General features: G+C 64.3%; 51 protein-coding genes (2 of these 51 cut by a window edge). 18 read left to right on the plus strand and 33 right to left on the minus strand.

Annotated features, from left to right (window positions below):
- Positions 1–793: the 5' end (the start) of an amidohydrolase family protein gene (locus A8G00_RS03025; RefSeq protein WP_102999949.1), read on the minus strand. The gene continues 965 nt to the left of window position 1, outside the view; the window shows 793 of its 1,758 coding nt (coding positions 1–793); it begins with the start codon at positions 791–793; its stop codon lies beyond the left edge, outside the window.
- Positions 794–1,257: 464 nt separating this feature from the next.
- On the opposite strand from A8G00_RS03025, the gene A8G00_RS03030 reads away from it, so the two are divergent.
- Positions 1,258–2,550, plus strand: a complete 1,293-nt coding sequence (locus tag A8G00_RS03030; protein WP_102999989.1) for a cytochrome P450 — start codon at positions 1,258–1,260, stop codon at positions 2,548–2,550.
- 45 nt (positions 2,551–2,595) lie between these two features.
- On the opposite strand, the gene A8G00_RS03035 is transcribed toward A8G00_RS03030, so the two are convergent.
- Positions 2,596–3,348 carry an enoyl-CoA hydratase/isomerase family protein gene (locus A8G00_RS03035; RefSeq protein WP_099186901.1) on the minus strand — a complete coding sequence of 251 codons (753 nt, stop codon included), beginning with the start codon at positions 3,346–3,348 and terminating at the stop codon, positions 2,596–2,598.
- Between the two features lie 90 nt (positions 3,349–3,438).
- Here A8G00_RS03035 and A8G00_RS03040 point away from each other — a divergent pair, with 90 nt between their 5' ends.
- From A8G00_RS03040 to A8G00_RS03070, 7 genes are all read left to right on the plus strand, one after another.
- Positions 3,439–4,572, plus strand: coding sequence for a serine hydrolase (locus tag A8G00_RS03040; RefSeq protein WP_102999950.1), 1,134 nt, complete (start codon positions 3,439–3,441; stop codon positions 4,570–4,572).
- On the plus strand, positions 4,572–6,167 hold the full coding sequence (locus tag A8G00_RS03045) for a GMC family oxidoreductase (RefSeq protein WP_102999951.1): 1,596 nt from the start codon (positions 4,572–4,574) through the stop codon (positions 6,165–6,167). The genes A8G00_RS03040 and A8G00_RS03045 overlap by 1 nt, the downstream gene beginning before the upstream one ends.
- A 43-nt stretch (positions 6,168–6,210) precedes the next feature.
- Positions 6,211–6,825 (plus strand): TetR/AcrR family transcriptional regulator, encoded by a 615-nt coding sequence (locus tag A8G00_RS03050; RefSeq protein ID WP_102999952.1) that lies wholly within the window; start codon positions 6,211–6,213, stop codon positions 6,823–6,825.
- Between the two features lie 54 nt (positions 6,826–6,879).
- On the plus strand, positions 6,880–8,121 hold the full coding sequence (locus A8G00_RS03055) for a cytochrome P450 (protein WP_102999953.1): 1,242 nt from the start codon (positions 6,880–6,882) through the stop codon (positions 8,119–8,121).
- A 21-nt stretch (positions 8,122–8,142) separates the two neighbouring features.
- Complete coding sequence (locus A8G00_RS03060; RefSeq protein WP_102999954.1) at positions 8,143–8,460, plus strand: 2Fe-2S iron-sulfur cluster-binding protein; 318 nt, start codon at positions 8,143–8,145, stop codon at positions 8,458–8,460.
- A 134-nt stretch (positions 8,461–8,594) separates the two neighbouring features.
- The gene (locus A8G00_RS03065; protein ID WP_226869691.1) at positions 8,595–9,818 is read left to right on the plus strand and encodes a cytochrome P450; all 1,224 of its coding nucleotides are present in this window, start codon (positions 8,595–8,597) and stop codon (positions 9,816–9,818) included.
- A gap of 42 nt (positions 9,819–9,860) precedes the next feature.
- Entirely contained in the window at positions 9,861–10,382 is a 522-nt protein-coding gene (locus tag A8G00_RS03070) for a MarR family winged helix-turn-helix transcriptional regulator (RefSeq protein ID WP_102999990.1), read from the plus strand.
- Between the two features lie 180 nt (positions 10,383–10,562).
- Here the strand turns inward: A8G00_RS03070 and A8G00_RS03075 are convergent, their stop codons facing one another.
- Positions 10,563–11,537, minus strand: coding sequence for an SDR family NAD(P)-dependent oxidoreductase (locus A8G00_RS03075; RefSeq protein WP_102999991.1), 975 nt, complete (start codon positions 11,535–11,537; stop codon positions 10,563–10,565).
- On the opposite strand from A8G00_RS03075, the gene A8G00_RS03080 reads away from it, so the two are divergent.
- Positions 11,536–11,724 carry a hypothetical protein gene (locus A8G00_RS03080; RefSeq protein WP_102999955.1) on the plus strand — a complete coding sequence of 63 codons (189 nt, stop codon included), beginning with the start codon at positions 11,536–11,538 and terminating at the stop codon, positions 11,722–11,724. The two genes, A8G00_RS03075 and A8G00_RS03080, sit on opposite strands and share 2 nt — an antisense overlap.
- Here the strand turns inward: A8G00_RS03080 and A8G00_RS03085 are convergent.
- Entirely contained in the window at positions 11,703–12,497 is a 795-nt protein-coding gene (locus tag A8G00_RS03085; protein WP_102999956.1) for an SDR family NAD(P)-dependent oxidoreductase, read from the minus strand. The genes A8G00_RS03080 and A8G00_RS03085 overlap by 22 nt on opposite strands.
- A gap of 11 nt (positions 12,498–12,508) precedes the next feature.
- Positions 12,509–13,123 (minus strand): EthD family reductase, encoded by a 615-nt coding sequence (locus A8G00_RS03090; protein WP_025550578.1) that lies wholly within the window; start codon positions 13,121–13,123, stop codon positions 12,509–12,511.
- Between the two features lie 83 nt (positions 13,124–13,206).
- Between A8G00_RS03090 and A8G00_RS03095 the strand changes: the two genes are divergently transcribed.
- Entirely contained in the window at positions 13,207–13,836 is a 630-nt protein-coding gene (locus tag A8G00_RS03095) for a TetR/AcrR family transcriptional regulator (RefSeq protein ID WP_061934486.1), read from the plus strand.
- A gap of 130 nt (positions 13,837–13,966) precedes the next feature.
- On the plus strand, positions 13,967–14,755 hold the full coding sequence (locus A8G00_RS03100; protein ID WP_102999957.1) for an SDR family oxidoreductase: 789 nt from the start codon (positions 13,967–13,969) through the stop codon (positions 14,753–14,755).
- Positions 14,756–14,792: 37 nt separating this feature from the next.
- Here A8G00_RS03100 and A8G00_RS03105 read toward each other — a convergent pair whose 3' ends face one another.
- Positions 14,793–15,695, minus strand: a complete 903-nt coding sequence (locus A8G00_RS03105; protein WP_099186908.1) for an NADP-dependent oxidoreductase — start codon at positions 15,693–15,695, stop codon at positions 14,793–14,795.
- Between the two features lie 169 nt (positions 15,696–15,864).
- Here A8G00_RS03105 and A8G00_RS03110 point away from each other — a divergent pair, with 169 nt between their 5' ends.
- Complete coding sequence (locus A8G00_RS03110) at positions 15,865–16,803, plus strand: SDR family NAD(P)-dependent oxidoreductase (protein ID WP_099186909.1); 939 nt, start codon at positions 15,865–15,867, stop codon at positions 16,801–16,803.
- Here A8G00_RS03110 and A8G00_RS03115 read toward each other — a convergent pair.
- The 7 genes from A8G00_RS03115 to A8G00_RS03145 form a co-directional block, all read right to left on the minus strand.
- Positions 16,800–17,882, minus strand: a complete 1,083-nt coding sequence (locus A8G00_RS03115) for a phosphotransferase (RefSeq protein ID WP_102999958.1) — start codon at positions 17,880–17,882, stop codon at positions 16,800–16,802. The genes A8G00_RS03110 and A8G00_RS03115 overlap by 4 nt on opposite strands.
- Before the next feature lie 277 nt (positions 17,883–18,159).
- On the minus strand, positions 18,160–18,771 hold the full coding sequence (locus tag A8G00_RS03120; RefSeq protein ID WP_172451735.1) for a TetR/AcrR family transcriptional regulator: 612 nt from the start codon (positions 18,769–18,771) through the stop codon (positions 18,160–18,162).
- Positions 18,772–18,832: 61 nt separating this feature from the next.
- Positions 18,833–19,048, minus strand: a complete 216-nt coding sequence (locus tag A8G00_RS24965; protein ID WP_172451736.1) for a hypothetical protein — start codon at positions 19,046–19,048, stop codon at positions 18,833–18,835.
- A gap of 321 nt (positions 19,049–19,369) precedes the next feature.
- A complete protein-coding gene (locus A8G00_RS03130) occupies positions 19,370–20,374 on the minus strand; it encodes a phytanoyl-CoA dioxygenase family protein (protein ID WP_158230094.1) in 1,005 nt (334 codons plus the stop codon).
- Between the two features lie 84 nt (positions 20,375–20,458).
- Positions 20,459–22,783, minus strand: a complete 2,325-nt coding sequence (locus A8G00_RS03135; RefSeq protein ID WP_102999961.1) for a TonB-dependent receptor — start codon at positions 22,781–22,783, stop codon at positions 20,459–20,461.
- Positions 22,784–22,864: 81 nt separating this feature from the next.
- The gene (locus A8G00_RS03140) at positions 22,865–23,296 is read right to left on the minus strand and encodes a carboxymuconolactone decarboxylase family protein (protein WP_102999962.1); all 432 of its coding nucleotides are present in this window, start codon (positions 23,294–23,296) and stop codon (positions 22,865–22,867) included.
- Positions 23,293–24,147, minus strand: a complete 855-nt coding sequence (locus A8G00_RS03145; RefSeq protein ID WP_102999963.1) for an SDR family NAD(P)-dependent oxidoreductase — start codon at positions 24,145–24,147, stop codon at positions 23,293–23,295. Before A8G00_RS03145 ends, A8G00_RS03140 begins: the two co-directional genes overlap by 4 nt.
- A gap of 219 nt (positions 24,148–24,366) precedes the next feature.
- On the opposite strand from A8G00_RS03145, the gene A8G00_RS03150 reads away from it, so the two are divergent.
- Complete coding sequence (locus tag A8G00_RS03150; RefSeq protein WP_102999964.1) at positions 24,367–25,395, plus strand: GlxA family transcriptional regulator; 1,029 nt, start codon at positions 24,367–24,369, stop codon at positions 25,393–25,395.
- Between the two features lie 56 nt (positions 25,396–25,451).
- Here A8G00_RS03150 and A8G00_RS03155 read toward each other — a convergent pair whose 3' ends face one another.
- From A8G00_RS03155 to A8G00_RS03170, 3 genes are all read right to left on the minus strand, one after another.
- Positions 25,452–28,025, minus strand: coding sequence for a TonB-dependent receptor (locus tag A8G00_RS03155; RefSeq protein ID WP_102999965.1), 2,574 nt, complete (start codon positions 28,023–28,025; stop codon positions 25,452–25,454).
- Positions 28,026–28,534: 509 nt separating this feature from the next.
- Complete coding sequence (locus A8G00_RS03165) at positions 28,535–29,809, minus strand: hypothetical protein (protein WP_102999967.1); 1,275 nt, start codon at positions 29,807–29,809, stop codon at positions 28,535–28,537.
- 194 nt (positions 29,810–30,003) lie between these two features.
- Positions 30,004–30,849, minus strand: a complete 846-nt coding sequence (locus tag A8G00_RS03170; protein WP_102999968.1) for a sterol desaturase family protein — start codon at positions 30,847–30,849, stop codon at positions 30,004–30,006.
- A gap of 84 nt (positions 30,850–30,933) precedes the next feature.
- On the opposite strand from A8G00_RS03170, the gene A8G00_RS03175 reads away from it, so the two are divergent.
- Positions 30,934–31,776, plus strand: a complete 843-nt coding sequence (locus A8G00_RS03175) for a LysR family transcriptional regulator (protein ID WP_102999969.1) — start codon at positions 30,934–30,936, stop codon at positions 31,774–31,776.
- Between the two features lie 160 nt (positions 31,777–31,936).
- Here the strand turns inward: A8G00_RS03175 and A8G00_RS03180 are convergent, their stop codons facing one another.
- Entirely contained in the window at positions 31,937–32,836 is a 900-nt protein-coding gene (locus A8G00_RS03180; protein ID WP_102999970.1) for a LysR family transcriptional regulator, read from the minus strand.
- Between the two features lie 104 nt (positions 32,837–32,940).
- On the opposite strand from A8G00_RS03180, the gene A8G00_RS03185 reads away from it, so the two are divergent.
- Together A8G00_RS03185 and A8G00_RS03190 are read left to right on the plus strand one after the other, a co-directional pair.
- On the plus strand, positions 32,941–34,929 hold the full coding sequence (locus tag A8G00_RS03185) for an FAD-dependent oxidoreductase (RefSeq protein ID WP_102999971.1): 1,989 nt from the start codon (positions 32,941–32,943) through the stop codon (positions 34,927–34,929).
- The gene (locus A8G00_RS03190; protein ID WP_102999972.1) at positions 34,923–35,894 is read left to right on the plus strand and encodes a TauD/TfdA family dioxygenase; all 972 of its coding nucleotides are present in this window, start codon (positions 34,923–34,925) and stop codon (positions 35,892–35,894) included. The genes A8G00_RS03185 and A8G00_RS03190 overlap by 7 nt, the downstream gene beginning before the upstream one ends.
- A gap of 105 nt (positions 35,895–35,999) precedes the next feature.
- Here A8G00_RS03190 and A8G00_RS03195 read toward each other — a convergent pair whose 3' ends face one another.
- From A8G00_RS03195 to tcuA, 13 genes are all read right to left on the minus strand, one after another.
- The gene (locus A8G00_RS03195; protein WP_146032544.1) at positions 36,000–36,644 is read right to left on the minus strand and encodes a TetR/AcrR family transcriptional regulator; all 645 of its coding nucleotides are present in this window, start codon (positions 36,642–36,644) and stop codon (positions 36,000–36,002) included.
- Between the two features lie 103 nt (positions 36,645–36,747).
- Entirely contained in the window at positions 36,748–37,299 is a 552-nt protein-coding gene (locus tag A8G00_RS03200) for a hypothetical protein (RefSeq protein ID WP_102999974.1), read from the minus strand.
- 453 nt (positions 37,300–37,752) lie between these two features.
- Positions 37,753–37,902 carry a hypothetical protein gene (locus tag A8G00_RS24970; RefSeq protein ID WP_157009776.1) on the minus strand — a complete coding sequence of 50 codons (150 nt, stop codon included), beginning with the start codon at positions 37,900–37,902 and terminating at the stop codon, positions 37,753–37,755.
- Positions 37,903–37,963: 61 nt separating this feature from the next.
- Positions 37,964–38,878 carry an NAD(P)/FAD-dependent oxidoreductase gene (locus A8G00_RS03210; protein ID WP_048577640.1) on the minus strand — a complete coding sequence of 305 codons (915 nt, stop codon included), beginning with the start codon at positions 38,876–38,878 and terminating at the stop codon, positions 37,964–37,966.
- Positions 38,879–38,882: 4 nt separating this feature from the next.
- Positions 38,883–39,884: an SDR family oxidoreductase gene (locus A8G00_RS03215; RefSeq protein ID WP_102999975.1), complete on the minus strand. Its 1,002-nt coding sequence runs from the start codon at positions 39,882–39,884 to the stop codon at positions 38,883–38,885.
- A 147-nt stretch (positions 39,885–40,031) separates the two neighbouring features.
- The gene (locus tag A8G00_RS03220; RefSeq protein ID WP_253257894.1) at positions 40,032–41,042 is read right to left on the minus strand and encodes a class I SAM-dependent methyltransferase; all 1,011 of its coding nucleotides are present in this window, start codon (positions 41,040–41,042) and stop codon (positions 40,032–40,034) included.
- Positions 41,035–41,859, minus strand: a complete 825-nt coding sequence (locus tag A8G00_RS03225; protein ID WP_102999976.1) for a cyanophycinase — start codon at positions 41,857–41,859, stop codon at positions 41,035–41,037. Before A8G00_RS03225 ends, A8G00_RS03220 begins: the two co-directional genes overlap by 8 nt.
- Entirely contained in the window at positions 41,852–42,736 is an 885-nt protein-coding gene (locus tag A8G00_RS03230; RefSeq protein ID WP_061934531.1) for an isoaspartyl peptidase/L-asparaginase family protein, read from the minus strand. The genes A8G00_RS03225 and A8G00_RS03230 overlap by 8 nt, the downstream gene beginning before the upstream one ends.
- Positions 42,729–45,506: a cyanophycin synthetase gene (gene cphA / locus A8G00_RS03235; RefSeq protein WP_102999977.1), complete on the minus strand. Its 2,778-nt coding sequence runs from the start codon at positions 45,504–45,506 to the stop codon at positions 42,729–42,731. The genes A8G00_RS03230 and cphA overlap by 8 nt, the downstream gene beginning before the upstream one ends.
- A gap of 163 nt (positions 45,507–45,669) precedes the next feature.
- A complete protein-coding gene (locus A8G00_RS03240) occupies positions 45,670–47,142 on the minus strand; it encodes an aldehyde dehydrogenase (protein WP_102999978.1) in 1,473 nt (490 codons plus the stop codon).
- On the minus strand, positions 47,139–48,560 hold the full coding sequence (locus A8G00_RS03245; protein WP_172451737.1) for an MmgE/PrpD family protein: 1,422 nt from the start codon (positions 48,558–48,560) through the stop codon (positions 47,139–47,141). Before A8G00_RS03245 ends, A8G00_RS03240 begins: the two co-directional genes overlap by 4 nt.
- 1 nt (position 48,561) lies before the next feature.
- Positions 48,562–49,968, minus strand: a complete 1,407-nt coding sequence (locus A8G00_RS03250; protein ID WP_102999980.1) for an MmgE/PrpD family protein — start codon at positions 49,966–49,968, stop codon at positions 48,562–48,564.
- Between the two features lie 24 nt (positions 49,969–49,992).
- Positions 49,993–51,522 carry an FAD-dependent tricarballylate dehydrogenase TcuA gene (tcuA, locus tag A8G00_RS03255; protein ID WP_044660645.1) on the minus strand — a complete coding sequence of 510 codons (1,530 nt, stop codon included), beginning with the start codon at positions 51,520–51,522 and terminating at the stop codon, positions 49,993–49,995.
- Between the two features lie 207 nt (positions 51,523–51,729).
- Here tcuA and A8G00_RS03260 point away from each other — a divergent pair, with 207 nt between their 5' ends.
- Positions 51,730–52,668, plus strand: coding sequence for a LysR substrate-binding domain-containing protein (locus A8G00_RS03260; protein WP_025552300.1), 939 nt, complete (start codon positions 51,730–51,732; stop codon positions 52,666–52,668).
- A gap of 372 nt (positions 52,669–53,040) precedes the next feature.
- Here the strand turns inward: A8G00_RS03260 and A8G00_RS03265 are convergent, their stop codons facing one another.
- Genes A8G00_RS03265 through A8G00_RS03275 form a run of 3 tightly spaced genes read right to left on the minus strand, consistent with a single transcriptional unit; the run spans position 53,041 to position 56,959 of the window.
- On the minus strand, positions 53,041–54,708 hold the full coding sequence (locus A8G00_RS03265) for a thiamine pyrophosphate-binding protein (RefSeq protein ID WP_102999981.1): 1,668 nt from the start codon (positions 54,706–54,708) through the stop codon (positions 53,041–53,043).
- A complete protein-coding gene (locus A8G00_RS03270) occupies positions 54,701–55,447 on the minus strand; it encodes a cyclase family protein (protein WP_102999982.1) in 747 nt (248 codons plus the stop codon). Before A8G00_RS03270 ends, A8G00_RS03265 begins: the two co-directional genes overlap by 8 nt.
- Positions 55,448–55,468: 21 nt before the next feature.
- Positions 55,469–56,959 carry an aldehyde dehydrogenase gene (locus A8G00_RS03275; protein WP_102999983.1) on the minus strand — a complete coding sequence of 497 codons (1,491 nt, stop codon included), beginning with the start codon at positions 56,957–56,959 and terminating at the stop codon, positions 55,469–55,471.
- A 213-nt stretch (positions 56,960–57,172) separates the two neighbouring features.
- Here A8G00_RS03275 and A8G00_RS03280 point away from each other — a divergent pair, with 213 nt between their 5' ends.
- Positions 57,173–57,326: the beginning of an SMP-30/gluconolactonase/LRE family protein gene (locus A8G00_RS03280; protein ID WP_025551947.1), read on the plus strand. 752 nt of this gene lie beyond the right edge of the window; 154 of the gene's 906 nt are visible here — the first part of the coding sequence; its start codon is at positions 57,173–57,175; its stop codon lies beyond the right edge, outside the window.

Genomic DNA, 57,326 nt, shown 5'->3' on the forward strand with positions numbered 1-57,326 from the left:
AAACCGGGCGGCCCGACGTCCGCGCGATGTCGTCCAGCAGGTCCATGCGCTCGGCCGCCGTCACGTCATAGCTGGGCACCATCTGGAACACGCCCTTGCCGGCGTCGCGCAGGCCCTCGGCCAGCGCCAGCACTTCCTGGTCCTCGCTCTTGACCGAGGGGGCGGGGCGACCGTCGCGGAACTGGTGCGCATAGCTGCGCGACGTGGTGACGCCAATGGCGCCGGCGTGGATCGCCTCCGCAGTAAGGCGGCGCATTTCCGCCAGATCCTCTGGCGTCGGCGGTTCCAGATTGGCGCCGCGTTCGCCCATCACATAGACGCGCAGAGGACTGTGCGGCAATTGCGCGGCGAAATCGATGTCGCTTTCGCGCTTCTCCAGCGCATCCAGATATTCGGGGAAGGTTTCCCAGTTGAACGGCACGCCTTCGGCCATGACGACTTCGGGAATGTCCTCTACGCCTTCCATCAGCTTGATCATCAACCTGCGATGCTCGGGACGCGAGGGAGCGAAGCCGACGCCGCAATTGCCCATGACCACCGTCGTCACACCGTGATCGGAGGAGGGGGCCAACCTGTTCTCCCAGGTGATCTGCCCGTCATAATGGGTATGCACGTCGACGAAACCCGGCGTGACGATGCGGCCGGCGGCGTCGATCTCTTCCCGCGCGACGCCCCGGACATCGCCCACCGCCGCGATCAACCCGTCCCTGACGGCGACATCCGCAACGAACGGCTCTCCGCCGCTGCCGTCATATATGCTACCCCCCCGGATGATGAGATCATAGTCGGGCATGAATGCTTCCTCTCAACTTGGCCTTCGGGCCTGTGATCTGATTGAGCAGTTCGATCGCAAAGCCTGCATCGCGGCCATTGCATCCTGTCAGCACGGAAGCCTGACTTATGGCCGCCCATGTGCCAAGCCGTCTCGTCCCGCACCGCGCCACATTTCAGATAAGCGATACCTGCACGGCCGATGGAGGAGGAAGGAAGCAACGCCAAAATCCACGGAAGTACGATAATATATCTTATGTTAAATCAAATCCCGGCCGCTTCCAGCCTGTTCGTCCTGCCCAGCTTCATGGCGGCGGGCTGCGTTTACCTGATGATGGGCCGCTATCCTCGACACAAGGACTAAGCGCTGTCCCACCAATGACCGCCCGGAGGACTCCACCGATAGTTAGGCCCCTAAAGGACTTTTCGTTCAATCCCGGAACAGCACCCCTTATGCTTCCGTCCGGCATCATGACGGAGGATGGGATGACTGAAATCACCAGGGCGAAGACACAGGAGCCCAAGGAACGGCGGCTGAAGACTGCGGTCGATCATGTCTTCGATCCTTTGGACCCGGAAACGATCCGCAATCCTGGCCCCGCCTATTCGGCGCTTGCCGCCCAATGTCCCTTTTATCACTATAAGGGAGAGGAATATCAGTTCTACATCACCAGCGATTACAAGGAAATTCGCGACAAGATCCTGTCCGACAATCCCACATGGTCGTTCAAATGGGGCGATGCACCCATGGATTGGGAAGCGTTCAGCGATTTCGGGATATTGACCGATCCCCCCTTCCACCTCGAATATATCGCCGCCCTGCGCAGGGGGATGACGCCGGCCCGCATGCGCTATTATCTGCCGGAGGTCGAGGCGATTGCGGAAGATCTGGTCTCCGGACTGGAAAGTCGGGCGGACAAGCAGGGCAATTTCCACGATCTCTTCTGCCTCCCGCTGCCTGCCCGGACCATGTGTTTCATGCTGGGGGCCGACCAGGCTCTCCATGCCGATTACAAGCGCTGGGCGGATGAATTGCAGTCGCTGCTGTTCAACGACAGGAATCCGAACGCCGAACAGACGCTCATCGCGGAAATCCAGCCACATTTCATGGGCCTGATCGAAGCGCGCAGGCAATTGTTGCGCGACGCGGGCATCGATGAACCGACCCATGAACATTGGGGAACGGTGCTGCCGTTCGACTATATCTCGCTCGGTCTCGTCAGCCGCGTGGAGGGGCGGCGCTTCAACGACATGGAATTGTTCCAGATCTGCACCGCGCTGTTGACCGGAGGGCAGGAAACGACCACCAGCCTGCTCACCAATGTGGTCTGGCGGCTGCTGGAAGCCCCCGAACGGTGGGAGCGGTTGAAGGCCGAGCCGCATCTGGTGGAAAATGTGATCGAGGAAAGCCTGCGCTTCGACCCGCCGATCAATTCCCATTTCCGCACCAGCCTGTGCCCGGTACAGATGCATGGCGCGGAGCTGCCCGAACGCAGCAAGCTCATGTTCTCGATGATGGGGGCCAATCGCGATCCGGACATCTTCCCCGATCCCGACAGCTTCATCATGGATCGGCCGCTCAACCAGGTGAAGCGGCATCTGTCCTTCGGCTATGGCGTTCATTTCTGCCTGGGCGCGCCCATCGCCCGCCTGGAGGCGCAGGTCGGCTTGCGGAAGCTGGTCGAATGCCTGCCCGATCTGCGTCTGACGGGAAGTCCCGAGCGGATCGATAGCTGGATCTATTGGGGACAACGCGAACTGCCTGTCGCCTGGGACTGATCACCTCTTTTCGTGGACTGAATGGCGATGGACACGGTGCGGCGATCATCGCGCCTGTCCCTGCATCCCCGCAAGGATCGCCATGCCCTCCATGGCCAGTCCCTGATCCAGTTCCGCGGCCAGCCGCCCCTTGATCTCACGCGTAAGCAGCATGCGGGTATAGCGGTTGGCAATGGCGGGTCGCGCGGCAATCGTGCGGGCCAGTTCCCACGCGCGGGGCATAAGGGCTTCGGGCGACAGCACCTCCCCCACCAGGCCCAGCGACAGGGCTTCGGCCGCGCCGATCTCCTGCCCCGTCATCAGGAAATAACGGCCGCGGTTCGGCCCCAGCAGCATCGGCCAGATGCTGTGCACGCCGTCGCCCGGCACCACGCCGGCCAGCGCGTGCGGCCTGTCCGCAAAGACGGCCCCTTCGGCCGCCAGCACGACATCGGCCAGCAGCGCGATCTCCGCGTGGATGAAGGCGGGTCCGTTGACCGCAGCCAGCACCGGTATCTCGATCGCCAGCAGATTGTTGAGCAGCGCCCTGCCCTCGCGGAAGATCACGTCCCACGTCGCCGCGCCCATTTGCGGCATGTCGCAGTCCATGTCGAACTCCGCGCAGAAGCTGTCGCCCGTGCCGGTGATCAGCAGCACGCGCGCGTCGGGATCGGCGGCGACCTGCGCGAAGGCGATGCCCAATTCCCTGTGCAACCCGCCCCAGAGCGCCCATTTGGCCGGGCCGCCGCGATGGTGGATGCGCAATTCGACGATCCCGTCATCCTGCGTCATTATGATATTGTCGAACGCCTCGCCCATCGCTCTTCCCCTCGTCCTATTCCGTGCTATCAAGTACATACTTGATAACTGGCGCCGACGCCATGGCAAGCAGGAAAGGCGATTGGAAGGATGACGAAGGTCAACGACGCGGTTCAGGACGTGCTGGACCGGCTTGTCGCGGAGGGCAGGGAAATCGGCATTCAGGTCAGCGCCTGGCTGGGCGAGGAACAGATTGTCGACTGCTGGGCGGGCCTTGCCGATGCCGCCACGGGCAGGCCGGTCGACGGCGACACGCTGTTCAACGTCTATTCCGTGTCGAAGGCGGTGACCGCCACCGCCCTGCATATCCAGGCCGAGCGGGGCTTGGTCGAATATGATGCGCCCGTCGCCGCCTACTGGCCCGAATTCGCTCAGGCCGGAAAGGGCGACGTCACCCTCCGCCACGTCCTTTCCCATGTGTCTGGCGTGCTGCGCATGCCGCCCGATGTGACGCCCGAACTGATGACCAACTGGGACTGGATGTGCCGCCGCATCGCGGAGATGGAGGGGGTCTATCCCGCCGGCAGCCGCTCCTCCTACCAGTCGATGACCTTCGGCTGGATGGTGGGCGAAGTGGTGCGCCGGACCGATCCGAAACGCCGCCCCTTCGGCCAGTTCATCAAGGAGGAGATAGCGGACCCGCTGGGCGCCGCCGATCTGTGGATGGGCATAGCCGATGCCGTCGAACCCCGCATCGCCAGGCTGGACGCCGCCGCCGTCTATGTCGCCCCGGACAATAATATGATGCGGGAGGCGCAGCCCCTGATCGTCGACCTGATGCCCGATCCGTTCGAACGCCCCTATGTGCGCCGCGCCTGCATTCCGGCGGTCGGCGGCATCTTCAACGCGCGGAGCAACGCCCGCTTCTGGGCGATGCTGGCCAATGGCGGGCAGTTCAACGGCGTCCGCCTGCTGTCGGAGGAACGGGTCGCCAGCTTCGCCGCGCCGCGCCCGCATTTCGAGGACGCCGATCCCGTCTTCTTCGGCATGGTGGTGCCGATCGCCTGGTCCGGCTTCTGGCTGGGCGGCGCGGAAAACCCGCCCGTCTCGGCACCGCGCAACATGCGGGCGCTGTGCCATCCCGGCATGGGCGGCAATATCGGCTGGGCCGACCCTGACCTGAAGCTGGCGGTCGGCATCTGCCACAACCGCATGTTCGACACGATCGATATAGCGGAAGACAGCCGCACCATCATTGGCGATGCCATCCGGGCGGCGCTCTGATGACCTATGATTATATCATCGTCGGCGGCGGCTCCGCCGGATGCGTGCTGGCCGACCGCCTGTCGGAAAATCCGGCTAACGGCGTGCTGCTGCTGGAGGCGGGGCCGGAGGACCGCAACCCCTTCATCCACATGCCGCGCGGCGCTGCAAAGCTCTACACCGACCCCCGCCATGTCTGGTATTTCCAGACCGAAGGGCATGAGGGCATTCCCGCCGAAACCTGGATACGCGGCAAGATGCTGGGCGGCTCCTCTTCCGTCAACGGCATGATGTATTTCCGCGGCCAGCCCGAAGATTATGACGGCTGGGAAGCGCTGGGCGCGAAAGGCTGGGGATGGAACCGGATCGGCGCGGCGTTCCGCGCCATGGAGGGGCATGAGCTGGGCGGCGACGCGCTGCGCGGGGGCAACGGGCCGCTGCGCATCTCGGTGGAGCCGATGCGCGATCCGCTGACAGAAGCCTTCATCGCGGCGGGCGAACAGATGGGCGTCCCTCGCGTCGACGATCTCAACCGGTCGGGTCGCGCAGGCGTCGGCTATACCCCGCGCACCATCTGGAAGGGCAAGCGGCAGAGCGCGGCCCAGACCTTTCTGAAACGGGCGCGGGGCCGATCCAATCTGCGCATCGTCACCGGCGCGATCGTCGACAAGGTCTTGTTCACCGGCCAGCGCGCAACCGGCGTCCGCGCCCATGTGAACGGCGTTGCCCAGGACTTCGCCAGCGGCCGCGACATCATCGTCAGTGCGGGCGCGCTGATGTCGCCGCAAATCCTTCAGCGCTCCGGCATCGGGGCGGCCGCGCTGCTGCGCGACCTTGGCATTCCTGTCGTGGCGGACAGTCCCGGCGTGGGCGAACATATGCTGGAACACCGCCTGCTCTCCATGGTCTATGACCTTGCTGTTCCGCACAGCCACAACAAGGAACTGGCCGGCCTGAAACTGGTCGGCAACGTGCTGCGCTATTATCTGACCCGCACCGGGCCGATGGCGGCGGGCTACGGCAATGTCGGCGCCTTCGCGACCGTGCTGCCGGAATCGGAGACGCCCGACATAGAGATATTGCTTTCCCCCGCCGTCGCAGCGCCGGACGCCAAGGGCAATATGGTCGCGGATGCGGCGCACAGCATCACCCTGTTCGGCTATCCCTTGCGCTCGCGCAGCGAAGGGTCCGTGCGGATCACGGCGGCCGATCCCATGGCCCCGGCGAAGATCCGCGCGGGCTATCTGACCGATCCCTATGATTGCGCGGTCACGGTCGCGATGCACCGCTATCTGCGCGACTGGATGTCCCGTCCCGCCATCGCGCCGATGATCGCGGGGGAGCGCGAGCCGACCCGATCGCTCCGGACCGACGATGAAATCCTCTCGGCCTTCCGCCAGATCGGCCAGGCGGGCTATCACGCCTGCGGCACCTGCCGCATGGGCGATTTCGACGATGCGGTGCTCGACGAAAAACTGCGCGTGAAGGGTGTCGACGGCTTGCGCGTCATGGATGGATCGATCATGCCTATGATGGTTTCGGCCAATACCAACGGGCCGATCATGGCGTCGGCATGGAACGCGGCCGACATTATCTTGGAGGGGCGCAATCGCTAAAATCCTGACAGACGAAACCGCCTCCGCCGAAGATGGCGGCCGCATGCGGCGGCGGCGGCGCACGCGGGAGGATGTGGTCCAGCGCATCTGCGACGCAGCGCGGCAATTGTTCGCGGAGCGCGGCTATGGCGGCACCACCACGCGGGAGATCGCGCGTCTGGCCGACGTCAGCGAAACCCTGCTGTTCCGCTATTATGGCGACAAGGCGGGACTGTTCAATGAAGTGGTGATCGCGCCGTTCGACGCGCTGATGGCCGACTTCGTCGAACTCCATCCCGATCCCACCGCGCCATTCCCCAGGCAGGCGGAAACGCGCCGCTTCACCCGGCAGGTCTATGAATTGTTCGAAGGCAATGAGGCGATGTTCCGCGCCCTGCTGGCCGGACCGCCAAGCGGCGGCGAGGATACGGCACCGGGCCTGCGCGGCCTTGCGCCCTTTTTCCAGCAATCGGTCGATCAGGTCCGTCAACGCTATGCGCTGGCGGGGATCGATCCGCCCTTCGACCTTGGCATCGGCGTGCGTCTGGGCTTCGGCATGATCGCCGCCAGCGTGATCCTGCGCGACGCGCTCTTCCCCGATCCGCCGGGCCGTGAGGCCGTGTTGGACGTGCTGGAGCAACTGATCGCCCAGTCGCTGGTGGGGCCGCCCATCGATTGACAGCCCGAATGGCCGGAATTATGTAGCATATGCTTCATAGGAGAGATTCCGGTCATGGAACCCGCCGTCAGAATTCAGGAATATGACGATCCGAGCTACGATCCGTTCAGCGCGGACGACATCAATTTCGGGGACACGCTCGATCCCTATGCGAAGATCGCGAAATGGCGGGCGCAGACCCCGGTGCTGGAAGGCGACTACCGCCCCAAAATGGGCCTGCAATCCGCCACTTACCCGGATCGCAAAATGTTCACGATCGTCGGTTCGGACGAGATATTGACGGTCCTGACCGACACCGACCGCTTTTCCAACCATGGCTACAGGTTCAACATCGGGGAAACCTTCGGCCAGGGCAGCATCAGCGTCATGGACAATCCCGAACATGGCCGCTGGCGGAAGATCTTCCAGAAGATCTTCCTGCCCCAATATGTGAAAACATGGGGTGAAACCATCGTCGATCCGGTGGTTCATAAATTGATGGGCAGGTTCATGGGCACCGGCCGCGCCGACCTCATCGAACAATTCACCCTGCTTTATCCTTTCGAGGTGATCTATCAGCAGCTCGATCTCCCGGAATCGGACGTACGCACCTTCCAGCGGCTGGCCATTGGCCAGACCGATTATATGCACATCGACAAGGCGCAGGAGGCATCGCGCAAGCTGGGCGAATATTTCACCGCGCTGGTGGACGAACGGCGGCGCAATCCGGGCGACGATCTGGTCAGCCTGCTCGCCAATACCGAAGTGGACGGCGATTATCTGCCGCCGCTGGTGCTGATCTCCTTCCTGCGGCAATTGATGAACGCGGCGGGCGACACCACTTATCGCGGGACCAGCGTGCTGCTGACCGCGCTGCTGGAAAATCCCGATCAGCTCGACGCGATCCGGGAGGACCGAAAGCTCATTCCCGTCGCAATCGAGGAGGCGCTGCGCTGGGACGGCCCCGTCGCCGTACAGCTTCGCATGGCGAAACAGGATGTGGTGCTTGCCGGCGTCGGAATTCCGGCCGGATCGCTGCTCGACGTGGTGGCAGGCGCCGCCAATCGCGACCCGGCGATCTTCCCCGATCCCGACAAGTTCGACATCTTCCGCGAGCGCAAGGCGCACTTCTCCTTCTCGCGCGGACCGCATATCTGCGTCGGCCAGCATCTGGCGCGGGTGGAGATGACCCGCGCGCTGCATGCGGTGCTGGATCATCTGCCCAATCTGCGCTTCGACCCCGACAAGCCGCGGCCCGAGATACGCGGTTCGATGATGCGCGTGCCCAGGCATCTCCATGTCCGCTTCGGCGACTGATCTTCATCCAGGGGACCCAATATGCCAAATGTGATCGTCACCACCCGCGATGGCGCGGAAAGGGAAATTGCCGCCGAAAGCGGACTGTCCTTGATGGAAGCGATCCGCGATGCCGGGATCGACGAGATGCTGGCGCTTTGCGGAGGATGCTGCTCCTGCGCGACCTGCCATGTGAAGGTCGACCCGGCCTTCTTCAGGCTGTTGCCGACGGTCAGCGATGATGAAAGCGACCTGCTGGACAGTTCCGAACATCGCGACGAATATTCGCGATTGTCCTGCCAGATCCCTCTCACGGCGGAGCTGGACGGCCTGCGCGTCGCGATTGCGCCGGAGGATTGAGGGGCGGCGACCGGCAGGAGCCGCGATCCATCGCATCTGTGAAATCCTGACCCATGCGCAGGCGCGGCCCTTGCCTCGCCTGCCACCTGGGTCAAGACAGTTTCGGAGAGGGAAAACAGAGAATGAGCGCTGACATGACAAGCGTGGCTGAAGGCGAGCTGGCACCGCGTCCCGACCATGTACCGGCCGCGCTGGTGCGCGATTTCAACATCTACGATATTCCGGGGTCGGCAGAGGATGTGCAGGCGGCCTATGCCGCGATCCAGCAGGCCAATCCCGATATATTCTGGACGCCCCATAATGGCGGGCACTGGGTTGCAACCCGCAGCGACGACATCATCGCGATGCAGCGCGACTATCATCATTTCTCGCACAAGCACATCGTCCTGCCCCCGATGCCGGAAGGCACGCCGCGCCAGATCCCGCTGGAGATGGACCCGCCCGAACATGCGCGATACCGGCGCCCGCTGATGCAGTCGCTGATGCCTGCCGTGGTCTCCGAACTGGAGAGCAAGGTGCGCGATGTCGCGGTGGAGGCGATAGAGCGCGTGCTGCCGCGGGGCGAATGCGAGTTCATCGAGGATTTCGCCAAGATCCTCCCCATCCACGTCTTCCTGGAACTGGTCGATCTGCCGATCTCCGACAAGCATCGCCTGTTGCCGATCGCGGAACGCTCGGTGCGCGGCCACACCGCCGAAATACGGTTGCAGGCGCAGCAGGAAATGGGCGGTTATCTGATGGATGAAATTCGCGCCCGTCGCGACAATCCCGGAGAGGATTTGCTGAGCAAGCTGGTCAACGTCAATGTCGGTGAAGGTCGGATTTCCGAGATGGAGGCCGTCAGTTACGCAACGCTGGTGTTGTTCGGCGGGCTCGACACCGTGGCCGGCATGATCGGTTTCATCGCCCGTTTCCTGGCGCTGAATCCAGGTCATCGCCGTCAGTTGGTCGAGCGGCTGGATGATGAGGATTTCATCAAGCACGCGATTGAGGAGATGATTCGTCGCCACGGTCTGGCCAATACGTCCCGCGTGATCACCGAGAACCTCGAATATAAGGGCGTATATTTCCAGGCGGGCGACCGCATATTGCCCGCCAATCTCTGGGTCGGTACGGACGACCGGGTGAACGCAGATCCGCTGGTGGTGGATTTCAGCCGTGAAAAGCCGGTGCACGCGGCGTTCGGAAACGGAGCCCATGCCTGTCCGGGCGCAGTGCTGGCGCGGCGGGAAATTCGCATTTTCCTCCAGGAATGGCTGAGCCGCATTCCGGATTTTCGCATCAAGCCGGGAACGAAGCCGGTACTGGCGACGGGCATGGTCAACGGCGTGCTCAGTCTGGACCTGTGCTGGCCCTGAGCCGCCGTCGATAGCTCCATGCCGGTGGAGGGCAGCGCGAACATGCCTCGCAAGCCTCTGGACCAACTCAACGCCGGCCGTTCCTTCTATGCACAGCGCATGCCCGAGATGGAGAGCGAGCATTTCGGGCCGCTCTGGAATTTGTTCACGGTCGGGCATCTGGTCACGACCGATCTGGACGGCATCGCGGGCAAGCTGGGATATAGTTTCGCTGATCTCGACCTTCTCGGCACGCTGGCGATCGATCAGGACATGCCGCACCGGGCGACCGATCTCGCCTCCACCCTCCATATATCCAATGCCGTGATCTCGACCAGGATCGCGCGCCTGGAAAGGGCGGGCTTGCTGAAGCGCCAGCGCAACCCGGAGGACCGGAGGGTTTTCGACCTGGCGCTGACGCCGCCGGGACGCGTGCTCATCGAGCGAGCCATTGTCGACATTGCCGCGCAGTCGAAGCTGGTCCGCTTCTTCCGCCAACTCAGCCCCACCGACCGGCAGACCTTGTCCCGGCTGCTGGGCGACCTGCACCAGCGGTTCGACCGCGAATTCATCGGCGGGCTGTAGCACCGCCAGGTCTGGAGCGCGCTGTACTGAATCGGACGCAGGTCGCGCGCTCCAAATTCCGTTTCCGCATCCTTTCGGGCGGAAAACCGGTTCTCGCCCTTCGACAGGCTCAGAACAGGCTTTTCCGCCCGATGCTTTGCCCGATGCCCGGTCCGCCAGCGACCGCGAGGCATGTTCCGGTCAGATCAGGCCTTGGCGGCGCGCCGCTTTGGCGACGGCGGTGAATTCATCATAGACGGTCAGGGGTTCATGAACGATGGCGTCGTCCGTGACGCTGCCCCAGTGAGCGGCAATATCCTCCACGCTGGGCGGCATAGGCCCCATCGGCGCAACCCAGCCATCGGCGGCGCAGATGCGCACCTTCGCGTAACGGCCGCTATTCTGCGAATAGATGCCGTGGGTGGAAGTGCATTGTTCGCTGACCAGATATACTGCCAGCGGCGTATTGAACGCCACTTCGATGCGGCCATCGCTCGCGGCGTAATCGGCGCCTTGCACCGCCTCCGCAAAGGCGGGGATTTCCATGAAACCAGCGTCCATTTCCGCTGCCAGCCGGGATTGCGCGGTGGGCAGCAGCAGGTTCGACGTGATGCCATAGGCCGATCCCTCGATGGCGACGATATGGCTGAGGCCCATGAGGCCGCCCTTTGCCGCCGCGTAATTGGCCTGCCAGGCGTGGCCGAACATGGCGGATGCCGAACCGGTGAAAAGGAACCGGCCGTAGCCGTTTCGACGCATTGCGCGATAGGCGGGCTGGGCGACATAGATGGCCCCTTTCAGATGCACGTCGATGATCGCGTCGATCTGCTCATCGGTCAGATCTTCGAACCGGCCATTGCGCAGGAAGCCTGCATTGTTGATGCAGATGTCGACCTTGCCGAAGGCATCGAGCGCGGTCTGGACAACGGCCGCACCTCCCTGTCGCGTCGACACGCTGTCGTAATTGGCGACCGCTTCCCCGCCCTTGCCGCGAATTTCCTGGACCACCAGGTCCGCCGCATTATGCGATTGTCCCTGCCCCGATCCGCTGCCTCCCAGATCGTTCACGACGACCTTCGCGCCGCGCCGGGCAAGCTCCAGCGCGTAATCCTTGCCCAAACCGTTGCCTGCGCCGGTGATGATCGCCACGCGGCCGTCGAAACGCAAATCGGTCATGTCCATCCTCTTCTTCCATTCTCTTTCGGCCCATGCGTTCGTCACGCGCGAACAGGCGGTCATCCACGGCGAGCGGCAGCCGGGGCGATCCTATCCCTTCGCCGGATCGGCGCCAGCATGGGCAATAAAGATCGGCTATTCGATGAAAACAGGCGTCAGGGGCACTCAGTTGACGCTCTGGACCTGACCGCCGTCCACGCGGACATTGGCGCCGGTCATGTACCCCGCATGCGGGCTCGCGATCATGCAGACGACATGGGCGATCTCCTCGACCCGGCCGATGCGGCCGACGGGAATCGGCGTCAACTCGCGAGCGGCGCGGGCTTCTGCTTCCTCCAGGGAAATGTCGCCCCAGCCCATGTTCCGCTTGAGATTGCCGAGCCATGCCTCGACCGCCGGAGTGAGGATCATGCCGGGGCTGACACTGTTCGCGGTGACGCCGCAGGGTCCCAGTGCCTTCGCCAGGCTGACGGTCATGTTCAGCATGGCCGCCTTGGCCGCGCCATAATCCGGGCCGAAGGCGATGGGCTGCGTGGCCGCGGCACTGGCGATGTTGATGATGCGGCCCCATCCTTTCGCCTGCATCGCGGGCAGAAGCCGCCGGATCATCCGCGCGGCGGCAATGGCGTTGAGCTGATAGGTACCCTCCCAACCCTCTTCGTCCACCTCCGTCCAATGCATGGCAGAGGTGCCCACGGCGCCGCCGGCATTGTTCACCAATATGTCGACCTCCCCGACTGCCTTCGCCACCGCGTCCGCCCCTGCATCGGTGGAAAGATCGCCAATCGCCACGCAGACGCCGCGGTCAATCGAATCTGCCACGGCACGCGCCTTTTCCGCATCGCGGCCATGCACAATCACGGCGCAGCCTTCCGCCGCCAATAGTCGGGCTATGCCCGCGCCGATGCCGGAACTGCTGCCCGTCACCAGCGCGCGCTTGTCTGCCAGTCCAAGGTCCATGCCTGCCTCTCCTATGCTTTCACGATATGCTCGATGGCGATCATGGTCGCGTAATCGCTGACGAACTCGGCCACGTCCGCCGTAATCACGGCGATGTCCTCCGGGCTTCTGAACAACCCGTCGCGCAGCGCCGCTTCGCTTGGAAAATGAAGATGGGCCATGCCGAACCAGGGAACCGCCGGCGAAAAACGATCCTGCACATAGCGGTTCATGCCGACATGGATTTCGCAGGCGAGCGGGATATGTTCGTTCCAGTGCCGTTCCACATCCTGTCGTGGCAAAGCTTCGATGGCGCGGATGAAGGAAAGCTGGGAAAGGCCCGGCGTGATGCCGATCGGCAAGCGCGCAGCCGCTGCCTTGCCGACGATCTGGGCGGAGGAGCGCACCTCCACGTCTTCCCAATCGGAGCGGATGCTGTGGGCATCGAGCGCGGCGTCGGACCAAAGTTCGATCACCGCATCGTAAACCGGCGGCGTCGGAACACCGCCGGGCTCAGCCGGAGCATTCAGCCCTTTATGCACGACGATCCGCTCGGCCGCCTTGGCCCAGGTCTGCGCCGCGGCCCATTCGGGCGCGGATGCGGCCATGACGGACCGCGGTCCGCGCAAAAGGATGACCCGCTTCATCTTGCCCTCTCCCTGATCGCTCTTGCGCGACCGACTCGCATTTAATAAAATAAACGGTATAGTTTTATTTCGATGGAGCAAGCGTGCCCGGCGAAGACATCACAAGACCGCGCCGGGGGAGGCCGACCAATGCGGATGCGCCGGTGCGCGAGGCCGAACTGATCGAGGCAGCGGCGCGCGCCTTTCTGATGCACGGCTATGCCGGCGCGAGCATGGACCATATCGCCGCCGTCGCCAGGGTCAGCAAGGCGACAATCTATGCCCGCTTCAACAACAAGGCCGCGCTGTTCGAGGCCGTTGCCCTCCACAGCGTCGCGTCCATGCGCAGCGATGTGCGAAGCATCGCGACCGAGGGGCGGGAACCCGCCGGGGTGCTGACGGACTTCGCCCTGCGCATCACCGGCGAAGTGGCGGAGGCGGAGCGGATCGCCCTGCTCCGTCTCGCCATCGCCGCGAAGGAACGCTTCCCCGACATAGCCAAGCGGCTGCACGGCCATATCGCTGATACGGTGGCGCCGATAACCGCCTATCTCACGCATTTGCGGGAGGCGGGGTACGAGATCGACGATCCCGCCCAACTGGCCCAGCACTTCATCAATCTGGCCAATGGGGGGCTGCGTTTCCTCCTGACCGACGACTTCACGGATGAGGCGTTTCGGCAGCAATGGGCGACCCGCGTGGTCGCATTGTTCCTGCGAGGGATAGAGCGCTGAGCGGCAGACGGCATCCATGTCGATAGGGACATGCATCAAGCATGCATTGTTTGCGCGCTTCTCCCCCCTCCGATTGTCGACCTCGCGCTTTTCTGAGACGCCTGGGGGCGAGTGGGCGAGGAGACGGGATATGAGGCGCTGGCTGATCACAGGCATTTCGAGCGGCATCGGCGCGGCGTTGGCGAAAGCCGCTCTGGCGCGGGGCGACCATGTCACTGGCGCCGCCCGCGACGCGCAAGCGATCAGCGCATTCGAAGCGGAGGGCGCAGGCCGCACCAGGGGAATCGTCGCGGACATGAGCGATCCCACGCAGGTTTTGAGGCTTGCATGCGAAGCGCTGGCGGCCGGGCATGTGGACATATTGGTCAACAATGCCGGGCAGAGCGTGTTCGGCGCGGTCGAGGAGGTCGATCTGGATGATGCGCGCGGGCTGTTCGAGGTCAATTTCTTCGGTCCCTGGGCATTGACCCAGGCGCTGCTGCCGCATTTCCGCTCGCGCGGATCGGGCACGATCGTTCAATTGTCGTCGGGCTGCGGTCTGAACGGCACGCCCGGCCTCGGCGCTTACTGCGCGAGCAAATTCGCGCTGGAAGGCTTGACCGAAACGCTGGCGCTGGAGGTTGCAGCCCTGGGCATCCGCACCATGTTGGTCGAGCCGGGCGCGATCGCCACCCGCTTCATCAGCCATGGCACGCGCGAAGCGCAGCTCCGCATTGCCGATTACGGCTTTCTGTCGGGGCAGGGCAAGACGGTGCTGGACGGCTATTACGCCACCGCCGCCAGCCCGCCGGAAGCGGTGGCGGAGGCGATATTGGCGGCGCTGGACGGCGAACCGCTGCCCCTGCGCCTACCGGTGGGAGAGGATATGCGCGGGGCGCTGGCGCAAAAGGCATCGGCGCTGGCTGCGCTGGCCGGTTGACGATGCGGCGCGGAAGACTGCGCTATCGCAAGGATTTTCAGTTCGTCAGGATGACCTTGCCGTTCAATCCGCCCGCATCGACCAGCCGCTGCGCTTCCGCCGCCTGATCGAGCGGCAGGATGCGGGCGATGGGCACGGCGATCCTGCCCTGCGCGACGGCGGCGCCCAGACGGGCGGCGTCGGGACCGCTCGGGACGACCGCGAAAAATTCTGGCGCAGACGGCAATTCGTCGCTCGGGATCGGCGTGGTGGCGGCGGTCAGCACCCGGCCGCCGGGCTTCAGGTGCCGGCAAAGCGCGCCGACTGCTTCGCCGCCCACAGTGTCGATGACATGATCGAAGGACGCGCCGCTCCAATCCTCCTCGCCCAGGGCGATCACATCGTCAGCACCCAGAGCGCGCACAGCCTCGACATGAGCGGCGCGGACGGCGGCGGTCACATGGACGCCCCGCTCCTTCGCCGCAAACAGGGCGAAACGGCCGACGGCGCCCAGCGCGCCCGTCAGCATCAGCCTTTGGCCCGCCTGAAGGTACAACCCGCGTTCGACCATCTGCAATCCGGTCAGGCCAGCGGTGGGGATAGCGGCGGCGGTCGGCAGATCGAGGCCATCGGGCACCAGTGCCAGATGATCGGCGGCCACGGCGACCTGCTCGGCATAGCCGCCCTTGCGAAACGGATCGAGCATGCCGAAGACGCGGGCGCCGGGCGCAAAGCCCTCCCCGCCGATGACTTCGCCCGCCACGTCATAGCCCAGAACATGAGGGAAACCGACAGGCGCGAAGCTTTCGAACAGGCCCGCCCGCCATTTGCCGTCCGCCGGATTGACGGCCGCTGCCAGGATGCGCACCAGCGTTTCCCCCTGCTTGGGCTGCGGTGGCGGCAGATCGGCAGGTTCCAACACCTCCAGGCCGCCATGGCGGTTGATCACGATCGCCTTCACCCCTGCATCTCCTTCATTCGGCCAGGATCATCGACGCGCTCCGTTGGCGCTGATCTTGTGGCGAAGCCGGGCATCGTCGGGAAGCATGTCAGGCGCAATCATCACGTCGGTGATTAGGGTCTTAAGGTGCCAGCGGCTACTCTCCCGGCACAACTGATGGGAGCAGGATATGCAGAGACTGAAGGGCAAGGTGGCCGTCGTGACCGGCGCGGGCCGCAATATCGGCCGGGCCGAAGCGATGCTGCTGGCGGAGCAGGGCGCGAAGGTCGTCGTCAACGATCTGGGCGGCGGCCCTTATGGCACGGAGAGCGGCGACGCATCGCTGGCTGAAACCGTCGCCCAGGAGATACGCGACGCGGGTGGCGAGGCGATCGGCCAATGTTCCAGCGTGGCGACCCGCGAGGGCGGCGAGGCGGCGGTGCAGGCGGCCATCGATGCCTTCGGCCGGATCGACATTCTGGTCAACAATGCGGGGATCGTCCGCCCGGCGCGGATAGACCGGATGACGGACCAGGACTGGAATCTCTGCATGGACGTCAGTCTGACGTCGAGCTTCTTCACCTGCCGCGCCGCGGCGGCGCATATGATCGCGCAGCGGTCCGGCGTAATCGTCAATACGGGGTCGCCATCGGGCTTCGGCCATTGGGGCATGGCCAATTATTCCGCCGCCAAGGAAGGCCTTCTGGGCTTCACCCGCACCATTGCGCGCGACCTGGGGGAATTCGGCATTCGGGCCAATCTGATCCGCCCGGTGTCGCACCTGACGGGTACGCATACGCCGGAAATCGACGAGACCATCGCTGAATCGGCGCGGCTTGGCATTCCGCTGCTGTGGAACAAGCCGATGGCGCAGCCGCGCATGACCGCCCTGCCCGCCCATGTCGCGGCGCTGGTCGTATGGCTGTGCACCGATGCCGCCGCCCATGTCAGCGGGCGGGACTTCTACATCCAGGGCGACGAAGTGGCCCTGATCCCCGAACCTGAAGCGATCCGCACCAGCATCCATCCCGGCGGCTGGACGCTGGATGCGTTCGACGAGCAGGCGAACCGCGACTATCTGTTCGGCTCGATCCAGAACCGGTTCGTGCGGACGCCTGATCCGGTTTAAAGCGGACCAACCGGCGGGGCGGCATGATCGACCGCCGCCCAGCCGAAACGCGGCGCGGTGGCGGCGTTATTCTCCTCCGCCTGCCATTCGACCGGATTCACCATCCAGTAGAACAGGCCATAGACGATATGGGCGCGGATGGCGCGCCATGCCTCTTCCGCGGACGGCGGATGGGCCACGCCATGGCGGGCCAGCGCGGCAAGATAGCCCGCGACCAGATCCCTCTCCCAAGCCCGCCGGTCCAGCGGATCGAGCGCGGAGATGTAGAAATAGGTCACGTCCTGCGCCCAATGGCCGCGACGCGTGGTCTGCCAGTCGAGGAAGCCCGGCCGCCCCTCGCGGGTGAGATACATATTGCCCAGATGCGCGTCGCCATGAATGACGCAACGCGGCCCCTGCTCCCCGAAAAGGCGCAATTCCTGCAGCGCCGCATGAACCCCCTCCCGGTCGCGGCAAGCCACCGGAATGCCGAGCGACCGGGGCAGCCCCATATAATGCGCCCATGTTTCGGGCTGGAGCTGACCGCGCCCGAAATCGCCCCAGGCTTCGTCCGGCAATGGATCATGGCGCATCAGCCAGCCAAGATCGCCATCGTCCTCCAGCGCGGGACTGTTCCACCAGCGCGCGTGCAACGCGGCCATGTCGTCCAGGAAAGCGGCGGCCTGATCGCGGGTCAGCGGCTGCTGCACGCGGCAGATATGGGCGCCGGTCGGCCGCAGATCCTCCATGACCACCATCCCCTGATCGGCATTCGCCGCGGCGTAGAGGATTTGCGGCAGCCCCAGCAGCAGGCGCGGCGCCAGCTCCGCGAAAAAGCGCGCCTCCGTCTGGTAGCAGAATTTCACCAGCTCCCGATGCTCGGCAAGACCCGCCTTGATGCACAAGGCCCGCGGCAGGCCATGGCCCCGCCCGGCATCATTATAGGTCGCCGTCACCATCATCTTGGTGCCCGTGCCCCAAAGGATTTCGTGGACGTCGAGCCTCTCGACCCGCGTTCCGGGATAGCGCGGTGCCAGCGCGTCGCCCAGCCAGGAGGCGGTGACGTTTTCAGGGACCAACGGCAACCAGGGTTCTTTCATGCAGCCTCCTCCATATGCAGCTTCGATAACAGGCAGGCGACCAGATGACCGACGAGCGTTTGCAGCAAGACATGCCCTTCCCCGTCATCGCAGCGCCGGCGGGGAATTCGGCGTCCATGGAGCGCTTGACCCCGGCGGAAAATAAGGTTCGCATGGGATGGTCCGGCAGATCGCAACATAGCCTAAGAAATCCCGCCCAGGGCTGAGGGAGCCGCCGACGCGCCCGGTGCCGGCCACAGCCGTTCCCGGCCATCCGCGATCGGAGCAAGACCCTGCTTCACATTCCCTTCACGCCCTCAAGAACCAGTCCGACGATGGCGGCGACGTCCATGTGCAGATTGTCCGTACCCACCAACAGGCGATGCATCGGCGCCAGCACGGCGAGGTCGTAGAGGAAGCAGGCGGCCCTATCCGGATCGCGTACGCCGCAATTGAGGAGAGGCTGGCGCAGCATGGCCTGCGCCTGCGTCAGCCCGTTCCGGTTCGCCGCCAGTGCCAGCGCAGGCAGATTTGTCGCCTCCGCCACCAGCAACCGGTACATGGCGAGCGCATCCTCGTCCGTGGCCATCGCGTTGAGGGCGCAGACCATGCGGGTCAATATAGCCTCGTCGCTCGCGGCTTCGCAGCCGATCCGCTCGATCATGGCGAAACGGCGGGCGATGAACTGCTCCAGAACCGCTTCGAGAACCGCGCGCTTGTCCGGAAAGCCGGCATAGAGCGTCCTTTTCGACATACGCGCCAGCGCGGCAATGGCGTCCATCGACGTGCCGGAAAAACCCTCTCGCCGAAACAGATGCGCCGCGGCGTCGAGAATGCGGGAGCGAGCGTCCAGCACGTCCAGTTGCGGGGGCATGACACGCCCGACTATCGCATCATCGTCGGCCGTCACGGCTGTTGGGTCAGATCGGGGTCGAAGTCTTGCCGAATGGGTCATGACCGGTGCTCGTCCCTCATGCCACAAAAGCGAGCGGCAGGCCCGGCCGGGGCGAACGGCTGCGCAGCAGCCGACCCGTTCCGGCTGCCGTGATCCAGACATCCCGGCCATTCTCGGCGCCGAAGGCGATGTTCGTCACCATGCGATCATCGATCGGCATGTGGCCGCACAGGCCGATGGCGGGATCGACGATGGTGATAACCGCCTCGCCCAATGGAGCCGATGCAGACATGCCCGCCCGCCTCCACCGCGAAGCTGTCCGACATGATGTGGCCCGACGCCGTGGCAGCGACTTCGCCGCTGAGGCGCCCATCGCCCAATTCAACCACCAGCGCCGATCCATCGGAAAGCGCCACCGGCCCTTCCGGAATCAGAAGGCCGCTTGCCATGACCTCCATGAACCTCTCCCATGCCTGCTGCCCTGTTCGACGGTCAGGTAGATAGGATCGATCCCGTTCGGGCAACGGCTTTCACGCGGGCGCCGACAATGCATCACAAGTCCGTACGACCGGCCTTATGGCGCCGGGACGTGCCGGCTGTTCCGCCGGATGTTTCAGTGCTGCGGACGGATGAACATGGCGGTGCCGTGGTCGGATGCGACATAAACGGGATCACCGATCTTCACCATTTGCGGGATTTCCTCCAGCGCCAGCGGCATGCCCGTCAGCCGTCCTCGGGTTATCCGACAGAAACTGTCCTCATCGATGCGGAAGGTGCGCTGTTCCCCCTCCTTCGTTTCCACGGCGATGGCGCAGGCGTCGAGCGCGGCGACCGTGCCGACGGTCGGGATATTGCCCGATTTCGGCATGCCGCGAATATCCATCGACAGGCGGAAATGGCGGTCGGACCGGTTGGCAAGTCCGCTATGGGGCGTTTCCAGGCTGAACACCAGCAGGTCGCCGGGTTGGTAGAGGGCGCGGCACCAGGCATCGGCCGGGATCACATCGTCGCCGATGCCTTGGGGCGGCCGGGGAAAATCATTCATCCGGGGACGGTGCAACCCTTCGGCAACAGCCAGGCCGCCCGTCTCCTCATCGATTGGAGCGAGCGGCATCCAGCAGATTTTCAGCGGCAGCCCCTTGTTGTTGGGACCATCGCAATGGACGAAGTTGAACCGCGAGTCCGGCCGACCCGTGCCCGGCGGCAGCGCGTGATATTCGGTATTGGGCACCCAGAAGACCTCTTCCCCGAACAGCTCCTCGAAAAAGGCGCGGATCGCGGGCTCCGCGACGAATTGATCCCGCGGATAGCGCGCCAGCAGCGGATCGGTGGCCGGCGTGCCGTCGTTGCGGATCGGAAAATCGTCAAGCGGTGCGCCATTATACACGGCCGCGTCGTCGCGCGCTGGGTCGACGACTCCCAGGTCGCGCAAGACATCCAGGTAGACGGCGCGCAACCGGCCGACAGCATCCCTGTCCAGCACGTCGCGGAAGAACCAATAGCCGTCCCGATCCCATGCCGCATCCAGCGCCGCGCGATCGCCCAGCAGATGATTGGCGGTCCTGAGCTCGCGCATCGGCGGCGTATCAGGCGAGGTGGAAGTAATCATGTCGGCCATGTCCGGTCTTTCCATAAACGTCGGGCCAGGCCGACCCGCATCCGTCCCGCGAAACAGGACAGATGCGGGGCAGCCCCCCCTTTTTCAGAAATGATAGCGCAGGGTCACGCCATAAGTCCGCGGCAGGCCGGGCGTGTGGCTGGTGTAGCCCAGGCTGTCGAGGTTGATGAGCAGGAAGTCATATTTCTTCTTGGTCAGGTTGTTGACATAGAGGGCGAGGTCGAAGCCCGATCCCATGACCCGGTTCCAGCTCGCGTCCAGATTCACCAGATTATAGCCCTCTGCATCCGTATAGCCCGGCACAACCGTATCGTTCCCGACATAATCGTCGGTATGATAATAGCTGATCCCGATGGACGCATCGCCCTGAGAACTGTCCAGCGGTGCGAGCAGCCGCGCGCCCAGCGTGTAGACATTGCGCGGCGCGCGGGCGAAGGGATCGTTGCTGTGGTCGCTGCCGTCCGGATAGATGAACTTCGTGAACTTCGCGTTGGTATAGGCATAGTTGGCCGACAGTTCCAACATGGGCACCGGACGGAACAATATGTCCGCTTCGATGCCCCAGATGCGCGCCTTGCCCGCATTGGTCGTGACAGTGGTGGGGGGCAAGGCCAGCGGATCGGTCAGCAACCGCTGGATGTCGTTATATTTGGCGTAATAGGCGGCCAGATTGGTGCGCAGGAACATGCCGCCCATGCGCCAGTCGGCCTTCACCCCCAATTCGACATCGTCCACCGTTTCCGGCCTGAAGGTCCGGCGCAGCCCGGCCTCGGTCGAGGCGCGGGCGCCGAAGCCGCCGGTGCGGTAGCCATGCCGGTGCGCAAGGTAGATCAGCTTGTCCTGCGCGATCTTATATTCCAGGCTGAGATTGTAGGTGACTTCGGAAAAGCTGTCGCCCACGTTCAACTCGCACTGCGAAAGCGGCACGGCGGTTTCCGGCGTCGCGGGATTATTGTCGAGGTCGCGGGTGAAACGGCATGCGGTGGCCGTGCGATTGCGGATCGTCGCCTCGCGCTTGTCTCGATTGTAGCGAACGCCGGCCGTCAGGCTCAGGCTGTCGTTGAAACGATAGGTGCCCTGCGCGAAAGCGGCGAAGCTGCGGTTGCGGCCCGCCACATCGGTATTGCTGAACGCAGCGGTGGGATAGCCGAAAATATCTTCCGGCTCGACCAGGCCCGGATCGACGCTGCCAACCGTGGAAAGACCCTGGTTGCGACCCTTTTCCCAGAAATAATAAAGGCCGGTGATCCAGTTGAAGTTTTCGTTCTCGCCCAGCAGCTGCAGCTCTTCCGAAAACTGCGCGGTCCAGTCTATCCGCTGCTGTGGATGCAACGAATTCATGCTTCCATCCATATCGTCGAAGATGTTGTCCTTGACGTGACGATAGCCGACGATGTTCTTGACCGTCAGCATGTCGTTGAGCGGAATGGTCGTGGTGTTGGCGATGTCGTGCGTCTCCACCTTGGTGAAGATGTTCGATCCATTGGCGATGCGATAGGGGCCCCGCGCCTGCTGTTCGGCCAGCAACTGCTCCAGCGGGCGATAGCCACGCGCCGCGCGGACGGCGGCGCCGTTCAGCGATCCGGTGGAACGGACCTTGGCGAGAAAGCTTGCCGTGCCGCCATCGTCTTCGTGGAAATAATTATAGACGGTCAGCGATTCGACGCCGCTGTCGTTCTTCATCAGCACGGAGGCGCGCACGCCCTCCTGCGCGGTGTCGTTGACGTTGCGGCCCAATATCTCGTCATAGACGAAGCCGTCGTCGCGCTGACGCTGGCCGGCGACGCGCACCAGTATATTGGGCGACAGGGGCACGTTCAGCATGCCCTCCACGATGAAGGTGTCCAGATTGCCGTAAGTGACGCCGACGCGGCCTTCGAAATTTTCGGTCGGCCGGTTGGGACGGATGATGATCGCGCCGCCGGTCGTGTTGCGGCCGAACAGCGTGCCCTGCGGCCCGCGCAGCACTTCCACCGATCCTATGTCGAACAGCGCGCCATTGACCCCCTGCGTGCGCGCAAGCACGATGTCGCCCATATAGGTGGAAACGGACTGGTCCGCGAGCAGGGTGAGTTCCTGCTGGCTGAGGCCACGGATCGCGAAATTGGGCAGCGAACGGCTGCCGCCCTGTCCGGGAACCGACACAAGGCTGGGAACCACGCGGCTGAGGCCCGCGACATTCGAAATATTGGCGCGCTCCAGCGTAGCGCCTGACACCGCACTGACGGAGAGCGGCACATCCTGCAACCGTTCCTCACGCCGCCGTGCCGTTACGACGATGTCGTCACTGCCGAAGGCGGCCTGCGCATGCTGGAGTTCCTGTTCGGGCGCCGCCTGCGCCGATGCAATTGCCGGAGCCGCCGAAAGCAGGCAGGCACAGGACGACATCCAGAAACTCGAAATTTTCATGACAACCTCCCCTGAAACATTGATGTTCGCTTTTGTTGTGAAATCGTGACCGCCTCGCCACCGGGCCGGTCGGTTGCCGCGTCACAGCAGGCCGCGTTCCTCCGACGTCGGCAGATCTTCGGGCGATATGCCGGCCTCGCGCATGGCCATGATCACCGCTGTCTGGGCAGAGGCGATGCAGGGGAAACCGACATAGGGCGTCAGTTGGACCAGCAGCCCTTCCAGTTCCTCCACCGTCAGGCCATTGGCCAGGCCGATCTTGACATGGTTTTTCAGCTCCAGCGATTGACGCGACGCGATCAGCGCGGAGATGACGGCTATGCTCTTTTCCTTGCGGCTGATGCCTTCATGCCGCCAGGCATCGTGAAAGGCCCAGCCTGCCGCCATGCGGGTAATATCCGACCCGAAACGGTCCGATGTCGCGGCTTCGTTGAAGACGCCGCCGAAGCGTTCGCCCATGACGCCAGTGATGAAGGCGACGCCCGATTCCTGTTTTTCATCCAGTTGGCTCATTGATTCGGTCCTTCTGTTCCCGCGTCGGCCGCCAGTTCCGCTTCGGCCAGGAAATGCGCGGCAATGGGGCCGATCCGCGTGACGCCACCGTCCACGGGCAGCAGAACGCCGGTGATGAAGCGCGCATCGTCGCTCGCCAGAAAAGCCACTGCCCTGGCGATGTCCCAGGCATCCCCTTCGATGCCCAGCGGCGCGATGGCCCGGCGCAATGTACGCAGACCTTCGGGCAGAACATGCATGGCATGGGGCGTCATGATATGGCCGGGCGCAACCGTGTTGACGCGGATGCCATCGCGGCCATGCAGGACGGCGATTTCGGCGGCAAGTTGCGCCATCGCCGCCTTCGACGGGCCATAGGCTATCGATCCATGGGCCCGCATCCCTGCGATGGAGGAAATGTTGACGATCGATCCCCCGCCCGCCGCCTTCATGGCCGGTACGGCATGACGGATCATCAGCATCGCGCTTTTGAGGTTGACGTCGATGACCCGCGTCCAGCCGCTCTCGTCCGCCGCGTCCAATGCAACGGGATCGGATATGCCGACATTATTGACCAATATGTCGAGCCGCCCGGTATGCGCGACCGCCTGCTCCACGAAATGGCGGCAGTCGGCATCGACCGTGACATCGCCGGCCAGCGTGAAGGCCTGTCCACCGGCAGCATCGATGCGGCGGCGCGTTTCCTCCGCGCTTTCCCTGTCGCGGTCGACCAGCGCGACATGCGCGCCCTCCCCCGCCAGCAGCATCGCGATGGCGCGGCCGGTGCCGATGCCGTCGCCCTGGGTTCCCGCGCCCGTGACGATGGCCGAACGTCCCTTGAGGCGTGGATAGAATTTAGTGGGTTGCGGCATGGATCAGGCCCGGTCCTGCCCGGGCCCATCACGTGTCGGAAGACATGAAAATGCCGTCTCGGGCGCGCCTGTTGCGCGCCCGGCCATTTGCTCGATCATGCGAAACTCTCCCAATGGCCAAGTCCATGGCCTATTTTCTATGCATGCATCATGCGACTCTCCTGGCACTGGCGTCAGGTGCGGTTTTGACATCATGACGGGGGTAAATTACCATCCTGTATGGCTCGCGATATTGCAGTGATCGGATTTGACGGCGCATGTCTCGCCAGTATCGGCTTGTTCCTGGATCTGTTCGGCCAGATGCGCCTGCGCGTGGCGGATCAGTTTCGAACAAGAGACGACATCGGCATGCACACACGCGCCAAATTGTTGGGACCAAGCCCAAGGCCAATTCAGGTCCTGGGCGGATGGAAGTTGCAAGTGGAAGACGGGCTGGAGGCAAGGCCCCATCTCTATATCCACGTGCCCGACTTCTATTGTCCGGAGGAAGAGACGCCGGAATATCTTGCCAAACTCCATTCCGTAATCGACTGGCTCCGCAGTCAATATGCAGGCGGCGCGCATCTGTCCGCCACCGGGCGGGGAATAGAATTGTTGGCGGAGGCCGGGCTGACGGGCAATGGGCCCGTGCCGGTGACGCGAGGCGCAGCCGCGGAATTCCGCAGGCGTTATCCGCATATCCGCGTCAACACGACGGACCCCATTGCCGAAGTCGACCGGATCATGATGGCCCGCGGGATGACGCACGAAATGAGCCTGCTCACCCGCCTGATCGGCAGGCTGTTGTCACCGACCATGGCAGGGACGCTGGCGGACGCGATGGGCATGGCATCGGACCGGCCCGGCCTGTCGGACGATCCCCTGGTGGCAGCGGCGCAGATGTGGCTTTCCGAACGGGCGTCGCGCGGGCTGCATATCGGCATGCTCGCGACGCATCTTGCGGTGAGCCCGCAGACACTGATCCGCCGGTTCCGCGCGAAGCTGGGCATGACGCCGCGGGACTATCTGCGGCTGGTGCGGATGCGCAGCGCGCAGTCGCAGCTACGCGATACCGATCGCCCGGTTTCGCAGATCGCGACGCTGATCGGCTATAATGATCTCAAATCCTTCCAGCAGGCGTTCCGCCACCATAGCGGGATGAGTGCGAGCCATTATCGCGCCCTCGTCCGGAACGGCGGCGATCCGCTTCCCTCCCCATCCGGCGCGGCGGGCGGCTCCGATTTCGCGATGCCGCTGATATTGTGCTGAAGCTGCGGATAATGCGTGCGAATGGGGGACCGGCAGATGGCCAATCCCCCGATCGATCAGAACTGGACGCGGAATTCGCCGCCCATCGTCCTTGGCGGTTGCAGATAGGTCGCCGCCTGGGGATAGGGCTGCGACGCATTGAGCGCATTGCCCGCAGGGAATAGCTGGCCCAGATCGACATGGTTCAGCAGGTTCTTGACCCAGAAGGCCAGTTCGCCCTTCACCCCGTTGCCAAGCGGGATTTCGGAGATGCCCGTGCGCATATTGATGCGGTTGGTGAAAACGCCGGGATTATAGCGCGGCGAAGGCGAAGCGGCGGTTCCGGTCGAATTGACCACCGTCAGCAGCTTGTAGGGCGCGCAACATGTCATTTTCGAGCTGCGCGTCCAGTCGAAATGGATGTTGAAGACGCCCGGGTCGAGCGGCCGGCTGAAGTCCACGGAAACGGAGCCGGCATGTTTGGCCGCGCCTACGCCCAGCAGTTGGAGGAAGGATGCGCCGGGGTGGGCCGCCATATCGGCGGGCGATACGACCAGGGCGCCGGCACAATTGCCGGCCGGGGCCGCCGCGCACGGACCCGACGACAGGATGCTCGTCCCATTGGGTTTGAACGTGGTCAGTGTCCGCGGATCGATCCCGATCAACCGCTTGTTGCTGTCGACATAGGTATAGTTCGCCGCCAGGCTCAGCCCCGGCACGATCCGGGCGCTCAATTCCACTTCCAGCCCCTTTGCCCTGTAGGGAACGGTGACGTTGAACGTGTCGGAAATGCTGGGGTTCGTTGCCGGGCTGGTCTGAATGGATTGTTGCTGATCCTCGACCTTATATTTGAAGGCCGCGATGTTCAAGGTCACGCGCCTGTCGAACCATTGGGACTTCATGCCGACTTCCCAGGACTTCAAAACTTCGGTGCCATAGGCGGTGAACACCTGCGAACGAACATTGGCGCCGCCATCCCGGAAGCCGGAGGCATAGCGGACATAGGTGTTCATGTCCTCGGTCAGCTTGACCTTGGCCGTGAAGGCGGGATCGACGCGCTTTTCCTTCGCCTCGTTGCGCAACTGCGTCGGCAGGATCACGCCGTTGAAGATGTCGCGCCGGGCCCTCTTGGTGTCGTCGCTGTAACGCAGGCCCGCGGTCAGTTCCAGCCGCTCTTCCAATATGGGTGGCGTCCAGCTTGCCTGACCGTAGGCCGCATAGGCGTTCGTCTTGGAAAATTGGCGGATGAAGCCGCCATTGGGCGCGAAAGGACTGTAATAGGGCGCGCGGCTGGGGCCACCGCCCGGCGTGCAGGGCGCGCCCGCTATGCCCGCCGGACAATTGGTGGAAAAGCCGGAATCACGTTCATCCTGCACATCTTCGTAGAAATAGATGCCGCCGACCGTGACGTTGAAGCTGGACGTCGTGTAGATCGCCTGAAGTTCCTGGCTGAAAACCTTGGAATCCAGATAATTGCTGGCCCATGCCTGCACGGGCGACGTTCCCAATGACGTAACCGCCCCGCCATAGTTGATGGAGCGACGCAATCCGGTGATCGACTTCAGCGTCAGCGCGTCGCTGGCGCCATAGGTCAGGTTCAGCACATGACCGCGATTCTTCGTGATGAAATAGAGCGAGGGAATCGCGAAGGGCGCTCTGTCGGGATATTTGTCGAGATCGAGCGGAAACTGCTGATAGCGTCCTCCATCGGTCGTGAAGATCGTGGCCGGGCCTGTGGGCGGCACGGTGATGCCGCCATTGGGGTTCTCGATCGTACCGATATTGGGAGACACCAGGATTTGCGGAAAGGCCTGATCGTCCTTTGCCCAGACATTGTCATAGGCATAGAAAATGTTGAGATCGCCGAAATCGCGTTCCACCGCGACCCTGCCCCCATAGGTCTTGAGCTGGCGGAAATCCCTGTCATAATCTCCAGTCTTCCAGTGAAAGGATGAATAAGGGCTTGAAACGGGGGTTATGTTTTGCAGGAGAGCGCTCTTGACGTTCCGGAAATACCCACCCCGCTTGCGGTACATGCCCGACAACTGAATACGGAATCCCGCGATTTCCGGCATGTCTAGACGCCCCTTGAGCTCATAGGCATCGAAATTGCCGATGCCGGCGCGGAAGTCTCCTCCCAGCACGCCGCTTGGCCGGCGGGAAACGATCTGCACAACGCCCGCCTCCGCATTGCGGCCGAACAACTGTCCCTGCGGCCCACGCAGCACCTCGATGCGTTCAGGCGTGATAAGGTCGAGCGCGCCGCCCTGGGCTCGCGGAATGTTGATGCCGTCGATATAGAAGGCCACGGCATTGTCCTGCGTGCCCTGGGACGCATCCGATGTCCCATAGCCGCGCATCTGGAGCGCCACCCCGGTCTCGGTGCCGTTGAGCGGATAGGAAGTAAGACCGGCGATCTTGCCCGGCCCCAGATCGTTGAGATTTTCGATACCCCGGCTTCGCAGCGTGTCTCCACTCAGCGCGGTGACGGCAAGCGGCACTTCCTGCAGTCGCTGTTCGCGCCGTGTGGCGGTCACGACGATGTCTGCATCTCCAGCCGTGGCGCGGCCGCCCTGATCCTGCGCGCTGGCAAGAGAGGGCATGGACAGGGCGGACAGGGCCGCACTGGCGAAAAGAAGCTGCTTTTTCATGGACGTCTCTCCCTATGATTTTGTTCTATGAGCGAGCGATGCGAATGCGCCTCCCGAACGGTTCCAAGGATGCACGGGAACTCGGCGCGGGTGATCCGGAGCAGGCGGAATCATGCCGAGACAAAGAAAGCACCTGCCCACATCGCGAACGATGAGGCAGGCGGATCATGTCCGGAAATATGGCCAGGCGCCGCGCAGATCGCATCGTCCCTCCCCTTCGGACAGAACATCCGCCGTTCTCGCGGTCTGGATGCCGGCGGCTTCAACCGCCTGTCCTTGATCTGGCATATCAGCGCCAGAACGGTGCAAGGCTAACTACGGCGCATATTGCATGCAAGTGCGCCTACATAGATCGTATTTGTGATCTCTCCGACCATGGCCTCGGATGGAAAAAGCCGGTTCAAGGCTCGATCGAGTTTTACAGCGGTTGGGCACCAACAAGTGGCGGCTCAAAGCGCATCTTCGATGATCAGGCTGAATCGATCTGTGAAGACCCTGCGACCTTCCGCTCAATCGACCGCGAAGCGCCGGTCATAAGCAGCCTGGCGGCGCGCGATCTGTGCCTGCCTTTGCCGGGGCGTCACCTTCGCAACCGCTGGCGGCAAAGCCTCCTCAAGCCGCGCCAACGCCACTTTCCGGCTTTCGATCGACGGGGCTTCCGCATCGGGATCGGGGAAACCCTGCCAACGGTGCAGGACCAGCACGTCATGCAGCCCGCATGGATTCAGCCAATTATGCACGCCGGGGTCCGCCATGGAGAGGACATAGGTGAAGCGTCCGTCCGCATCCGGCGCCATTTGCGCATTGGTCAGGCTGATCTGCCTGTCGCGATTGGGCAGGCTGCGCAACCACAGGTCATGCAGGACGATGTCGCGATAGGTTGCGCCCGCCGCATTGGCCGTGATGATGACCGCTTCATCCTCGCGCAACGTGAAGTGGCCCAGGCTGCCCTGCTGGGTCACCAGTCCGCCCACAGACCCCGCTCCCTCGGGCGGCGTCATCATCTGTGGGCCGTTGAAGAACAAACGCTGGGCATAATAGGCATAGAATACATCGGACAGGATATTGCGAATGGCTGTAGCGGCCAATTCATCTTCCGTCAGCGGGGGTCGCGTCGGCGGGTCGAGCCTGCGCACTTGCAACGCATCGGGCTGCTGCCGTTCCCAATCCCCCATGGAATCGCGGATGAAGAGATAGAGCGTCCCTGCCGGCATCTGGAGATGATTCCGCCGTTTCCCGGCAGGCATATCATCCAGGGTGAGCCTGTACCGGCCGTCCTCGTCAATCTCCATGTCAAGTTGTTCGAGCGATGCCAGCGTCGCGGACGTGGTGCTGTTGCTGACCAGTTGGAAGGTGACGTAAGTGGACGGTTCGACCTGCCTTTGCCCCGTCAATTCATAGCGTCCGCCAGCCGCGACGGGAATGATGCGATAGGTGTTGTTGGGATTGTCTCCACCCCATTTCGCGCCGGGCACCTTATGTCCGAACCATTGGCCGCCTTCACTATATACACGCAATATGCGGGGATGATTGGCATCCGTATTGGCGGCAACCAGCGTGCATTTGAAACAATAATCGGAAACATGGTCGTCGAACAGCGCCATCTGGTCGGCAGGCATGAGCCTGTCCGTCACGCGCCGCCACATGATCTCCGCACGGGCGCGAGCCGCCCTGACGTCCGGCCGCTCGAACAGCCGCATGGCGAGCCTCTCGAGATCGCGCTGGTCGACATTGGCCAGCGGATTGGCGGCGGACAGAAAATAATCGCCAGTGTCGAGGGGCATCACATCCTTCTCCCATGCAGGCCCGGCTATCACCAACAGGATCGACTATCCTATAGAACGATCGTTCTTATATCTGGCTTGAAGCCGTCAATTTATGAAGATATGATGCACTTGGTAAACTAGTTCCGTCAAGCTCTGGCTTCACCGCGGGGCGCCACCCGAATATCTTCGGACCCAAGGCATCCGGTGGCTGCTCAGGCCACTGCCCCCTCCCCCGCATCTGCCTCTCCGCTTTCCTTCGCCTTGGCGGGCATGCGCACCAGCGGATAGAACACCTCCTCCGCCCAATGGGGCTGCGCACCGGGCACGCCATAGCGCCAGGGCCGCCCCTGCGGAATGTGCAGCGTTCCGAAAATCCAGTCGAGAAAAGCGAAGGTGACTGCATAGTTGCGATAGGATGCGCCGTCCTTGCCATAGCCATGATGGCTATGATGCATGCCCGGGCTGATCAGCAGATGCTCGATCGCGCGAAACAAGGTGCCGAAACGCGGATGTCGCCGGATGGCGTCATCCCAGCGAAAATGGCTGTGGGTGATGAGGTTCCAGCAGAAGATGGTGAGAATGACGAGGCCCACCGCGATCCCCTGCCCCAGATAGACCGCAAAGCCCGTAATCCATGCGGTCGGCACGACGAACGACCAGAACAGATTGATGCGCTGTGTCACCAGCACGTTCATGTACCGCCCCGCATGATGTGTCCGGTGTATCTTCCATAACCAGCGAAGCGCTGGTCGGCGCTGCCCCTCATGCGCCCACCGATGCCCCCAGTAGAAGGCGAATTCCACCAGCAGGAACAGGCTGATATAGGAGGGCAGCAAGGGAAGGTGGGCGAGCGCACCCTTCCCCTGCGGCAGCAGCAGCGCGGCCGCGCCAGCGATCAACAGCCCGGCCAATATTCGCGTGACCAGCGGATTGAGCAGGGCGCATAGGCCGAGCACCAATATATCGTCGCGACGATAAATGCCGCGATGGCGGCCCATGAGAATTTCCGTTGCCAGGACAATCGCCGTCACGGCAAGCACCGGACCATAATAGGACATTGTTTCTCTCCTTGTCCGGCAATTTAGGCTGGCTTCGGGGAGGCTTCCAATTCATTGACAGTATGATTTCGATGAGTTCAGCACATGGACATCCGTAAACTTCGCCATATCATCACATTGAGTCAGGAACGGCACTTCGGCCTGGCCGCAGACCGCCTTGGCGTGACGCAATCGGCTCTAACGCGCAGCATCCAGGCGGCCGAGGCGGAAATCGGCCTGCGCCTGTTCGACCGCGGGCGCGATGGCGTATATCCAACGCGCGCCGGCGAAGCGCTGTTGGCTGACGCGGTGCCGCTGCTCCGGCAGATGGAGAATCTTGAACGCAATATGGCGCTGCTTTCCGACCGGGGGTCGGGGGAAGTATGTTGCGGTTTCGGCCCCCTCGCTGCTGCATTGCTGTTGGAGACCATGCTGTCCCATGTCGCCCGCGATCATGGCGGCCTGAGGGTGCGGACTAAATTGGGCGATGTCGGGGAACTCCAGGCGTTGCTCCAGGAAGGGGAACTGGACTTTGCCGTCCTGGCCCATGTCCTTGTGGAAGACCGGCCTGACCTCAGCTTCAGGCGCATTGGCCGGACGAGGTTGGGCGCGTTGGTGCGGCGCGGCCATCCCCTTGCCGGCCGCACGGTGGGGGAGGAGGACATCGCAGGCTATCCCATCATCGGCGGAACAGGCGGCAGCCCGATCTACGCGCCCACGATCAGTTGCGACAATTTCGAGATTGCGGGCCTGGTTACATTGGCAAGCGACGCTGTCTGGATCACGGCGGAGGCTTTGGCCGACGACCGATACGCGCTTATTCATGGTCTGCCGGTCGCGCAGCCGCTGGAGTTGGTGGTGGCATCCCTCGCTCGACGTACATTATCGGTCCAGGCGCTGTTGCTGATCGATCTGATCGTCGCGGCCCTGCGACACCGATCGGCCTAGAGCCAATCGACATTCAGAAGATGACGAGCCGAGCCGAAGGCCACCGAAGGTAAAATGGCGGTTTTCCGTGACCCGGAGCGCAGCCTACTCAAAGCAGGTGAGCACCGGCAGCACGGAAGAGCGTCATTTGCAGGCCGTCAGGGCTGAATGTCGATTGGCTCTAGGCGGAACTGCCCCAGTCGACCCGGCTTTGCAGGAATTCCGCCACGGCGCGGACGGCCTGACGCTTCATGCGATCCTGGGGAATGAAGAGCTGGACGTCGACGCTTTCCCGGTTCCACTCCGTCAATACCGGCTTCAGCAGACCCGATGTCAGTTCCGGAGCGACCAGCATTTCCAGCGTCTGGGCTATGCCGACTCCGGCGACCGCTGCGGCGGCTATGGCGTCGCCATGATTGAAGGTGGCGACGCTGGCTGGGCGTAGCGACCGCCGCTCCTTTCCGCGAACGAATCGCCATTGACCAACCGGCCGATCGACCGTGGCGTAAAGCACGCAATCATGATCGTGAAGATCGTCAGGCGTCACCGGTTCGCCGCGACGCGCCAGATAGTCGGGCGAAGCCACCTGCACGAAACGGGTACGGCCCAGATTGACGACTTCCCCCTTCCCTTCTGCCGGTACGCCGACGCGGATGAGCAGGTCGAACGCTTCGGGCCGGAACATCATGCTTCGGTCCCCGACGCTAAGGTCAAGGACGATGCGAGGATGAAGGGCGCGCAGCTGCGACAGGGCCGGCACGACGAAGCGCAGGCCGATAGCGCCCGGCGCGTCCAGCGCGACGCGGCCACTAGGGCCCATGTCGCTCATCCGCATCCGGCTTTCGGCCTGTTCCACCGCTTCCAGAATGGATCGCGCTTCTTCCAGAAACAAATGGCCCTGAGGGGTGAGGGCGAAGCGGCGTGTCGTCCGGTGGATCAACTGCGCGCCCAGCCGGTCTTCCAGCCGGGCCAGATGGGTGGAAACCATGGTCGGGGAAAGAGCCAGCCGCTCCGCGGCACGGACGAAGCTGCCCGAATCCACGATCGCCACGAACACTTCCAAACCCGTCAGCCGATCCATGATTATCTCTCATCATTGCATAATACGTCTCGAACTGTGGTGATTATCCGCTCGGATAGCAATGCTAGAAAGGAGGCGACTTCAATAATAAGCTGAGAGGAAGCATGGCCTATCCGCGCCTGTTCGACCCGTTCCGGATCGGCAATCTGACGCTCAAGAATCGCATCGCCATGGCCCCGATGGAAACGCATCTGGGCGAACCCGACGGCGGCGTGAACGAAGCGATCATCGCCTATTACCGCGAGAGGGCGCAGGGCGGCGCCGGCCTTATCATCACGGAATTCACCTGCGTCGACGCGGAAACCGGCTTCAGTTCCAACGTGCCGCAATTGCGGTTGGACAATGACCGGTTCAAGGCCGGTCACGCGCGACTGGTCGCCGCCATTCACGCGGCCGGAGCGAAGGCGGTCATCCAGATTTCGCACGCGGGGCGACAGACCAAGGAAAGCGTGATCGGCCGCCAGCCGGTCTCATCCAGCGCGATTCCTCTTAACAGCATCTATATGAACGCCGTGCCCCGACCGCTGGAGGATGAGGAAATCCACCACATCATCGAGCGTTATGCGAATACGGCGCGGCTCGCCATGCTCGCGGGCTATGACGGCGTGATGCTGCATGGCGCCCATGGCTATCTGATCCAGCAGTTCCTTTCCCCGCTGATGAACCATCGTGAAGATGAATGGGGCGGCGATTTCGAACGCCGGCTGCGCTTTCCCACCGAAGTCATCAAGGCGGTGAAGGCGCAGATCGGGAACAAGCCGCTGATGTACCGGATGTCCGTGGTGGACGGCGTTGAAGGCGGCATCACCATCGAGGACAGCGAGAAGATTGCGCCGCGTCTTTGCGAAGCCGGTGTGGATGCCGTCGACATCAGCTGGGGCTTTCTGGAAAGCGCCCATCTCATCCTGGAGCCGATGTCGGTCGAGGAAGGGGATCGCCTGCCCTATGCCCGCCGCATCCGGGAAGCGACCGGCAAGCCGGTAATCACCGCAGGCGTGATGCGCTGGCCCGACAAATGCGAGCAGGCAGTGATCAATGGCGACACCGACATCGTGTCGCTGGGTCGCGCGCTGCTGGCCGATCCGATGTGGCCGATCAAGGCGCAGCGCGGATTGGTCGACGACATCCGGCCATGCACCTCCTGCAACTGGTGCATTCGCGAACTGGCGCAAAGTCGGTCGGTCGCCTGCGCGGAAAACCCCCGTTGCGGCAAGGAGACGGAAGCGGAACTGGAGCGCTTCGCCAATGGCCTGAAGGCGGCGGTGATCGGCGCGGGTCCGGGCGGCATGGCCGCGGCCCTGCTTCTTGATCAGGTCGGCTTTGCCGTCACCCTGTATGAAAAGCGCCAGCGTCTGGGCGGCAATCTTATCACCTCGGCCGTTCCTCCCGGAAAGGACAAGCTGTTCTGGTATCATAAATTCCTGCTGAACCGGGTCGAACGCAGCACCATCACCGTGCGCGTCGGGACGCAGGCGACGCGGGAGGTGATTGAAGAGGACCAGCCAGACGTCCTGATCCTCGCCAATGGTTCGCGGCTGGCGCCGCTTGACCTTGCGAGCTGGGGCAATTTGCCGACCGCGCCGGCCTATGAAGTGCTGATGGGCGAAACGGATGTCCCGCCATCGACCCCTGAACGGCCGATCGTCATCTATGGCGGAGGTGAAACGGGAACGGAGACAGCGGAGTATCTGGCGCAGGACGGACATCATGTGCTGCTTGTCACCCGTTCCGACGCCAAGTTCCTCGCCCGCAACGCCGAAGTGCTTTACCGTGGCGCTCTGTTGCAGCGGCTGCATGGCAATGCGGCCATCCGCATCCTCGACAACACGACGCTGCATGCCGTCGATGGCGAGCATGTCACGCTCTCCGGCGATGGCGCACTGACGGATCAGCCGGCGGCGGCCCTGCTGCTGGCCCATGGCCTGGTGCCCGACAGCGAATTGCCGGACGCTCTCACCGGTCTCGACATTCCGATGATCCGCATCGGTGACGCCGCGCAGGTTGCGCGGATCGGTGAAGCGGTGCGCGACGCCTATCGCGCGGTGCAGGATCTGCGCCGCCTCATCCTGCAACCGGAGCCGATCGCATGCTGAACATCGCCACCACCATCGAACGCCGCACGCTCGACGCGCCTTTCGGACTGGAAATCGTCGGCGCGGACCTGACACGCGATCTGGACAGCGCGACCCGGAAGGCAATCCATGATGCATGGATCGACGCGGGAATCCTGCTCTTCCGCGACGTCCGCAACGACGACATGGCGCAGATGCGCCTCAGCACCATCTTCGGGGAAATGGAACCCGCCGCCACGGCCGATCTGAACGATCCCGTCAATCAGTTCATGATGACGCTGGCCTATGATCCGCAAGACCCCTCGGGCCGCCCCAACCCCTTCTATCGCGTGGATGGCATCGATCGCGCAGGCTGGCTGGGCTGGCATTGGGATCAGAGCTTCATGCCCACAATCGTGCGCGGCGCCGTGCTGCGCATGACGGAACCGGCCCGCACCATGGGGGAAACCGGCTTCATCGACGCGATCCAGGCCTATGACCGGCTGCCGCCGGACATGCAGAAACGCATCGAGGGGCTGGAGGTCGTTTACGAATTCAACCCCGATTTCTGTTCCGGTCAATTCGGCTTCCCCACCGACATAGAACGCCTTGACGTCGGCGCGACGGTCAAGCCGGGATCGCATTACAATTTCCCGCCTGTCGTCCATCCGCTGGTGATCACCCAGATGGGAACGGGCCGGAAGGTGCTGAAACTCTCGCCCATGCATGCCCGCTATGTGCTGGGCATGGAAAAGGCGGAAAGCGATGTGCTGCTGACAGAGCTGGCGGCGCATCTGGGTGATCCAGCCCATGCCTATTTCCACAAATGGCAGGAAAACGACATGGTCGTCTGGGACAATTGGCGGATCGTGCATTCCGCCAATGGCGTTCCGCTCGACTGCAAGCGCAGCGCCCGCCGCACGACCATTGCCGGCGACTATAAGGTCGGGCGCTATCTCGACCCAACACTCGATCGGGACCGCGAAGTGAAGCGGCTGGTGGACTGAACGATGGCGGAGCCGTTACTGACCGGCGCGACGATGCCGGTCAGCGACGATGGCCATGCATCATGGATATGATCTATCCGCCGGACGAAGGAATGCCGAACGGCATCAGGACCAGCCGCGGAGGAACCTTCCGGCGATTTCCCGCGCCCGCCCTTCGCGGTGGACGAAGCCAATATCATCGACCATCACCCGAAATCCCTGGGTGATGAGGCCTTGCAGGTCGAAGGCGGCGTCCTGCGGATCGCCCGGGCGCAGCACGCCGTCCGTCATCAGCCGTTCGAAATAATCGCTGATCGGCCGGAAGCCCTCATAGGCATTGGCAAGCAGCATCGCGCCCAGATGAGGAAAGTCGCGCCGTTCCGCCACCGCGATCTGGAGCAGGGTCCGCCCCATGGGGCGGCATATCGCGACCTCCGTATAGGTGGCGACGAACCGCTCTATCGTTCCCAAGGGGTCGGCCACATCCAGTTCCAGCGCCCAGAGACCGGACCGCACCGCTTCCATGCTGCGATGGATCAGCGCGGTGAACAGCCCTTCCTTGCTGCCGAAACGGCGATAGATGGTGGTCTTGCTGACACCCGAACGCTCGACCAGCCGGTCCAGGCTGGTGCCGCCGAAGCCCGTCAACGCGAACTCCTCCAGCGCGATGTCGAGCAGCCGGTCGATGCGCCGGTCGACCTCTGCGCGAGGCAGCCGACCGCCCTGCCAGCGCTTCCCTGCCTGTCCTGTCGTCATGGTTTCGTCGCTCATCCTGCGCGGATAACCCGGCGCGCCGCGCAAACCAAGGGGCAGTCCGCGCGCCGGTTCGCAAAATCGCTCCTGCGGGAAGCGCCACTGCCATTATCGGCGCCCTTCAATGGCGTTGGAGCGCGCGCTTGGCCTCTGGCGTGATGGTATAGACCGCTTCGCGCTGCGCCCCGCGATTGGGATGATCGACCCGATACCCCTGATAGTGGCGGCGCAAAAGGCCGGCGCGGACCAGGTCCGATACGACCCGGCTCACATTCGTCCGTCCCGATCGCAATATTCGCGACTGAACTTCCTGTTCGAGCTGCCGTTCCACCTCTTCGGGATCGGCCATATTGCCCGGACGCGACATCAGATCGGCGTGAACCGCATCGATCATGGCGCGACGCCGACAATCCCGTTGCGCGAGAGGCGCCAGCGCCTGGCAAAGCCAGTCACGGACCGGCACCCTCCCCTTGCCGCTGCCGACATAAGGTCCCACGCTGTCGTTGGAACCCGCTTCCTGAGCGATCAGCTTCAGCACCAGCAATGCATAGCGGCGCCGCTTCGACACCGTCGATATGCGTTCGACAAGATCGGGAAGCGCGGACGTCACGGGCAGCGATGGCGGCCGGGACGCCGCCGGTGATTGCTCGAAGAGATCAGGCTGGTGGAACATATGTGGAATCTAGCACATGCTGAGTCCGTGTGAATCCCCCTCTGCGGCGATCTTCCAACAAAAAGCACGGATGACACTTTACCCGGCAAGCGCGTGGGATTTCGCGGTCCATTGCCATTTCCTGCGGCTCGACCTGAACGGCCAATGGTCGTGACCTGTCCGGCGCCGCGAAGAATGCTCTTCCTTTCCGAAAAATCAGCCGTGACACTTAATCCCCCGCGCGCGAATTCGGTAAAGTGTCACACATGTCATTCAGCGCGGTTCCCATTCTTCGACAGGTTCGCGACAGCTTTTCCGCACGATGATCTAATATAGTTTTACGCGATAACGGATTTGCCGGAACGGCCGTGTAATCGGGTCGTTGCAGAATAAACCAGCCATCAGGGGTGAAGATGTTATGAAAATGGCTCCCGCGTTTCTCATTGTCGCACTGGCCGCATGTGCGCCTTCCGATCAGGGCGATTCCGGTGATTCCACTTTCGCGCCGAGCAACACGACCGCAGGCACGGTGCCCGACGGCATTCCCGGCGAAGGCCCCGGCAGCGCCATGACGGATGGCGAGACCAGCACGCGGGGCGCCGTTTCCGCCAGCGACAGTCCCACGGCAACGCAGGGATCTTCAGGTTCCTCCGCTGCGCAAAATGGGTCCGGGCGATAACGCGCCTTATCGGAAGAGCGAAATCTTCGCCGCCAGATCGTTTCGGATCGTCGTGGCGGCGACGCCCCCCTCCCCCATGGCGTGGCTGATCTGGTCCAGGCCCTTGGCCACGTCGCCGGCCGCATAAAGGCCCGGCACGCTCGTTCGCTGATGGTCGTCAACGATGAGGCAGCCGTCGTCCGTCGCTTCGGCCTCCAGCATCATCGCCAGTTCCGACCGGATGATCGAGCCAAGCGCCGGATAAACCGTGTCATAGGCTTGCGCCCCATTCGGCGTCGGCACCGATATGCTTTCGCCGTCGATGCGCAGCGGTTCGCAAGGACCGTTCACCAGGGCGATGCCCGCCTCCTCCAGTCTTACCCGCTGGTCGGCGGACAGTTCATGATCGCCCTCAGGTGAAATCAAGCTGATGTCGGCGGAATAGGTGCGCAGGAACATCGCTTCGTTCGTCCCCCGCGCGCCCGTTCCGATGACGGCGATACGCCGGTCGGTGACTTCGTAGCCGTCGCAGATCGGACAATAGCGCAACAGCCCCTGCCGAAGCGCGGCATCGTGCACATCGGGCGATATGGGCGGCGCATTGTTCACCACGCCGGTCGCCAGCAGGACGCTGCGCGCCTGCCAGGTTTCGGTCCCGACATGCGCCAGGAAAATATCGCCGTCCTTCTCCAGTCCCGTCACCAGCCCTTCCGTCACCTCACCGCCGAATTCCGCCGCCTGCCGGCGCATGAGCGCGAGCAGCTCCCGGCCCGATATGCCGCCGGGATAGCCTGCATGATTGCGGGTATGCGGGATCAGCGCAGCGCGGCTGTTGCCCGCGTCCGCGATCCTGATCCTCAAATGGAAGCGGGCCAGATAGATGGCCGCCGTAAGGCCGGCGGGGCCAGCGCCCACGACGAGGCAATCCAGGGGCTTCGTCATTCCGCTAACGCCCCGGCTGCCGGCGCGGCGTCCGCAGGCCGAGTAGCAGAACCCCGGCCGCCACACCCGCGCCGGTGGCCAGGGCGGCCTTCCGCCGTTTCGTCGCGGGTTTGCGGAACCCGCCGTCGATACCGCCGCTGTCCCGTGGCGGATCGAACAGATTGCCGCGCGTGACCGGCGCGCGTTCCGCAGAGGCAAAATAGCGCCCGAAGGCCAGATTCCCGATCCGGCTGAGCAGCGAGGGCGCAAATGGATGGGCGAACCGCACGGCCCAGGTCGGCGTCCCCAGCAGCAGGCTGTCGCGGGCCCGGTCCGCCAGGCGCACCACGGCGGCCGCCACCCTCCTTGGATCGAGTATGGGCGGCGGGGCGGTCAGCGCCTTGCCGGTATAATTGCCGGCGTGGTGTAGCGCGGGCGTGTCGACGAAGGCCGGATAGACGTCACAAATATGGATGTCCGGCCATTCGGTCATTTCCGCGCGCAATGCTTCCGAAAAGCCGCGCAGGCCGAATTTGCTCGCCCCATAGGCGGCGGCATAGGGCGTGCCGGTCAATCCGCCTAGCGAGATCATGTTGACGAAAATGCCGTGCCGCTGGGCCATGAAGATCGGCAGCACCGCATGGGCGTCGTTCATATGGCCGATGAGGTTGGAACGGATCGTCCGTTCGTGCACCTCGATCGGGACGTCCACGAACTTGCCGACGGCTCCGACGCCGACATTGCTGAACCAGAGGTCGATCGACCCGCAAAAATCGCGCGCCGACCGGGCGAGCTGACGCACCTCATCTGCATCCGCCACGTCGAGCGGTACGACCAACACCTCCGCGCCGGCCCTGCGGCACGTCTCCGCCACGGCTTCCAGCGCCTCGCCATCCCGTGCCGCGAGGACCAGCTTTCCTCCCCGGGCTGCGAACGCCTGCGCCGTGGCCTGGCCTATGCCGCTCGACGCGCCCGTGATGACGATATGGGTGCAGGGCGTTCGCGTGCCCCCGCGGCTCTTGTTCATGATCGCTCCTGTCAGCCTGTTCACCGATAAGCGCGAGAACGGGACTCCCGTTCCTGATCCTGGTTCCGAAAGCCGATTTTCCTTGCCATTGGGTTAGGCCGCGTGGACGAATTCGGAATGTGGGGAAATGGCCAGTTGCGGGGCGCGTCAGTTGCGCCTCGTGAAGATGGCGGCGACCAGCGCGATGCGTTCGACATCGCGATAGGCCGGGCCTTCCAACTCTTCCCCGAATATGTCCGGGTCGATTTCGCTATAGCACAGGGTGCAATCCCGGCTTTCCGCCAGCGCCGACAGCCTTGCGCGCAGGGCGTCCGCCCCGCCGACGATGGCGCTGCCGGTGTAGAGCAGCAGGCGACCCTCCCGCTTCAGCCGGGACAAGGCGCTTTCGGCCATCCTCCATGCCACGGCTGCGCCATGCCCGTCCCCGCCGTCGCGATAGGCGCGGCCTTGCCGATCCCTGATATAGGGCGGATTCGCCACGATCAGGTCGAAATCCCCCGCCACCGGGTCCAGCGTGTCGGCCAGCACATAGCTGGCGCCGAACCCGGCCACGCCCGCATTGATCCGCGCGAAACGCAGGGCGGATGCGTTGATGTCGGTCATGACAATGCAGGCCTGGGGGCATGAGCGGGCAGCGGCAATGGCGCCGACTCCGGTACCGGCGCCCATATCCGCGATCCGCGCCCCTCGCCGCGCCGGACGCATCGCAAGCTCCTGACGGATCAAGCGCGCGAACCGGTAACTGTCCGGGCCGAAGAACACGGCATCGCGATCCACCGTGGGGTAGCTGGAATGAAGGAACAGATCATCGTCCAGCGAGGAGACCCGCACGCGGCTCCTCATCATCCCGTCCGCCCGGTGCTCGACCATTTCCGCCCGCTTCAGGCAATCCATTGCGGCGCGGTCGAGAAGGTCGGGAGAGAAGGGCCGGTTCCACCCGAACACATCGCGCAGGTCACGCGCCGGACGGGCGGCGTCGCGCGCCAATATGCGCGAATGGGAAAGAGGCGTCGGCGTTACAAAGGCATAGCGCCGCTTCTTCAGAAGCAGCAGGAATTCGCGCAGCGCCTCTTCCTCCGTGGCCGCATCTTCCGGCTTGCGCGCCAGCATGGCGGGAGGGAGAATTTCAGCCTTCCGGAAGGCAGAGAGATCATGCATGCGGAACCCCTGCCTGATTGGAACCTGGCGCTTCGGGGCAGCGCCGCTTGAGGTCGAAGCAGTCGCCCTGGCTCAGGACATGCAGGCGAACATCATGCATGGACAGGGTGCGTTCCGGACTCGCTTCGGCAATATTGGAGTGGGTGACGCCGGAGCCGTCGACGATGTAGACCGCCCCGGAACCGATCACGCAGAAACGGTGCCCCTGGACCAGGATGGCGGTATCCTCATCGATGCCGATGCCCAGCACGCGCGGATTTTGCGCCACCGCTCCCATCAGGCGGCCGATGCGTCCGCGCTCCGCGAAATGCTGGTCGATGATGACGTCGCGGATCAGACCCAGGCCGGGGGCCATGTGCAGGTCGCCGATGCGGTGCGATTCCTGGCTGCTGCCCTTGACCAGCATGGTCTCGCTCATCACCGATGCGCCGGCGGACGTTCCCGCCACCACGCCGCCTTCCAGATGAATCTGCCGGACCATCTTCTCCACCGGCGTGTCGCCGATCTGGCTGGAAATGCGCAGTTGATCCCCGCCGGTGAAGAAAATGCCCTTGGCATTTTCGAACAGGGTCGCCGCGCTGGATTCCAGCGTTTCGCCCCGTTCATGCACGTAAAGTTCCACCAGATCGTCAAGGCCCAGATCGCCAAAGGCCTTCCGGTAGGATTCGAAATAGCCGTCGGGCTGGTGGCTCGCCACCGTGGCGATCACCAGTTTCCCATCCTTCACCCGCTCGGCCACTTCCTTCAGGATGCGCTTTTCGCCTTCCTTGTCTTCGCGCCCGCCGATGATGATCAGCGGGCCTCCTTCCTCAGCCATCAAGCAGACCCTCCAGTTCCTGTCGGTGGACAGCGCCATGCGGCTCGGCAAGGCGGCTGCCGTGGATCGCGACCGCGAAATGGTCGCTGTTATGCGCGACGCCGAAACGCCCGTGGCGGTCGATCAGGATCGCGCCCCCTTCCCCGCCCACGCGGTCCAGCTGCGCAAGGCCGGTTTCGGCGGCGGCGCAGAGCGGTCCGGCTTGCAGCGCGTGCATGACATGCGCGGCGATGGTCGTGCGGATGATCATTTCGCCGTCACCGGAAAGGGACACGCCGCCAATGCCGTCATCGGCATAAAGTCCGCAACCGGGAAGCGGCGAGTCCCCGATCCGGCCCGGATGCTTGCCCGGCAAACCCCCGGTCGATGTCCCGGCCGCGATATGCCCCTGCATGTCGATCGCGACGCAGCCGACGGTATCATGGGCCTTGGCATATTCCGATGCCATGCGGTCGGGCGCGATCATCTCGGCGGGATCGCACAGCGCTATCTGCTGCTCCTCCGCGAAGCGTTCCGCCCCTTCTCCGGCCAGCAGCACCGGCCGGGCCGGGATCAGAGCACGCGCGGCGACGATCGGGTTGCGGATGCGGCGGACGCCCGCGACAGCCCCCACCGAAAGGTCGCGGCCGTCCATGATCGCCGCGTCCATCTCGACCGCGCCGTCGGCGTTCAGGACGGAGCCGAAGCCCGCGTTGAAGATGCTGTCATTTTCAAGGACGCGAATGGCCGCCTCGACCGCCGCGACGGCGCAGCCGCCGAATTGCAGCACGATCGCCCCCGCCGCGGCCGCCGCCCGGCACCCTTCGCGGTTACGGTCGTGCAGCGCGACGTCGATCGTCTTCGCCCCGCCATGGACGATGAGGGCCCATTCAGACATGGGCCGGCACCATCTGCTCTCCGGCCGCCGCCGGCGACCCGAATTGCTGTACCTGTCGCCAGACCTTTTCGACCGATGTGGGCAGGATCACCAGCAGGTCGCCGGGCCGGCCCTTGCACAGCACGGCCTCGACCGCCTCGAACTCATCCACGATCCGGTGGATGCGCTCGTTCGGCATGCCGGCCCTCAACGCGCCCTGGGACAACAGGGCATTGGTCTCCCCCCGGGGCCGGCCGCGTCCGTCCGGCGCCTCGCGGAATATGATCTCGTCGAAGACGCCGGCCGCGATCTGCCCCATCTCGACAATGTCGCAGTCGCGCCGGTCGCCGGGAATGCTCACCATCCCCACCGCGCGTCCATGGGCGCCGCGCAGCCGGTCGACCACCTGCCCCAGAGCGATCAGGCCGGCAGGATTATGAGCATAGTCGACGATGATGCGGATGCCGTCCCGCTCCATCATGTTGAGCCGCCCCGGCGACTCCTCGAAGCTGGAGGTGAAGGCGCGCAGCCCTTCGCGGATCGCGTCCAGCGGGACGCCATGGGCGAAGCACATCGCCACCGCCGCCAGCGCATTGGCGATGTTGAATTCCGCTATGCCGCCCAGCGTCGCCGGGATTTCCGAGGCGGGCATCAGGGCGATCCGCTCCTCGCCGCGATGGATGACGATGGTGCCGCCCGTCTCGTCCGGATCGCGGGTGACCGCCAGGCCGCCCGCCAGCAGGTGACGGCGCAGCATTTCCGCCATGCGCGCGCCGCCTTCGAGCGAGAACCAGACGATCCGTCCCCGCGCATGGCGGGCGATGCGCCGGCACATGGGATCGTCGGCGTTCAGGATCGAAAATCCCCTGCGGGCGACATTCTCCACCACGACGCCCTTGACGTCGGCCAGCGCTTCCACGGTATCGATGCCCTTCAGGCCCAGATGATCGGCGGTGACGTTGAGCACGGCGCCGACATCCGCCCCGTCATAGCCCAGCCCCTCCCGCAATATGCCGCCGCGCGCCGTTTCCAGCACCGCCACATCGACGGAGGGGTTGCGTAGGACCATGCGCGCGCTGCGCGGCCCGCTGGCGTCCGCCTTCTTCAGCAGATGGCCGTTGAAATAGACGCCGGACGTGGTCGTCATGCCGACGTTCAGGCCATGCTGGCAGAGGATCCGCCCGACCATGCGCACCGTGGTCGACTTGCCGTTCGTCCCGGTGATGGCGAAGATCGGGATGCGGCTGGAGCGGCCACGTGGAAAGAGCGCGTCGATCACCGGACCGGCCACGTCGCGGGCCCTGCCGCTCGATGGTTCGAGGTGCATGCGGAAACCCGGCGCGGCGTTCAGCTCCACGATGCCGCCGCCCGTCTCCCGCACGGAGCGGGCTATGTCGGGCGACAGGAAATCGATCCCGCAAATGTCCAATCCGGCGGCGGCGGCCGCCTGCTCGGCGATCAGGCGATTGTCCGGATGGATGTCGTCGGTCCGGTCCACCGCCGTTCCGCCGGTGGAAAGGTTCGCCGTGTCGCGCAGGCGCACCCTCTTGCCAACGCCCGGCACCGTTCCAAGCGTCATGCCGTCTTTGGCGAGCAGGGCGATCATCGCATCGTCCGCGACGATACGGGTCAGCGCATTTTCATGCCCCCGCCCCCGCCGCGGATCGTCGTTCACCCGGTCGATAAGCTGGCCGATGGTGCTGAAGCCGTCACCCACGACTTCGGCGGGCATGCGCTGCGCCACGGCGACGACCTTCCCGGCCACCACCAGGATGCGGTGATCGTCGCCGGGCAGCTGCTCCTCCACGATGACCCGGCGGCCATGCTGCCGGGCGCGCATCACCGCGGCGCGAAGCGCGGCCTCGTCCCGGACCTGCGTGGTGACGCCGCGTCCATGATTGCCGTCGAGCGGCTTCACCACCAGAGGCATGCGCAGCCGCCGCGCCGCGCCGACGGCTTCTTCCTCGGAACGCACGACCACGCCTCTGGGGACCGGCAGGCCGGCCTCGTCCAGCAGCTTCTTGGTCAGGCTCTTGTCGCCTGCGATGTCGACGGCGATCTGCGACGTGTCGCCGGTGATGCTTGCGCGGATGCGCTTCTGCCTGCTGCCATAGCCGAACTGGATCAGGCTCTGCTCATTGAGGCGCGTGACCGGGATGCCCCTGCGCCGGGCTGCCGCCACAAGCGAGGCCGTGGTCGGACCCAGCGCGTTCCGGCGCAATATCTCCCGCAAGGACCGGATCAAGGCTTCGGCATCCTGCGGATCGGCGGGCATCTGAACGCCCAGCTTCTCCAGCCCCTTCACCTCGCCCAGACCTTCCGGCAGCAGCGAAGCGACCAGTGCGATGGCGAAGGCGCCCGCCGCCATGCCGGCCTGTTCGTCGCCATAGGTGAAAAGGATGTTGTAGAACCCCGGCTTCCCCCTGACGGAGCGCGTCTTGCCCCGGCTTACGGGGCTTCCCGCCATGGTCTGGAGTTCCAGCGCCACATGTTCGATCACATGGCCGAGCCATGTCCCCTGATGCAGCCGCCGGACGAAACCGCCGGCCTGCCGATAGCTGCAACCATGATTGGCGAGGCCGGGCAGGCGGGCCAGCAACTGTTCGGTGAAAAGCGGCAGGCGGTCGGTCGGCCATGCCTCCAGCCTGCCAAGGTCCAACTGAATGCGCACCATCGGCCGCATGCCGAAGATATGGGCGCCGCGATACAGGCTGCGCTCGACAACGGTCAGGCAGGGTCCCGACGCGACCGCACCGGGATCGGCGGTCGCGTGCTGGAATATCTCATTCATGAAGAAGCTCCACTGGGCTACCTGGCGGGCAGCTCCGATCCAACGGGCTCGGCCGACTTCCGTTCCAGCGGAATTGGGGATGAAGGGCAGGTTTAACTTATGTCATGTCGATTTCCCGGGACCGACAACTGTCCATCGACTTGCCCTCGGGTCTCGGTGGTCCTCAATCCGCAAATGGATCAGGCGGAATCGCGTGGGACAGATCGATGACGACCGTCTTGGTCTCGGTGAACTCCCGGATTGCGTCGAACCCGTTTTCGCGCCCGATCCCGCTCATCTTATACCCGCCATAGGGCAGCATGAAGTGCACGGGGCGGAAAGTGTTGACCGATACGAGGCCGCTTTCGACGCGGGCGGCGACGCGATGGGCGCGGGACACATCCCTGGTCCACAAGCCGCCGACCAGCCCATAGCGCGTGTCGTTGGCAAGGGAGACGGCTTCTTCCTCGCCATCGAACGGCATGACCGCCGTCACCGGCCCGAATATCTCCTCCTGCGCCAGACGCGACCGGTTGTCGACATCGGCAAAGACGGTGGGCTGGACGAAATAGCCTCTTGAAAGGCCCTCCGGCCGTCCTCCTCCCGCCAGCAGGCGCGCGCCGCTTTCATGTCCCAGACCGATATAGGCTTCAGTCTTGTCCCGCTGTTCGGCGGAGGTCTGTGGCCCGATATGGGTGCGGGGATCGAAGGGCGGGCCAGGACGTATCCGCTTCGCCCGCTCGGCCAGGCCGGCCGCGAAACGTTCATAGATCGGTCGCTCCACGAAAATGCGCGATGCGGTGGAGCAGGACTGCCCGGTCGAGCGGAAGGCGCTGTGCGTCGCGACGGACAGCGCCCTGTCGAAATCCGCATCGGCAAAGACGATGAACGGCGATTTGCCGCCGCATTCGAAGGAGCAGCGCTTCAGGTTCGCACTCGCGCCCTGCATGATGCGGATCGCGGTTTCATGCGATCCGGTGAAGCTGACCTTCGCGACGCCGGGATGGGCGGAAAGCGCCGCGCCCACGACGCCGTCGCCCGGCAGCACATTGACGACGCCGGCGGGGAAGCCCGCTTCTTCCGCCAGCGCCGCCAGAGCGAGCAGGCTGGCCGGAGTCTGCTCGGCAGGCTTCAGGATCATGGCGTTGCCGGCGGCAAGGCCCGGCCCCAGCTTCCATGAGGCGAGCGAGATGGGGGAATTCCACGGCAGGATCGCCGCCACCACGCCGACCGGCTCCAGCCTGGTATAAGCCAGCGCGTCGGGCCGATAGGGTATCTGCTCCCCATTCACCTTGTCCGCTGCCCCCGCGAAGAAGGTCAGCCAGTCCGCCGCCCGCTGCACCTCGCCCAGCGTGTCGCGCAGCGGCTTGCCATTGTCGCGGCTCTCGATCTCGGCCAGCCGGGCGGCGTCGCGGCGGACCAGGTCCGCGAACCGGGCGATCAGCGCGCCGCGTTCGGTCGGCGCGGTGCGGCCCCATGGACCGGCCATGGCGGCGCGGGCGGCGGCGACCGCATCCTCGACATCGGCCGCATCGGCGGATGCGACCTCCGCCCAGACATCCTCGGTGGAAGGATCGATGCTCGCGATTCGGCCCGCGGCGCGGGGCGCGACCCATTCGCCGCCGATGAACAGCCGGTCGAACCGCTCCACGCTCATGACGCCTGACGCAGCGTTTCGACCGCCCGGATAGGACGCAGCATGTCCGACAGGGACTCCGCCTCGGACGTTTCGCCCATGGCTTCGGCCACCGACACGGCGCCATCCCCGAAATGCCAGCGCGTATTGCGCTCGAACTTCGCCAGCACCTCGGCGCGGGAGAGGGCCGCTTCCGGCGATCCGGGATGATAGGGCACATGCCTGAAATAGCGGCGCCCCGCCGCCTGCACGGTCAGCCGCGCCGGGCAATGGGCCGGATAGTCTGACTCCGGATCGACCGACGCCTCGATCTTCTGCGCGAGGGTGAGGATGCGATCATCGTCCAGCCGCTCGGACAGGAAGGTCTCCAGCCCGACATCGCCATCGACCAAGGCCGCCGCGACCCCGAAGAACAGGCTGAACCGGCCTTCATGCGGGGTCTTCGGCGCTTTCTTGCGGTCGCGGGGTTCGGTGACGAGCGTCAGGCCCGGCTCCGCGAGCTGGCAATGCACGCTCTCGATCTCCGCCACCGTCACCCCATCGCGGGCAAAGTCGGCCAGCACCTGCTTCGATGCCTCGATGAAGGCGTGCAGCAACTGGCAGCAGGGATAGGGCTTGTAAGCGGTTTCCGGCAGGTACCAGCGCGTGCCCAGCCCCTCGGCAGCGCGGGCGAAGTCGAGTTGGCCGCTGATCGGGGTGAGGTGCGTTTCGAAGAAGCCGAACTTGCCCTCGAACACCGTGTCGGGACCGGTGATCCCCGCCATGGCGAGGTCGATGGCCAACATGCCCGCATGCGCGCCCCAGCCGCCATGCAATATCTTGGAGGTCGAGCCGGTACGGGTCGATTCCTGAATGCCTGAGGCGAAGGTGCCCGCAATGCCCATGGCGTCCGCGATCTGCGCCGGCGTCGCGCCGCGCAGCCGCCCGATGGCCGCCGCCACGCCGAAGGAGCCGATCAGCGAACTGGTATGATAGCCGCGCTCCAGGAAGCGGTCGCCGGCCACGAAGCCCAGCCGGATCATCACCTCATAGCCGACGACGGCCGCGTCGATGGCCGCCGCGAGGGACAGGCCCTCCGCCTCCGCCGCCGCCAGCACGGCGGGCACGACGGTCGATCCGGGACGGGCCAGGGAGGAGCCATGCTTGTCGTCCATCTCCAGCGCCTGGGCCAGCGATCCGTTGACCAGCGCCGCCAGTTCGGCGCGGGCCTGCCCGTCGAAGCCGAAGAGGGAGGCGGCCTTCACATCGCCCTTTCCCTTGGCCCATTGCGCCACGAGACGCCCGAAGGCCGCGCCGCTTTCCTCCTTGGGATTGGCCCCGGCGATGGACACGCCGATCGAATCGATTATGTGCCAGCGCGCCGCCTCCCGCACTGCGGGCGGCATGGCGGACGAAGGGAAATGCGCGGCGAATTCACCGAATGTCTGCGATAATGTCATGTCAGCGGACCTGTTGCAGCGCGGCGCCAAGGGCGATGGCGGGCGCTTCCTCATTTTCCAGATTGTCGATGATGCGTTCGATCTCGCCCACGGCTTCCCCGGTCAGTTGACGGCTGGCGAGATCGCGGAATTTCTCCTTCAGCACCTCGTCCGACATCGGATTGCGCCAATGGCCGCTGCGATAGGTCTGCTCGTGGAAATGCTCGGTCCCGTCCTTCATCGTCACGGTGACGCGGACGGCGCGCATCTGGTGCTTCTCGCGCGCGTCGAGTTCGGGATCGACATAGACTTCGATGCGGTTGGCGAGGTCGATGATCTTCGGATCGGTCAGCTTCTCGTCCGTATACTGGTCGATGAAGGCATTGCCCTCCAGCAGCGTCACCGCGCCGGTATAGGGCAGGTTCATCTGCGCGCTGATCGTCTCCCCATTGGGGACATAGGGCCAGCCGCAATGGACGAAGACCATCTCGGTCGTGCCGACGCGGACCTTCTCCACATCCTCGCCCCGGATGCCCGCCTTTTCCCGGATGGCGCGCAGGGCGTCCACTGTGGTCTGGCTGCTGGCGAGCGAGGAATAGCGCTTGAAGCCGTTGCGGCGCATCTCCCAATCGGTGCCCAGGCCGTCGGTGGCGAAGCTCAGATCATATTCGGCGGAATAAGTGGAGCAGAAGCCGCCATAGGGCGCCTCCAGCACGTCGCGCACGCCGGTCAGCCCTTCGCGGGCGCAGAGGGCGGCGATGATGCCGTTCTGCGACGCCTTGCCGGAATGGAAGCGCTTGGCCATCGCGCCGAATTGCGATGCCATCAGCCCCGCCGCCTGGCTGCCCGCCAGGCCCAGCGCGCTCACATATCGGTCGGTGTCGAGGTCCAGCAGCTTGGCGATGGCGGCCGCCGAACCGAAGGTGCTGGTGAGGCCGCAGGGATGGAACCCGCGATGGAAGGCCGACGGGCTGACCGTGTTGCCGATGCGCGTGCCCAGCTCATAGCCCGCGACGGTGGCGCGGATCATGTCCTTGCCGGTGAAGGCGCCGAACGCCCCCTCCGAACAGGCGATCACGGCGGGGACGACGCCTGCGCCATAATGCGACATGGACTGGTCATGGCAATCGTCCAGCTCATAGCCCTGCGCCGCCGTGCCGTTGATGAAGGCGGCGCCGAGCGGATCGGCCTTGACCTTCATGCCCCAGGCGCTGGCGCTGGGCTTCTGGCCCAGAAGGCCGACGGTGCGGACCACCGCCTGCACCCAGGGGGTCGGCGCGCCGAATACGGCGCAGCCCAGGCTGTCGCGGATGCACTGCTTGGCGTTCAGGATCAGGTCGTCGGGAATGTCCCGATATTGCAGGGTCGCGGCGAAATCCGCGATGTCGCGGGTTGCGCCGGGGACGACGAATTTGCTGGGTGCGTTCATGGAGGAACTTTCTTCGATAGGGGATCAGGCGACGGACAGCGCGGGCTTCCGCGATGCGGACTTGGCGTAGGCGGCGGCGCTGCCGCCTGCGAGGCGGCCGAAGACGGCTCCGCTGGTCAGGCCGCTTGCGCCGGGATAGTTGAAGTAGAATATGCCGCCGACCATCTCTCCCGCCGCGAACAGGCCGGGGATGGCGTGGCCGTTGGTGTCGATGACCTCGCCTTCCGTCGAAACCCTGATGCCGCCGAAGGTGAAGGTGACGCCGCAGGTGACGGCATAGGCTTCGAACGGCCCGGTATCGATGCTGTTGGCCCAGTTGCTGCGGACGACGCCGTTGCTGGAGGCGCTGCGTCCGTCCTTGATATTGGGGTCGAACGGCATGTCGGTCTTCACCGATGCGTTGAATTCCGCGACCGTTTCCAAGAATTGATCCTTGTTTATTTCTCCGATCCTGTCGGCCAGCTCCTCGATGGATTGGGCGACGACCTTGGTGACCTGGCGCGTGCGATATTCGTCGCGGAGCAAATGATTGACCTTGGAGTCATAGACTTGCCATGCCACTTGTCCGGGTTGCTGCAATACCGCCTGCCCATATTTCGCATAGGTGTAGTTACGGAAGTCGGCGCCTTCATCGACAAATCGTTTTCCGTCGCGATTGACCATGATGCAGAGCGGATAGGAATGACGCTGATATTGTGGCGTCAGTGCGAGATCGCCGAAATCCTGCGCATTGCGTTCCCAGGACACGGCATGACAACCCGACCAGTGCCCATAGGATTGCGCGCCGGCGGCGAGAGCCATGGACAGGCCGTCGCCGGTGTTGAAGCGCGAACCGCGAACCTTCGCCAGATCCCAGCCCGGCCCCAGATAGCGGGCGCGCCATTCGGCATTCGCCTCGAACCCGCCGCAGGCCAGCACGACGGCCCGCGCATGGATGGTTTCGATCTCGCCCTGCCCATTGAGCAGCGTGACGCCGGAAATCCCGCTTTCGTCGCGCAGCAGATCGCGGACCCAGGCATTGTAGCGGATTTCCACGCCGCGCTTTTCCGCCGCGTTGTACAGCGCATCCACCAGGCCGGGGCCGCCGCTGGCCACGGCGATGGTGGCGCCGCCCCAGAATTTGAAGCGGCCGTTCACGCGATAGGCCTGCCGCCCGAAATTGGGGAAGAAGCGGACGCCCTGATCGCGCATCCACAGGATGGTCTCCCGGCTGCGCTTCACCAGGATTTCGCACAGGTCGGGATCGGTGCGATATTGGGTGATCTCGCCCATGTCGTCGAAAAACTGTTCCTCGGTATAGGTGCCGAAGTCGCTGACCGCGACTTCCTCGTCCGTGAGATCCGGGCAATAGGCGCGGATGTCGTCGGCGCCGTCATAGACGGTGCGCATCAGCCCGTCGGTATAGGCGGAGTTCCCGCCCCGCTCCTCCACCGGGGAACGTTCCAGCAGGAGGACGCGGCTCCCCTCATTGGCGGCGCTGATCGCGGCGCAGAGCGCGGCATTGCCGCCGCCCACGACCACGATGTCGAAATCGGATTGTTGCTGTTCCGGCATTCCCGTCCCTCTTGATCCAGGCCAATCCCTGACTCAGGAAAGCGCAGCCGCCCTCCCCTCCAAGGCAAGCGGGCGGGTACGCCGGTGAGACCGGTCACAAGGCTGCCCCGCCGCTGTCATGCCAGCCACTTTTAGGGGATTGCTTTATGCGCGCACGGAATATTATAGTATTCTGCCATATCAAAAATTTATGGTGAGGATGGCCGGATGAAGCTGCAACAGCTCCGCTATGTCGTTGAAATCGTGCGGCATAACAATCATCTCTCGGCGGCGGCCGATGCCCTCAACACCTCGCAGCCCGGGGTGAGCCGGCAAATCCAGTTGCTGGAGCAGGAACTGGGTTTCGAGATCTTCATGCGCACCCGCAACCGGATCATCGACCTGACCGAACCGGGCCGCGTCGTCTTTTCCATCGCGCAGCGCATCGCGACGGACGTCGCCGCGCTCAAGTCGCTGAAGGAGGACATGCATTCGGGCAATCGCGGCGTCTTCACCATCGCGACGACGCATACCCAGGCCCGCTATGTGCTGCCCAAGGTGGTGGAGAAATTCGTCGCCCGCTATCCCGACGTGAAGCTGGTGCTGAAGCAGGGCGACCCGGAGGAAATCTGCGCGCTGGTGGAGGCGGGCGACGCAGACCTGTCGATCGGCACGGAAACGACGCGGGATTTCCCCAATCTGGTGAAGCTCGACTGTTTCGACCTGCACCGCTGCATCGTCGCGCCCGTCGGCCACCCGATCCTGGCCGTGCCGGAACTGACGCTGGAGGAGATCGCGCGCTATCCGATCATCACCTACGACACGCGCTATAGTGGTCGGTGGAAGGTGATGAAGGCCTTTTCCGACGCCGGACTGGAGCCGAAGATCGTGATGAGCGGCATCGACGCCGATGTCTGCAAGACCTATGTGGGGATGGGCCTGGGAATTGGGATATTGGCGTCCATGACTTATGATCCGGAGCGCGATGTCGGTATTCGGGCGCGGGATGCATCGCATCTGTTGCCGTCGAGCACGATCAAGATCGTGCTGCGGCGGAATACCTATTTGCGGTCGTTCCTGCTGGACTTCGTGCATTCGGTCGCGCCGAATCTGACGCCCTTGCGGGTAAGGCGCGCGGTGCATGAATTCCAGACGGTGGCGGGTTAGAGCCAATCGGCGCACCATGTCTCTGCGAAGGCATTCGAACGGACAAGCGGCTGATAGGAAGCGGGTTCGGGCGATGAGAATGGCGGATGGCAAATTCGGAAAGCTGGGGAATGGCCAATTCAGGACCTTTCTTTTCCCCTGAGAGAGAAGGGCAGGAAGCCTTGGCGACGAAGGGGCTCAGGCTGATTTGGATGAGGGGGAGCGGGCCTGCGGCCCGTGCGATCCCCTGGATCGCAACCCCCTCACCCGGCTACGACTAGGCAGCAAGCTGCCAAGTCTGCGCAGCCCTCTCCCTCGAGGGAGAGGGGTAAGTGGGTGTCCGATTCCTACCCACATCAGTCATCCAGCCTCTTCGGAACGCAGCCAATCCACCTAATAGAACCGGGCCGGATCGGACGGCGTCCAGGCGGGCGGATGCAGCGCCAATATGTCGGTCATGACCTCCACGATGACCGGCGCATCCTCCTTGATGGCGGATCGCAGCGCGGGGCCCAACTCGCCCGGCCGCTCGATCCGACAGGATTTGCAGCCGAACGCGCGCGCGGCGGCGGCATAGTCGACCGGGGAGAAGCGCCAGTGATGATCATGGTCGGCATTGCCGGCCCAGACCGGCTTTTCCTGGCTGAGGCCGTTATTGTTGGAGACGATCGTGACGGTGTTGATGCCGTAACGCCGCGCCGTCTCCATTTCACTCATATGGTACAGGAACCCGCCATCGCCGGTGAAGCACAGGACGGGCCGGTCGGGCTGCGCGCATTTGGCGCCGAGCGAGGCGGGATAGGACCAGCCGAGCGATCCGGCGGCGCGCAGCAGGCCCTGCCCGCGCCGGTCGAGATAGATGTGGCGCGCCGCCCAGGCGGCGGCATGGCCGGTGTCGACCACCAGAAGCGCGCCTTCCGGCAGTTCTTCCGACAGGGTGCGGCACAGGCGTTCGGGACGGATCGGCAGGGCGTCCGACATTTCGGCCGGCGCCGCCGCCTGCGTCCAGTCCGCGCGCAATTCTTCCACATGCCGCAGCCAGTCCCGCCGTACCGGCATGTCCGTCAGCGCAGCGGAAAATTGTTCCAATATGGTTTTCGGATCGCCGCAAAGCGCGGCCTGCAACGGATAGTTGCGGCCCAGTTCGCGGGCGTCCACGTCGATCTGGATCGCGGCGACGCCGGGTTGGGGCACCTTCCAGCCGGTGGTCGTCATGCTGCCCGCCATGGTCCCCACGAAAAGGACCAGATCGGCCTCGCTCACCGCCCGGTTGGCGGCTTCCCGCGAATAGATGCCGCAGACGCCGAGCGAGAGCGGATCGCTTTCCCGCAACACCGCCTTGGCGTCGAGCGAGGTGGCGAGGGGCAGCCCGTGCCGCCGCACGAAGGCCGCCAGCGCTTCCTGCGCGCCGCTCGCGCGGATGCCCGATCCGGCAATGACGACGGGACGCATGGCATGGCGCAGCAGGTCGGCGGCGCGGCGGATGTCGGCGGCGGGCGCGGCATGGCGGACCGCCGGGCATGAAGCGAAGGCCGGATCGGGCAGGGGCGCAGGGTCCATCGGATCGTTCAGCACCCCGCCGGTAAAGCCCGCCAGTTCCAGATGGACCGGGCCGGGCGCGCCGCCGGTCGCCACCCGCATGGCCTGGCCCAGCATGTCGGGCAGGCGCGAGACCAGGTCGATGCGCGACGTCATCTTGGTCAGCCCGGCGAAAATGGGCTGCTGGTCGACCTCCTGATATTGGTTGCGGTCGCGGGTGGCGGCGGTGCTGCCGCCGGTCAGCGCCAGCACCGGGGATCGCGCCATCAGCGCGTCCAGCAATCCGGCGGCCAGATTGGCCGCGCCGATCTGCTGCGCCCCGCACAGGCCGATCCGGCCCGAAGCCCGCGCATAGCCGTCCGCCATATAGGCGGCGGCCTTCTCGCCATGGGCGACGACGGGCAGGACCCCGGCAGCCTGCATCGCCTTGACCGCCCCGGGCAGCAGCAGCGGGACGTGGAAGAAATGAGTCGCGCCGCAGGCCGCAAGCGCGTCGGCCAGATACCGGTCCCCGCTATACACCGGCTCGGGCGATCCTGCGGGCCAGCACCCGCGCTGGCGAACCGTCGCCTCCGGCGATGGGCAGGGCGCCGAACAGGAACTCGACCCGCTCCCCGGCGAAGGCGGCGTGCCCGGTCAAATGCTCGCAGATCAATATGCCGTTGGCGAGCAGCGTGCGGTGGACCGGCCAGTCGAAACCGGGTTGCCGAAGATGATAGACAAGGTCGGGCGTCGCAAAGTCGCAGGCCAGCATCTTGATGCGCCTTTCCAGCAGCCATGTGGCGGCTTCGGGGCTGAAGCTCGGATGCCGTTCATAGTCCGGCGTGCCGAAGCGGGCGGCCCAGCCGGTGTCCACCGCCAATATGTCGCCCGCCTGCAGGAGCGGGCGGCATTGCTCAAGCTCCGCGACGGAGATGATCTGGTCCGGCCCCTTTTCGATGCGCCAGACGACGCCTTCGCCGCTCAGCCGCTCCGGCGGGATCGAGGCCATGTCGGGCGCGTCCTCGAAATAATGCAGCGGCGCGTCGACATGCGTCCCGGCATGCGCGACCATGTGGATGTCGGTGACGTTGAACGGGTCCTGGGGCAGCGAACGCAGCCTGCCGAAGCTGGGCCTCGGAAAGATCGACGCGCAGGGCATGTCCGGGCCGACATCATGGGTCAGGTCGACCCAGGGACCGGCTGGCTGGACCGGCCTGCTTGCCGGCAGGTCCAGCCAGCCGATCCAGCCATCCGGCGCCTTGGGGCATTGATCGCACATCGGCTCATCCTCTTCTGCCGTTCAGGTCTGCACCTGGAACGGGTCCCGCTCGCTTTCGGACAGGTTGATCATCACATTCTTCGTGGTCAGGAATTCCTTCAACCCCTCTTCGCCGCGCTCGCGGCCGAAGCCGCTGTCCTTCACCCCGCCAAAGGGCGTCTGCACGGCCACGGCGCGATAGGTGTTGACCCACACCATGCCGGTGCGGAGTGCGGCGGAAACGCGGTGCATGCGGTTCAGGCTCTGCGTCCAGATGCCCGACGCCAGGCCGAAGCTCTGGTCGTTGGCGATGGCGATCGCCTCCTCCTCCGTATCGAAGGGGATGATGGAGAGCACGGGCCCGAAAATCTCCTCCTGCGCCACGCGCATGCGGTTGTCGACGTCCGCGAAGATGGTGGGCTTGACGAACAGCCCGTCGCGCAGAATGCCGTCGCGCGCCGCTTCGCCCCCGGTGATCAGCCGCGCGCCGTCCGCCTTCGCGGACTCGATGAACGACAGGATGCGGTCGAACTGCGGCCGGTTGGCCGCCGTGCCCATCTCCGTCGCGGGATCGAGCGGATCGCCCAGCCGGATATTCGCCGCCCGGCGCGCCAGTTCCTCCACCACGCCGTCATGGACCGACCGCTGGACCAGCAGGCGCGACCCGGCGATGCAGGTCTGCCCCGTCGCCGCGAAAATGCCCGCCAGCGCGCCCACGGTCGCCTTGCCCAGGTCCGCATCCTCGAAGATGATATTGGGCGATTTCCCGCCCAGTTCGAGGATCACGGGCGTCAGGTTGCGCCCGGCGGCGGCGGCGATTTCCCGCCCGCCATGGCTGCTGCCGGTAAAGCTGATCTTGTCCAGCCCGCCGCCTTCCACCAGCGCCCTTCCGGTACGCGCGTCCCCCGTGACGACGTTGAACACGCCCTTGGGGAATCCCGCCTCCTCCACCAGCCGCGCGAATTCCAGCGTGGTGACGGACGCATGCTCGGACGGCTTCACCACCACCGCATTGCCCGCCGCCAGAGCCGCCGGCACCTTGTTCGCCAGCAGCGCGATGGGGGAATTCCATGCCGTGATGACGCCGATCACCCCCAGCGGCTCCATCGTCGCATAGTCGAAGATGTCGGACCGGTCGACGGGAATGACCTTGCCGAATATCTTGTCGGCATAGCCCGCGAAGAAGCGGAAGACCCGCGCGCAAAAGCGCATCTGCGATCGGGTTTCGCGTATCACCTTGCCATTGTCGGTGGACTCCAGCCTGGCCAGCCGGTCGGCGTCGCGCTCGATCAGGTCGGCCAGGCGGTGCATCAGCCGGGCGCGCTCCACCCCCGGCACCCCGCGCCAGCGCCGTTCGAAGGCATCCCGGGCGGCGGCGACGGCGGCGGCGACGTCGGACGGACCGGCTTGCGAGATTGTCGCCCAGACAGTCTGGTCGAACGGATTGACGGTGGGAAAGCGCTCGTTCATTTCCGGCGGCACCCACTGCCCGCCGATGAAAAGGTCGTAATCCTGCCGCTCAGCCAATGTCATCCTCCCGCCTTTGGCACAGTCCTAGCCCGCCGACGCTATGCCCTCCAATATGTTTCCGGTGAGCGAGAATAACGGAAGCTTATGGTGCCCGCCGGTTCCACCATAAGCAGCGCTTCTCCTGAATGCCGTTTGGATATTGGCCTTCGATCCCCTCGATCCGGATGATTTCGCATCGGAAATGCGCGCAGGACAGCGGAGCATGGGAGAGGTGGAATGGCAATCCGGAAATTGATGAAGCTCTTGGGCTGCGCCGTCGCGATGACCGGCGCCGTCGCCGCGCAGGCTTCGACCCTGAAGGACATATGCGGCGAATGCCGGTTCGAAAAGCTCGTCACCTGCGGCCAGTTTCTGGAAGGGATCAATTTCG

Origin of the sequence: Sphingobium sp. SA916, assembly GCF_002894065.1 — a bacterium.
Lineage (GTDB): Bacteria > Pseudomonadota > Alphaproteobacteria > Sphingomonadales > Sphingomonadaceae > Sphingobium > Sphingobium fuliginis.

Excerpts from the sequence above, each read along its gene's own strand:
- A8G00_RS03260 (WP_025552300.1), top strand. The coding sequence starts at position 51,730 with ATGAAGCTGCAACAGCTCCGCTATGTCGTTGAAATCGTGCGGCATAAC.
- A8G00_RS03200 (WP_102999974.1), bottom strand. The coding sequence starts at position 37,299 with ATGTTCCACCAGCCTGATCTCTTCGAGCAATCACCGGCGGCGTCCCGG.
- A8G00_RS03150 (WP_102999964.1), top strand. The coding sequence starts at position 24,367 with ATGGCTCGCGATATTGCAGTGATCGGATTTGACGGCGCATGTCTCGCC.
- A8G00_RS03220 (WP_253257894.1), bottom strand. The coding sequence starts at position 41,042 with ATGCATGATCTCTCTGCCTTCCGGAAGGCTGAAATTCTCCCTCCCGCC.
- cphA (WP_102999977.1), bottom strand. The coding sequence starts at position 45,506 with ATGAATGAGATATTCCAGCACGCGACCGCCGATCCCGGTGCGGTCGCG.
- A8G00_RS03195 (WP_146032544.1), bottom strand. The coding sequence starts at position 36,644 with ATGAGCGACGAAACCATGACGACAGGACAGGCAGGGAAGCGCTGGCAG.
- A8G00_RS03045 (WP_102999951.1), top strand. The coding sequence starts at position 4,572 with ATGACCTATGATTATATCATCGTCGGCGGCGGCTCCGCCGGATGCGTG.
- A8G00_RS03070 (WP_102999990.1), top strand. The coding sequence starts at position 9,861 with ATGCCTCGCAAGCCTCTGGACCAACTCAACGCCGGCCGTTCCTTCTAT.
- A8G00_RS03140 (WP_102999962.1), bottom strand. The coding sequence starts at position 23,296 with ATGAGCCAACTGGATGAAAAACAGGAATCGGGCGTCGCCTTCATCACT.
- A8G00_RS03230 (WP_061934531.1), bottom strand. The coding sequence starts at position 42,736 with ATGTCTGAATGGGCCCTCATCGTCCATGGCGGGGCGAAGACGATCGAC.
- A8G00_RS03210 (WP_048577640.1), bottom strand. The coding sequence starts at position 38,878 with ATGACGAAGCCCCTGGATTGCCTCGTCGTGGGCGCTGGCCCCGCCGGC.
- A8G00_RS03245 (WP_172451737.1), bottom strand. The coding sequence starts at position 48,560 with ATGACATTATCGCAGACATTCGGTGAATTCGCCGCGCATTTCCCTTCG.
- A8G00_RS03030 (WP_102999989.1), top strand. The coding sequence starts at position 1,258 with ATGACTGAAATCACCAGGGCGAAGACACAGGAGCCCAAGGAACGGCGG.
- A8G00_RS03250 (WP_102999980.1), bottom strand. The coding sequence starts at position 49,968 with ATGAACGCACCCAGCAAATTCGTCGTCCCCGGCGCAACCCGCGACATC.
- tcuA (WP_044660645.1), bottom strand. The coding sequence starts at position 51,522 with ATGCCGGAACAGCAACAATCCGATTTCGACATCGTGGTCGTGGGCGGC.
- A8G00_RS03035 (WP_099186901.1), bottom strand. The coding sequence starts at position 3,348 with ATGGGCGAGGCGTTCGACAATATCATAATGACGCAGGATGACGGGATC.
- A8G00_RS03130 (WP_158230094.1), bottom strand. The coding sequence starts at position 20,374 with ATGGCCGACATGATTACTTCCACCTCGCCTGATACGCCGCCGATGCGC.
- A8G00_RS03155 (WP_102999965.1), bottom strand. The coding sequence starts at position 28,025 with ATGAAAAAGCAGCTTCTTTTCGCCAGTGCGGCCCTGTCCGCCCTGTCC.
- A8G00_RS03110 (WP_099186909.1), top strand. The coding sequence starts at position 15,865 with ATGCAGAGACTGAAGGGCAAGGTGGCCGTCGTGACCGGCGCGGGCCGC.
- A8G00_RS03170 (WP_102999968.1), bottom strand. The coding sequence starts at position 30,849 with ATGTCCTATTATGGTCCGGTGCTTGCCGTGACGGCGATTGTCCTGGCA.
- A8G00_RS03040 (WP_102999950.1), top strand. The coding sequence starts at position 3,439 with ATGACGAAGGTCAACGACGCGGTTCAGGACGTGCTGGACCGGCTTGTC.
- A8G00_RS03275 (WP_102999983.1), bottom strand. The coding sequence starts at position 56,959 with ATGACATTGGCTGAGCGGCAGGATTACGACCTTTTCATCGGCGGGCAG.
- A8G00_RS03080 (WP_102999955.1), top strand. The coding sequence starts at position 11,536 with ATGTCCATCCTCTTCTTCCATTCTCTTTCGGCCCATGCGTTCGTCACG.
- A8G00_RS03175 (WP_102999969.1), top strand. The coding sequence starts at position 30,934 with ATGGACATCCGTAAACTTCGCCATATCATCACATTGAGTCAGGAACGG.
- A8G00_RS03270 (WP_102999982.1), bottom strand. The coding sequence starts at position 55,447 with ATGTGCGATCAATGCCCCAAGGCGCCGGATGGCTGGATCGGCTGGCTG.
- A8G00_RS03090 (WP_025550578.1), bottom strand. The coding sequence starts at position 13,123 with ATGAAGCGGGTCATCCTTTTGCGCGGACCGCGGTCCGTCATGGCCGCA.
- A8G00_RS03225 (WP_102999976.1), bottom strand. The coding sequence starts at position 41,859 with ATGGCTGAGGAAGGAGGCCCGCTGATCATCATCGGCGGGCGCGAAGAC.
- A8G00_RS03065 (WP_226869691.1), top strand. The coding sequence starts at position 8,595 with ATGACAAGCGTGGCTGAAGGCGAGCTGGCACCGCGTCCCGACCATGTA.
- A8G00_RS03240 (WP_102999978.1), bottom strand. The coding sequence starts at position 47,142 with ATGAGCGTGGAGCGGTTCGACCGGCTGTTCATCGGCGGCGAATGGGTC.
- A8G00_RS03180 (WP_102999970.1), bottom strand. The coding sequence starts at position 32,836 with ATGGATCGGCTGACGGGTTTGGAAGTGTTCGTGGCGATCGTGGATTCG.
- A8G00_RS03075 (WP_102999991.1), bottom strand. The coding sequence starts at position 11,537 with ATGACCGATTTGCGTTTCGACGGCCGCGTGGCGATCATCACCGGCGCA.
- A8G00_RS03190 (WP_102999972.1), top strand. The coding sequence starts at position 34,923 with ATGCTGAACATCGCCACCACCATCGAACGCCGCACGCTCGACGCGCCT.
- A8G00_RS03185 (WP_102999971.1), top strand. The coding sequence starts at position 32,941 with ATGGCCTATCCGCGCCTGTTCGACCCGTTCCGGATCGGCAATCTGACG.
- A8G00_RS03145 (WP_102999963.1), bottom strand. The coding sequence starts at position 24,147 with ATGCCGCAACCCACTAAATTCTATCCACGCCTCAAGGGACGTTCGGCC.
- A8G00_RS03115 (WP_102999958.1), bottom strand. The coding sequence starts at position 17,882 with ATGAAAGAACCCTGGTTGCCGTTGGTCCCTGAAAACGTCACCGCCTCC.
- A8G00_RS03060 (WP_102999954.1), top strand. The coding sequence starts at position 8,143 with ATGCCAAATGTGATCGTCACCACCCGCGATGGCGCGGAAAGGGAAATT.
- A8G00_RS03165 (WP_102999967.1), bottom strand. The coding sequence starts at position 29,809 with ATGCCCCTCGACACTGGCGATTATTTTCTGTCCGCCGCCAATCCGCTG.
- A8G00_RS03100 (WP_102999957.1), top strand. The coding sequence starts at position 13,967 with ATGAGGCGCTGGCTGATCACAGGCATTTCGAGCGGCATCGGCGCGGCG.
- A8G00_RS03135 (WP_102999961.1), bottom strand. The coding sequence starts at position 22,783 with ATGAAAATTTCGAGTTTCTGGATGTCGTCCTGTGCCTGCCTGCTTTCG.
- A8G00_RS24965 (WP_172451736.1), bottom strand. The coding sequence starts at position 19,048 with ATGTCTGCATCGGCTCCATTGGGCGAGGCGGTTATCACCATCGTCGAT.
- A8G00_RS03085 (WP_102999956.1), bottom strand. The coding sequence starts at position 12,497 with ATGGACCTTGGACTGGCAGACAAGCGCGCGCTGGTGACGGGCAGCAGT.
- A8G00_RS03055 (WP_102999953.1), top strand. The coding sequence starts at position 6,880 with ATGGAACCCGCCGTCAGAATTCAGGAATATGACGATCCGAGCTACGAT.
- A8G00_RS03050 (WP_102999952.1), top strand. The coding sequence starts at position 6,211 with ATGCGGCGGCGGCGGCGCACGCGGGAGGATGTGGTCCAGCGCATCTGC.
- A8G00_RS03215 (WP_102999975.1), bottom strand. The coding sequence starts at position 39,884 with ATGAACAAGAGCCGCGGGGGCACGCGAACGCCCTGCACCCATATCGTC.